The organism is Pseudoalteromonas sp. CO109Y (genome assembly GCF_004208935.1).
In the GTDB taxonomy this organism is placed as follows: domain Bacteria; phylum Pseudomonadota; class Gammaproteobacteria; order Enterobacterales; family Alteromonadaceae; genus Pseudoalteromonas; species Pseudoalteromonas shioyasakiensis.
The window spans coordinates 173,015-230,685 of sequence record NZ_SGPD01000027.1 but is presented as its reverse complement, the minus strand read 5'-3'; the positions used below and the strand labels follow the sequence as shown (position 1 = coordinate 230,685).

Below are 57,671 nucleotides of genomic sequence, written 5' to 3'. Positions count from 1 at the left end.
AACTTAATGAAAAAGGCCATTTCAGGCCTTTTTTATTGCCTGACAAATACTTAAATTTACCTTTAAATACATATAGATAGCCACAAAATAGAATAGTAGGCATTAGTCAACCTAGTGGCTTACTCATTGCCTTTGAAACTGCAATTGCTGAAATTAAAATCATTGTCCCATTTAATTTACAAAAGGGGCTTTGGCTAAATAGTGCGGGGATCTTCCCCTTATTGAGATTCTGGTTAATCATCCGCTCATTACAGAACAATAATTCTTTTTTAGCGCAGTGCTTATAATTGCGGGAGTAATGACAATGAGCGAAGTAAATAATCCGTTAGGCCTAGTGGGCATTGAATTCACTGAATACGCAACACCAGATGCAGATTACATGGACAAAGTGTTTACTGATTTTGGCTTTTCAAAGCTAAAAAAATTCAAAGGTAAAGACATTGTTTATTATAACCAGCATGACATTCATTTCTTACTAAACAATGAGCGTGATGGTTTCTCTGCTGAATTCGCTAAAAGCCACGGTCCAGCGATCTGTTCTATGGGTTGGCGTGTAGAGAATGCACAAAAAGCATTCGAAGTTGCTGTTGAGCGCGGTGCAAAACCTGCCACAGATTCAACACACAAAGATTTACCTTACCCAGCTATCTACGGTATCGGCGACAGCTTAATCTATTTCATTGAGCAATTTGGCGACAAAGGTTCTATCTATGAGTCAGATTTTGAAGATTTAAACGAGCAAAACATTGTTGAAGACAAAGGCTTCATCCGTATCGACCATTTAACCAATAACGTTTATAAAGGCACGATGGAAACATGGGCTAACTTCTATAAAGACGTATTTGGTTTTACTGAAGTTCGTTACTTCGACATTAAAGGTCAAAAAACAGCGTTATTATCTTACGCACTTAAATCTCCGTGCGGTACTTTCTCGATTCCAATCAACGAAGGGAAAGATAACAACAATAACCAAATCGATGAGTACTTAAATGAGTACAATGGTCCGGGTGTACAGCACTTAGCATTCCTAACGAATGACCTAGTAAGCTCACTTGATAAGCTTGACCAATCAACGATTGCGACGCTTGATATCATCCCTGAGTACTACGACACTATTTTTGACCGTGTGCCTTGGGTTAAAGAAGATAAAGAGAAGATCCGTAAGCATCAGATCCTAGTAGATAGCCAAAGCGAAAATTGTTACCTACTACAAATCTTCTCGAAGAACCTATTCGGCCCTATCTTTATCGAAATGATCCAACGTGTAGATGACGGCGGTTTCGGTGAAGGTAACTTCCAAGCGCTTTTCGAATCAATCGAACGTGATCAAGAGCGTCGTGGTGTAATCTAAATCATCATAATGAATAAAAAGCAGCGTTATTCACACGCTGCTTTTTGTCGTTTTAAATTCTGTTTTAAACTAACTGTTTAAATTGCGTTGATTGCCTCCATATAGATAACTAATAAATCAGCGCGAACAAATAAGGAAAGAGTATGAGCCTAATTAACGAAACCCACGATATTAATCTAAAAAGCTGGGTTGCATCTGCTAACGAAGCGAACTGTGACTTCCCAATTCAAAACCTTCCTTTTGCAGAAGTACGTCGTAAAAATTCAGACGAAGCGTTCCGTGGCGCTGTCGCAATTGGTGACCAAGTTATCGATTTAGCGAAAGTAAACGAACTTGGTTTATTCTCTGGTGATGCACAGGTTGCAGTTAAAGCAGCAAGCCAAGCTACATTAAATGAATTTATGGGTCTTGGTCAGCAGTATTGGTCTGCACTTCGTCTTGCCCTATCAAAAGCACTTCGTGAAGGTGCGAGTGAGCAAGCACAATTAAGCGAAGCGCTTATCGCTCAAGCAGACATCGAATTTGCGCTACCGTGCCGTATTGGTGATTACACTGACTTTTATACTTCTATTTACCACGCAACAGCGGTAGGTAGTCTATTCCGCCCTGATAACCCACTTCTACCTAACTACAAATGGGTACCAATTGGTTATCACGGCCGTTCTTCGTCAATTGATGTTTCAGGTCAAACGTTCCACCGCCCTAACGGTCAAACTAAAGCACCAGATGCAGAAGTACCATCATTCGGCCCTTGTAAACGTCTAGACTACGAACTTGAGTTAGGTATCTACCTTGGTAAAGGTAATGAATTAGGCGATGCGATTGCCATTGAAAATGCTGAAAACCACGTATTTGGTTTCTGTGTATTTAATGACTGGTCTGCGCGTGATTTACAAGCATGGGAATACCAGCCTCTTGGTCCATTCCTTGCGAAGAACTTCGCTTCGACTGTATCTCCTTGGATTGTTACCACAGAAGCACTGGCACCATTTAGAACAAGCTGGACACGTGACGAAAACGATCCTCAACCAATGGACTATTTAGAGTCAGCTCATAACCGTGAGTTTGGTGCATTCGATATCAAAATGGATGTACAAATCGAAACTGAAAAGATGCGTGCAGCTGGCGAAGCACCAACACAAGTATCTAAATCAAGCTTCAAGCACTCTTACTGGACCGTTGCGCAAATGGTGACTCACCACACAGTAAATGGCTGTAACTTTCAACCAGGCGACATGTTAGGTTCAGGTACGCAATCAGGTCCTGAGCACGAAGAAGCTGGTTCATTATTAGAACTATCACGCGGTGGTAAAGAAAAGATCACCCTAGCTAATGGCGAACAACGTGCTTTCTTAGAAGATGGCGACAACGTAATCATGCGTGGTTGGTGTGAAAAAGACGGTTTTGCACGTATTGGTTTTGGTTCAGTCGAAGGTACAGTACTACCTGCAAAATAAAAATAACTAGCTATTTTTATTTCCAGAACAACGATTAAGGGCATTTTTTGCCCTTTTTTTTGCATTTTTTTCAGTTGAGTTACAATTTTTTGCTGGCTTTTTTAAATCAGATTGCTATCTTAGCTCGGTTATTAGTCAAATTTTGTACGCCATGTTAGTTAAACTTAAGTCTTTTTATCGCACGTTTTTTCCAGCTCGTCAGCTGTTGATCCGTCAAAATGGCGAGGTAAAACACTTAGTATTAGCCCCTTGGGTGCAATTAACGACTTTACTAGTCATTTTAACTGCTATTGTTTGGTTAAGCATTTCGACACTACAAATCATTTCTCAAGCTGACAAGATCACCAGCATTGAACAAACCCAGCTTACCAAACAGCAAGAATGGCAAAAACAGCATTATCAGCAACAAGCTGTCTATGAAAAACAGCTCGAGCAATTAGCCGTACTTGAACAAAAACAAGCGCTATTGCAAAGCATGATCGAGTCATTACCAGAATCAATGAACAAACCGGCACTGCCAACCGACGCAGAGCCATTGCTTTTACCTGTTCAGGAGCACGCTGAAGAGTTTCACGCACCTTTAGAAGATGAACAGCAACCAAAGCAAGTTAAACGCTTTGAAAGCATTTCTGAGCGCCTAGCTCGCCTTGATGCAGCTTATAACAACAGCTTTGTTGTATTAGATGAGCAAATTAAACTTCGCCACCAAGAAATTGTTGCTATGTTAGAGGGCGCAGGCCTTGATAGTAGCCTTGCCAATGGTTCGGTATTAGAAGGTACAGATACCGCACAGGGTGGTCCATTAGACTTATTCGACGAATCAAAAATCCCTCTTGAGTTTTTAGCAATTGCCGACAAATTGCTTGCATTAAATAACCTCGAAAACTTACTGAGCGAATTACCACAAACACTTCCTGCTGCCGATTACTACATTTCAAGTAGTTATGGTCTACGAAAAGATCCAATGAATGGCCGCCGCGCTTTTCACAAAGGCGTTGATTTAGCAGGTTGGCATAAAACCGAAATTTTTGCTCCCGCTGACGGCACCGTTTTACGTGCTGGTCGTAATGGCGGTTATGGCAACTTTATCGAACTACAACACAAAAATGGCTTCGTTACTCGCTTCGGTCACCTTAATAAAATTAAGGTTAAAAAAGGCCAAACAGTGACTAAAGACGATGTCATCGGCTTAATGGGTAGTACTGGCCGTAGTACCAGCACTCACCTACATTACGAAGTTTTAGTGAATGGCAAACATGTCAACCCGGTTAAAATAACAAAGGCGCTTTCTCGTGTTCGGTAAAAAAAAACAATCAGCAGCTAGCTCGTCTGGCTCATCTTTAAAAAGAACCAACCACACTCCTTCAATTATTTCTGAAGACGTTCGTTTAACTGGCGGCCTCAGCAGCCAAGGTGAAGTTCAGCTTGACGGTCGCATCGAAGGCGATTTACGTGTTAAACATTTAGTAATTGGTCACACTGGCATGATTGAAGGTGTTATTGAAGCTGACAGTGTCATCGTCAAAGGTAAAATTATTGGTTCGCTTATTGCCAATAAAGTGACAATTGAAAGCACTGCAGAAGTTCATGGCGATGTATTTCATGACACCCTGAGCATCGAAGCCGGCGCAATCATTGAAGGCAGCTTAAAACATCGTAATGAAGAAAATAATGTGGCGCCTATTAAGCCTGAAGAACAAAACAGCTCTTCAATACTGGCTGATGATGACAACGACCTGTCGTTTGTAAACAAACAAGCCGCTGATAAGTCTTAACGTTTTTTAGCGGTTACATACATTGTAATATCCGCGGTGAAAACGAGTTCATCGCGGCTATTATAAACCTTCACGGGTACTAGCAAGTCTTGCTTTTCTAACCACTCACTCGGCACTTCTATCTGGGCCACAGCACGCATGTCTGTGTCAATTTTCGCTAAATAATTCACTGTCATGCCTTTTGGGATCCAGCGATGTGTTTTTGCCGGCACAGTTGCATCAACCATCAAGCCAGCGCATAGCTCAGCAACATTACATTGTGCAATTGCATGGATGGTACCAATGTGATTATGGATTGCTCGGCGATTTTTAACAGTTGCGCTGCAATGCCCAGCAGTTAAATTTGTGATCAATGGCTTTATTGAACCAAAGTAAGGAGCTTTAAAGCACACGGCTTTACTAAACAACCAGTTACCCTTTGGCAGTGATTGGCATTTAGTCCAAATTTTTAATAATGATGATTGTGAGCTCACGACGTTTATCCATTATTTTTATGATGTGAGATAAAAAGCTAACACATCAGACCAGATAGCGAAATGGAAAATTTTTGTAAGCAGTTTTGATGATTACACATTTCGCTAAGTGAATGCTTTTCTTTTCCTTTAGAGGCACATAAAATACCGTTTTAAAGGAGAGCGAATGCAGTCACGCCAGCACAAAAACCTCAGCTTACTATTTATTCTTGGCCTTCTGGTTATCTTTAGCCCGTTAGCAATTGATATTTACTTACCCGCATTTCCGACCATTGCAGAACAATTCAGCGCTTCAGAAAAGCAAATTCAGCAAACCGTCGCTATTTTTATGCTTACCGTTGGGCTTGGACAGCTCATTGCAGGGCCATTAGCAGATAAATTTGGTCGTAAGCCTGTGGCAATTAACGGTGTGACAATTTATGGTTTAGCGGCTTTTGGCGCCTATCTGGCACCTGATTTTACAAGCCTGATGATTGCAAGAGCACTGCAAGGTTTGGGGGCCTGTGCCACATTTGTAGTAGCGTTTGCCATTGTAAGAGATAGATTTGGTAGTGAACGTAGCGGCCAAATCATTACTTATCTTAATGGTATCGTCTGCTTTATCCCTGCCCTCGCACCAATTTTAGGCGCTTGGCTCACAGTACAGTTTGGCTGGCGCATGAACTTTTTATTCATGGCTGTATTTGCACTCATTGGTTTATTCATAACCTTGTTAATGTACAAAGAAACCCGTCCTGCAGATAGTGTATATAGTGGTCATATTCTTGACCTGCGCCGTTTTATGCCAATTATCAGCACGCCATTGTTTTTATTTCATAGCTTAATTTGCTTGGTAACTATGTCGGCTATTTTAGTCTTTGTTACCTTAGCACCTGGCTGGCTTATTACTGAATTAGGTGGCAGTGTTACCGACTTTACTTTCTGGTTTACCTGTAATGCGGTCTTGAGCATTGTTGCAAGCTTTATTATGCCACTGTACATCAAACGCCAACCAAAACGCGCGTTAAAAGCAGGACTCTTGTTGCTTGTAATCGCAGGTGCCTTAATGTTGGCCTTTAGCCAACAACGTACTGCGCTTGCGTTGATGTTTCCGATGTTTATTGCTGCGTTTGGTTTTGCACTGACACTTGGCTCATCAGCAGGCCGTGCACTAAGCTTGTTTCCTAAGCAAGCAGGCACAGCATCAGCACTTATTGGCTTAATGCAAATGAGTGGCGCAAGCTTATTAGTGTTTATAACGCAATTGTTAAATTTGACTACACCAGTATTAATTGGCGTGCATTTTTTAATGCTCATCCCTTTCACCTACTTACTGTTCAAACATAAGCACTTGTCATAAAAAAGTTTTATCATACTTTTTGTCATAATGGGTAAATGAGAATCGTTATATTCTATTTACCCGTTTAGACATCCTGTTATTTCCTACCGTTATAAAAAGCATCTTTCTAGAATAATTTGTTCCAGTTTTATGGATTATTTTGCTTGTACCTATAGCACCATTAAACTATTGTTTACTCACGTTAACATTTAGTTAACTCAACAACATGTTTGGGATACGAATTATGAAAAAGAATAAATTAGCATTAGCACTGATCATCAGTGGACTATGTGCAGCAGGAACTGCAAACGCAGCAAATGACCGTTACATCATTCAAGTAGACAACAATAAAAAAGGCGTAGTTAAAGCACTCGCTAAAAAGCTTGGTGGTGATATTAAAGTTGATGGTAATGGCTTTATTGCAGCGCAATTTACAGGTCATGACCTTGCAAGTGTAAAAGGCTTACTAAACAACCCTCACATCAAACTAATTGAAGAAGACCAAAAACGTGTACCAATGGCGCTTTATAACGATGACGCTGGTAATGCAATGCAGCAGCAATTAACGCCTTACGCAGTTTACCAATCACAAGCTGATCAAGTTACCTTCGATGCAAATGCTGGCATGAAAGTATGTGTAATTGACTCAGGTTTAGATGCTACAAACCCTGACTTCATTTGGGGTAACATTACAGGTGATAATGACAGTGGCACAGGCAACTGGTACGACAATGGTGGTCCACATGGTACTCACGTAGCAGGTACTATTGGCGCAGCAGACAACAATGTTGGTGTGGTTGGTATGGCACCCGGTGTGGCAATGCACATCATCAAAGTATTCAACGCTGAAGGCTGGGGTTACTCTTCAGACTTAGCACACGCAGCAGATTTATGTTCTCAAGCAGGTGCAAATATCATCAGCATGAGCCTTGGTGGCGGTGGTTCAAATAGCACCGAGTCTAACGCATTTGCTAATTTCACAAGCGCTGGCGGTTTAGTTGTTGCTGCGGCGGGTAACGATGGTAACAACGTACGTTCATACCCTGCAGGTTATCCATCAGTAATGATGGTTGGTGCAAATGATGCGGACAACCAAATTGCAGATTTCTCGCAGTTCCCTAGCTGTACATCTGGTCGCGGTAAACGCGCTACTACAGATGAAACTATCTGTGTTGAAGTAACAGCAGGTGGTGTTGATACACTTTCTACTTACCCTGCAGGTATGGCAACGTCAGCTAGCTTAGCAGCTGATGGCGCAGGCTTTGCTACTTCATCAATGGAAAACTCAGGTAATGCATCAGGCACGGCGTATTACATGGGTACTGCTGAAAGCGTAGATGCTGGTGCAGCGGGGAAAATTTGTATGATTGACCGCGGTAATATCTCGTTCTATGACAAGGTAAATAACTGCGAGAACTCAGGCGGTATCGGTGCTGTTATCATCAATAACGAAGCAGGCATGTTATACGCTACACTAGGCGAAACTAACGATACAACAATTCCAGCTGTTGGTGCGGCACTTGAAGACCGTTCAGCTCTTCTTTCAAGCACAACTATTGATATCGCAATTGGCACTAGTGATTATGGTTTCATGAGCGGTACATCAATGGCAACACCTGCTGTTTCAGGTATCGCAGCGCTAGTATGGTCAAATCACCCTGAATGTACGGGTACAGAAATCCGTGATGCACTAAAAGCAACGGCAGAAGATCAAGGTGCTTCTGGTCACGATGTTTACTTCGGTCACGGTATTGTGAAAGCAGCTGACGCAGATGCATACCTAACAGCCAATGGCTGTGCAGGTGGTGGCGATAATGGCGGTGGTACAACACCAGGTAGCGATGATATTAGCCTTTCTACTTCAGGTTACAAATCGAAAGGTACAGCGTATGTAGATTTAAGCTGGAGTGGCGCTGCTACAAGCACTGTAGATGTTTACCGTAACGGCAGCAAAGTAGGCTCAGTGGCAAACACTAACAGCTACACTGACACTATCACAACAAAAGGCGGTGGTACTTACACTTACCAAGTATGTGAGGCACAAAGCACAACTGTTTGTTCAAACAATAGCACTGTGACATTCTAATACTTTCCCCAACCCAAATCAGCGGGCATTGATTGCCCGCTTTTTCTTTTTCTAGAAGCTTGTTAAAATCAACTACCTAGCTTTTTATCTTTGTGCCGATGATCAATCCAGAATTTCTACTGTCGTTTTTAGGCGCCAGCTTTTTAATTGCCGTAGCCCCCGGCCCTTCTAATGCATTTTTAATGGCACAAACCTTTGCCAATGGCCGTAAAGCCGGGATGCAAAGTGCCTTTGGTTTTGCCTTAGGTGGTGTGGTGCATACTTTTTTTGCGGTGGTGGGTTTAACAGCAATTTTAAAAGCGTCGACTGTTGCCTATACCACAGTGCAGTATTTAGGTGCGGCGTACCTTTGCTATTTGGGCGTAATGACGCTAAAAGACACCTTTACACAGCCTGAGTCAGAGTGCGAAGAAAAACCCCATGTAAGTACCAGTAAAAAGCAAAATGTGATGTTTCAAGCAATGATGACCGAGGTACTTAATCCAAAAGTCGCTCTATTCTTTATTGCGTTTATTCCGCAGTTCGTCGATCCGAGCTTATCTTCAACGACCTTTCAGCTCGCTTTTTTTGGTTTACTCTACCCGCTTTTTGCTTTTCCTATCGACTGCACGTATATTTATTTCGGCGATAAGATAGCCAGTTATTTTCGTGAGCACCCACAAACCCAAATTTGGATTGATCGGATCACGGGGCTGGTGTTTATTGCACTAGCAATTAACCTATTGATATAAGAGCACTTATGGAACAAAAACAACAAGCCTTACCAGCCAAAAAGAATATTGCCCTCGTAGCCCATGATGGTAAAAAAGCTGCCCTTCAGGCGTGGTGTGAAAAACACCAAGACATTTTAAGTAAGCACACGCTATACGGTACGGGCACAACAGGTCATTTAATTGAGCGTACAACAGGGCTTGAGGTAATTAAGCTGCTAAGTGGCCCTATGGGTGGCGATCAACAACTCGGTGCTAAAATTGCTGAACATGAAGTGCACATGCTGGTGTTTTTCTGGGATCCACTTGCATCGCAGCCACACGACCCTGATGTAAAAGCATTACTGCGTTTAGCTGCGGTTTGGAATATTCCTGTTGCCTGTAATGAAGTCAGTGCCGATATGCTATTAAGCTCACCTATGATGGAAACTGAGCTGTGCCGCACGTTGCCAGATTACGAAAAATACCTTGCAACGCGCCAAGTGACTCTTTAGTTCTATAAGTCGATATATCAAAGTGGGGGCTATTAGCTATAAAGCTTGTGCGCCCACTTAGTTAAACCTGCAGTAACACTACCAAAGTGATCCCCGTTCAGCATAGTAATATCACCCAAATGGGCTTTTAACGCGGCTTTGATCAGTGGTGATTGCGCGCTACCGCCCGTTAAGTAAATTACATCAGGCGTTGTGCCTGCTTCTTGAATCGCTTGTTTAGCTAGGCTCACTATCTGGCTTATCGAATCATCAACGGCTAAAGCTAGATCTTTTAGCGTTAAGCACTGCGTTAAGTCTGAATCTAAAAAGCGCAAATCTGTAGTAAATTCATTGGCTGACGAAAGCGCAATTTTTGCCGCCTCGCCTTGCTGCACTAATTGATGACCTTGCTTATTTTGCTGCAATTGAATTAAGCGTTTAAAAAGCGCAGGCTCTTTAACTTCTCGAAGTTGAGTCAGTAACTCACGATAATGGGCATCGCTATAAAACTGGCTTTGCAGATTTACATCATTGATTTTACAGGCTTGCCAAAACGGTTGATTCGGCAGTGGAAGACCCGATTTAAACTCAGTGCCTAAACCTAGCAATGGCATTAAACCATGAAAGCTCAGCGCAATATCTAAATCATTTCCACCCACACGCTTACCACTGTGAGCTAAAAAGTCATTGTCACGGCATTGCTTATCACGAAAGCTAGGCCCCATTTGTACAAATGAGCAATCGCTAGTACCCCCGCCAATATCGACAACCAACACTTTTTGGTCTTGCTGTAATGAGGTTTCATAATCAATCCCCGCCGCTAATGGCTCATACAAAAAAGACACCTCTTTAAAGCCTGCACGCTTTGCTGCTCGCTCTAATATGCCGAGCGCTTGTTGATTAGACTCTTCACCACCGACTGATTGAAAGTTTACCGGTCGTCCAATTACCGTTTCTGTTAATGTGTCTTGCAATGATTGCTCGGCGCGTTGTTTAATTTTTAAAATCATCGCCGTGGCAATGTCTTCAAAGAAGTTTATTTGCCCTTGCTTTAAGCCCACAGCACCAAAAAATGATTTAGGTGACTTTACAAAGTAACCTTCTTCAGGAAACTGCACATACTCGCTAATTGCTTCGCGACCTATAAATAAGGTCTCATCACCAGCTTGAATATCGAGGTCAGATTTAATACGAGGAATGGTATTTAAAAGTGCTTGTCGCTCAGTTTTAAAGTCGTGCTCAAATGGACTACCCGTAAGGTGTTTTGTCACAAAATCGACAACTAATGCACTGTGATGAGTATAAAGTGTTGATGGTAAATATTGCTTGCCCTGCTCAAGCGGCACTAAAGAGACTTGTTGCTCGTTATCCATTACACCGATTGCACAATTTGAGCTACCGTAATCAAAGCCTGCAAACATTCTAACACCTATACATCAATAAAAAGGCCGCGAAATTTACCATAGTCGCAGCCGTTTTTGAATGACGCTATGGCGTTTCATGTAAAAAGCTTGCAAAACGTGGTAGGCCATTTTTAGTAAAGCCATGATATTTGTAGGTAATAGTACTACCTATCGCTGGGGGCGATGTTCTTTGTTGATCGGTAAACCCCGAGCCAATTTTAAACTCGGTACCATCACTGCTGCGCACCTTGAGTGCACCAAGCATATTTTTGTACTTTCCTTTTCCTGCGATATAACCGATTACAACCGCTTCAGCGTCAAAATAAGGCTTTAACTTTAATAATGCATCACTTCGCCCTGCACTATGCTTTGCAGCTGCTAGATGCAGCATGACGCCCTCAGCTCCTTGTGCGATAAGTTCATCCATAAACAAACTAAGTTGCTTGTTATCATTAAAGTGCATTTGCGCAACGGCTTTAATATGCTCACTTTGCAGCTGGTTTACTAACCTTGTGTAGTTTTCATAGCGTTGACTAAATGGCGTTGTCGCATCCGGCATATCAAATATCATATAGCTGACGGTTTGCCATTCTGACTCTACAGGAGTGACTTTCCGAACGATCCCGCTCACATTGGCAAAATCTTGGTGCTTAGTCCAAAGCTCTCCATCAAGCCATACACCTGGCAGTGGATCTGTGAACCACTTGGGGGCATAAATTGGGTTACCATTTCTGGTTACTAATTGACTCCCTGTCCAAATAGCTCGAACGCCATCATATTTTTCACTAACTAAATAGTCAGATACATTTACCTTTTCGGCTTGATAGACGTTTGCTAAAAGGACTGAAGGGGCTTGTTGCGCTTCGGCTGAAAAGCCTATAAATAAAGTGATTGCGCACAAAAGTGCACGAGTGAATTTAACCATCATTGCTTCCTTGCAAATTTGTGAGTATTAACTGGCTCTGGCTTTGACTACTTAACAAAAGCAGCTTAGCAATAGTCAGCTAATTATAGTTTAGTTTGTAGCCATTTGAAAAATTCGTTCAAATCAGCAAACACACCCGCGGCTTTACTAAAGTCATGCTCTAACGTGAAATGATTCGGCACCGCATACACAGCAACACCGGCATTGCTTGCTGCAGTGACACCGGTAAAGGTATCTTCGACAGCTACAGCCTCATTAGCCTTTATTTCTAGCGTATCTAGAGCTAGTTGATAAGGGTCACCAGCAGGTTTAGGATTATTAACATCATCTTTGGTAACCACACAGTCAAACCAATCGAAAATGCCATAGCCTTTTAAAATAGGATAGGCTTCATCTTTTGCACTACCTGTTACTAATGCCATTTTTAAACCACTGGCTTTGACTTGCTCAAGCACCGCTTTTGCATGTGGCATAAAGGCGGGCAAATTAGTACTAACAAAACGGCCAAATGCAGCGTACTTATCATCCGTTAACTGTTCTGGGCTGATAGTAAGCCCATAATTTGTCACAACCTCTTTAGCGGCTTCAAGTGTTGGTCTTCCTGAGAAGCGCTGACAAAACGTAGCTTCATCATACTGCACGCCAAAAGGAGCTAACAAGTCATTCCAAATATTAAAATGCACACTTTCAGAGTCAACCAAGGTGCCATCCATATCAAACAATACTGCTTTTAAAGTCATCCTCATTCCTTCAAAGTAAAAAGGTGCCATAGGCACCTTTAAATATGATTATTCAGTTAAGCCCGCAGGTGGCTCAGCAAACGCTTCCTCGCCTGTTTCTACATCAACCAGCTCGTAGCCGCGTTGCTTTCTTACCACTTTTAAAATCGGCTTAGAAAACGCTGTTTTTAAACGTTCTGCATCTGCTTCAAGTTCTTCGACTGTATTACCAAATGGTGCTGCACCAGTTTCTGACCAGTTAGTCACTTTACCATTTAAGTTATATTCAACTTCATGAATTTGATATTGTGCCGCTTCATCTTTTGTTGCTTCACAAAATATTACACGGTAGTTCCAAAATCCAGCCATAGTTATTCTCTTTCTCTTCAATTAATCCTGCCACTTTAGCAGTTACTAACGCGATTATAAACGAAAAAACCCGCTATACAGCGGGTTTTAATAGGACTTATTATTTCAGCTTAGAAGAAGCTTACTTTGAACTCAGCACCGATGTAACGCTCTTCGTTCACCATTGCTGTGTTGTTATTGAAGTCGATAGCACCGATTGATTGTTGCTCGTCGAACATGTTACGAACGAATGCTGATACTTCATATTCGTTGTCGCCTTCAGCCCAAGCATAACCTGCACGTAAACCTACTTCAGTTAATGGCTTGCCTTCAAACTCAACTGACTCGTATAAGAAGTAGTTGATTTCGCTGCGGTAAGACACATCAGCGTAAGTGAAGAATTCACCGTCAGCTACTTCGCGGCTATAACGTAATGTAAGGTTAGATATCCACTCAGGTGCGTGCGGTAAGCTGTTACCATCAAGGATAGCTTGACCTGCGCTGTTTAGTGAGTTTGTTACAGTACACTGCGCACATACGTCAACGGCTAAGTCTTTATCGTCAAGCTCAGTGTTGTTGTAGCTTAAGTTAAATGTAGCGTTTAGGTTGTCAGTTAATACCCACTCAGTGTCTAACTCAAAACCGTAACCAGTTGTCTTATCAGCATTAACTAAGCGGTTGAAGTTTGCACCACCACCTACAGCAGTTAATTGTTGGTCATCCATTGTGTAGTAGAACACAGTTGCATTTACACGACCTTGGCCGTCAAGAACATCTGACTTGATACCTGTTTCGAAAGACGTCACAGTTTCAGACTCAGCAACGGTTACTTCGTCACCGAATAAGATACGACCTTGGATACTTGGAGCACGGAAGCTGTTAGCAACACGCGCGTACCAGTTTACGTCATCGTTGATCTTGTAGTTAGCAGATAAATCCCAGCTAACGTGGTCGTCACTTGGATTTTCTGTAAGGTATAACGCACTACCACCAATTGGGCTTAAAGTACGGTCTGCTGAGAATTCTTTTTCGTCATCTGAGTAACGAAGGCCCGCAGTGATTTTTAAGTCGTCAGTGATTGTGTAATCTAATGAACCGAATACCGCCCATGCTTTGGTATCTTGTTGCTGGATAACATAGCCGTTTAACTCACCTGGTGTTGAACCATAAGTGTCGTAGCTGAAGTTTTCGATTGTTAGCGCTTCATCAAAGTAGAATAAACCTACTTGGAAGTTAACGTCACCAGCATAGTTGCTAGATAAACGAAGTTCTTGCGTGTATTGGTCTTGATCTGGAATACCGTCAGCGCTTTCAGAATAGAACGGGATAAAACCTGGGCCCATATCTGGTAAGTAGCTTGCACCGTAACCACCGTCGATGTCAGCGCGAGAATAGATTTCAGCGCTTTCCCATGCAGAGATTGACGTAAGAGTTAAATCATTGATATCCCACTCAAGCTTTAAGCTTGCGCCTTGAGACTCAACTTGCTGTGTCGCACGAGAAGCAGCATCGTGGTAAACCACATCGTGCTCATAGTTATCAGCTAAATCGTTTGTGCCAGCTTTAATAGCGTTACCACGGAATGCGATTGGCGTACCGTCCATATCGCGTACGTGGTAGTTGAAAAGACCTGTGAAATCGTCACCTTCATATAAGAACTGAACACGTGCCGCTTTTTCAGTGTAACCACCTAATACGTCATCTTGTTCAAAACCCGGTGCACGGTTATCGATGTAATCGTCTTTTTCTTGCCAAAGTACAGAAACACGCGTTGATAAACGGTCTGTTAGGCCACCGCCAACAGCACCTTCAAAATCAACTGCGCCACGGCTACCGTAAGATACTGAGCCATAGCCTTCAAATTCTTGTGATGGTTTAACTGTATCAAATTTAACAAGGCCAGCCGGTGTGTTACGACCGAATAAAGTACCTTGTGGGCCACGTAGAACTTCTACACGTGCTACGTCAAATACAGGGAAACCTTTTAAGATTGCATTCTCTTGAACAACTTCGTCTACAACTAACGAAACTGGTTGAGAAGCATTTAGGTCAAAGTCTGTGTTACCTAGACCACGAACATAAAAGCGTGGGAAAGAACGACCAAACGAAGATTCGATTGATAAGCTTGGGATCTTCGCATTCATAAAACGAATATCCATACCAGCTGAGCTGTAAGCGTCTAAGCTGTCACCTTGTAATGCAGATACAGCTACAGGTACTTCCTGAGCGTTTTCTACACGTTTACGAGCGGTGATTTGAATAACTTCTAGTTGGTTGTTTTTTTCTGCTGTCGCTTCGTCGGCAGCAAGAGTTGAAAATGAAGTACCTGCTACGGCAGAGAACAACGTTGCATTGATAAGTGTTGCTAACGTAGATCTTTTCATTGCTTTCATGTCGGGTTTTAACCTTTTTTATGCACTCTTATTCAACGGTGATGATGTTGCGTCAATTCATTTGACGGGCTCGGCCAATTTTTCGCGCCTTGTAATAAGCTGCGCGGACCTCTAGTTCGAGAGTGCAAAACGAAGTAAAGAGGCTGAACGAACGCTGACGATTATAACACTTTATGACACTTTTACTGCATTAAAAATTATAAATATACAATTTTTTTACAACAATTAGCGGCAACATCGCCGCATTTAGAAGATTTTATGCAATTATTTTTCACCAAAGCGGACATATGTCCTGTGCATCTAATTGCAACAATGTGTAGACATTATGTACAAATGAGAGTCGCTTTCATTTACCCCTTTTTTAGCAACTAATCAGTCACACGTGCGAATTCTGGGTTAGCTAATTCACATTCATGCTCATTTAATAAGCCTAAGATTGCTAAGTTTAACTCTTCGATTACTTCCATATAAAAAGCAAAGTCGACGGTCTCTACGTAGCTTAGTACATCCACTTGTAAAGCCCAAGGCGTGAAGCCTTTAAAGCGAACACGGCAAGGCTCAAAGGCAATGTGCTTGTGTTGCTCTAAAAGCTCTCTTAGGGCTTGCATAAACGACATTAGGTTTTGTTGCTTAGTATTGGCACTGAGCATCAATTTAGGTCGATAAGAAATACGCTCCCGTTCCGAGATATTCTCAAGCTGCATATCAACAAACTTTGCATTCGCTACATAGATAACTGAACGATCAAGCGTTCGAATTCGCGTTGCTCTTAGCCCTATTTCTTCTACCGTGCCTAACTGGCTGCCAAACTTACATAAGCTACCTATTTTTACTGGTGCAGAGATATATAAGGTGATTGCTGCAATGATATTCTCAACAGTTTTTTGCGCTGCAAGGGCAATTGCAAGGCCACCAATACCTAAACCTGCCAGTAAGGTAGTGGCATTAAAGCCTAAGTTTTCAAACCACATGAATAGCAACGAAATGACAATCAGGGTTTTAGCTACATTACTTATAGGGCGTAATAAGAAAATCGCTTGTGGTTTATCTTGTCTAATAAAGCGCTGGCTTAATCTGTGTTTGGCAAGATCAACTGCCCGTAGGCAAATCCAGCCCCAAGCGATCAATAACACGGTCGCGCCATGGAATAGCGCCATCACAGCAATAGTTACATTAGATTGGTCGTTCAATGAACGCGCCATAAATACCGCAAGTAACAGGCTAACCGGCCCATTAATAAAACCAATAACATCTTTTTCTACAGGGACTTTTAAGTGTGCGAGAATAAACGTGATTATGCGGGTAATGATAATCGCGACCGCTAAAAACAGTACAAATGTGAAGGCAAAGTAAATCCACTGCCAAAGCATCACACCCAAAAATTCAATGTCTGGTAGGTTATTGTAAAGCCACTCACCAACTCGGTTATAGCCATACTCTTTGGTGAGTAGAGGGATTTGACTTACTGTGGCATTCGATATTTTCCAGATCCGGTTACCTGTTTTATCATCAGGTACACTTTGCAATAAAATTTGCACCTTACCTTGTGAAGTGCTGATTTCTCCAACCAAATCACGATAACTAGGCACGCTTTCTTTTTGTTTTCCTTTAGGCTTATTGCTCAAGTTATCAACATCGACCCATAAGGTACGATCAAGTACCACTGATAGATTTTCAGCAAGCTGAATTTTTCCTAATGCCTCAACTTCTTTGGGTAAGTTACGATAGTCAAGATAATGGCTGGCACGTTCAAAATCTCGGTCCCGGGCCGCTTTTAAGTACCCCTGCATGGAGCTGCGTGGCGTAATTCGGTCAAAAGCATCATAAGGTAAGTCATCTTCAAGAGGCTCCTGCACTTTTTCCGTTGTAGCAGGTGTATTCGTTTCAGGTTCTTGTTTGACCGGTTTTTGTTCGGCTTGCTCTTCCTTGTTGTCTTTATCAATTAAGGATTTAACGGTCACTTCTGGTGTGGTTGTTGCCCATAATGGCGCATTAAACAACAGTAAAAAACACACTAATAACTTACTAAATTGTAATGAAAACTTGGTATTACAACGGCTCACACTCTATTCCTTGTTCGATAAACATTAAATCGCTGAAATAATCAGCTAATTAAATTAGAGCATGGTTTGTGTAACTGTACAAAAAATAATTAAAAATCTTTGCAAGCAAGCACTGAAATGTTAGTTATATAGAGACTTAAGCAAAGGATACTATTATGCAAATCTCAAGTTCACTGATCCCTCATTGGTCATCATTAATGATCCACGGTGCCATTGCCATCGTTTTTGGCTTATGTGGTTGGTTTGCCCCAGAAGCCTCATTAGCGATTCTGATGTTTATTTTCGCCGCTTACTTTTTTGTCGATGGTGCCATTAGAACTTGGTTAGCTATTGCTTCAAAAAATGAAAACCCACTTTGGTGGATGCTATTAGTGGGTGGTTTAATTTCAATTGCTGCTGCACTTGTAACCCTGTTTGCTCCCAACGTAACGGCTATCTTAATGCTGTACTTTATTGCCGCATGGGCCATTGCTATCGGCGTGATTGAAATATTGATTGCCAGTAAACTACGCAAAGAGATCAGTAATGAATGGCTGTTAATTGGTAGCGGTATTATTTCGATTATCTTTGGTGGTTATCTGATATTTAACCCTGGCGCGGGCATAATCACTCTACTTTGGCTAGTTGCAACCTATGCCATCGTATTTGGCATAATGATGGTGTTGCTTGCTATGAAGCTGAAAAAGCTCAATGAACAAGCATAAAAAAAGCGGCTAAGCCGCTTTTTTTATTTTTGGTTATTACGCCTTGTTAAAGCTATCTCACCATCGATATGAATATCGCGCTGCGGGAATGCAATGGTAATGTTGTTTTCAGCAAATACTTTATAAATGCTAAAACGCAGCTCACTGCGCACTTGGCGAAGCGGTGCTTCTGATTCAGCACATACCCAGAAAATAGCGCTAAAAGTTAAAGAGCTATCAGCAAAGTCATCAAATAACACAGATGATGCAGGTGTTTTTAAAATGGCAGGGTGATCATCAAGAATTTGCTTCATCAGCTTCTCTACAAGCACCACGTCTGAACCATAAGCAACGCCAACATTCACAAATGAACGAGCATTACGGTCAATTAAGGTCCAGTTAGTTACCGTGTTTTCTAATAACTGGCTATTTGGTACTAGCATATGCACCCCATCATTACGACGGATACGAGTAGAACGGGTATTAATTGTCTCAACAACCCCTTTAGCTGTGCCCACTTCTAAAAAGTCGCCAATACGAATTGGTCGCTCCCACATTAATATCCAACCACTAATGAAGTTATTGATAATGTTTTGTGCACCAAAACCAACACCAATTGCAATGGCACCAGAAACAAATGCAAACGCCGTTAGAGGAATATTGAGTACCTCTAGCGAGGTAAACACAAGCACAGCAATAGTAACGACAAGGTAAATACGGGTAAATAAGTGAACCGCGTCAGGGCCTAGGTTTTTTGCCAGTAATGCTTTTTTAATTAATCGACCAATCCAGGTAACCACAAACCACATTAAAAACAGCACCAAAGGCACTTGAATTACTTTTAGTACAGTAATTTGCACGTCATTGTAGGTGAACAATACAAACGATAATGCAGATTGCAGATCAGCAAGGGTCATAAATTAACATTCCTAGTAAAAATCAGTTTGGTTCAGTTGTGACTAAGTTTAGCACGGCATAATAGGTGAAAACTTGGTAAATACTAAGTTCTTTATGCGCAATATGCGCTAATTATTAACTATTTTAGACTACAGCTGCTATATACATAGAGAGAGCTTGAGGTTTCACAGGCTTTGAATAGCACGAGGAGAACACAATGTCACAAATGACACTCACACAAAAACTTGCCACTTTACAACCCTTGGTTGATCTAAACTTATTTGAATCAAGTTTAGAGTACCGTAACCGCATCTTAAACTTACTTGCTGAGCAAGAGCACTCACTGAATTTAATTAACAAAGAGTTTGGCAACGCTATGCCAGAAAGCTTTGGCTCAGAGAAAAAGTTTGTGTTGGGTTACAACTAACCTATGGTGATTTATTACCAACAAGATTTAAACTGGCAGCTAGTGCCACTTTTTACTTAAGTGAGCCATTAATACACAATTGATGGCTTTTTACACATTTTTATCCCTCAACAGCTTTATTTGCGTTCAAATTCCCCATTCAGACGACAAACTTGATTGTTTCTAGCCAAAAATTTGATAAGTTAGAAAAGATTTATCCACATTTTTGGAGCTCTCATGCGTAAGACCTTAGTAGCAACTACGATTGCTAGTGTGCTTTTATTATCTGCTTGTAGTTCACAACAAGCCGACACTCAAACTCAAGTTGAAACTGCCGCTGAAACACAAACAGCTAATGTTGAAAACGTTCTTTTCAAGCCAAGCCCTTTACAATACATGGCCCCTGAGTTTGATAAAATTTCAACTAAAGACTACGAGCCAGCCTTTGAAGCAGGAATCGCACAGCAAAAAGCTGAAATTGCAAAGATTGCAAACAACCCAGAACCCGCAACATTTGAAAATACCCTTGTTGCAATGGAGTTCTCTGGTGAGCTATTAGACCGCACATCTGCGGCATTTTTTAACTTATCAGGTTTAATCTCTGACAGTGAGTACCAACGTATCGCCGCGAAAATGGCGCCGATTATGTCAGCTCACACTGATGACATTTACCTAAACAAAGCTTTATTTGCTCGCGTACAAAGCATTTACGACAACAAAGCATCTTTAAATGCAGAAGATCAACGCCTTGTTGATTACTACTACAAAAAGTTCGTTAACGCGGGTGCAAAACTAACTGAAGCTGAAAAAGCAAAAATGCGTGAAATCAACGCAGAGCTTGCCAAGCTTTCAACTGAGTTTTCACAAAATATCTTAAAATCATTTAAAGAAGATGTGATTTTAGTTAAAGATAAAAGCGAGCTAGCTGGTTTATCTGAAGGTGAAATTGCAAGCCTTGCAGCTGCTGCCAAAAAAGCAGGTAAAGAAGGTTACATGATCACATTGGTGAATACGACTCGCCAACCTATCTTACAAAGCCTTGAAAACCGCAAGCTTCGTGAAAAGATTTGGACAACTTCTTCAACGCGTGCACAAGCAACAAACAGCCCTATCATCATCAAAGAAACTAAGCTACGTGCAGAAAAAGCGGCATTACTTGGTTATAAAGACTGGGCTTCGTATGTAATGACTAATCGTATGGCGCAAACAACTGAAAATGTTTACGGCATCCTTGATGACTTAGCACCGAAAGCGGTTGCTAAAGCAGAAGCTGAAGCAGAGCAAATCCAACAAGTAATTAAAAAGTCAGGTGAAACGTTTGCGCTTCAACCTTGGGACTGGGCGTTTTACGCTGAAAAAGTTCGCCAAGAGAAGTACGACTTAGACCCTGCGTTAGTTAAGCCTTACTTTGAAATGCAGTCAGTGATCCACGACGGTCTATTCTTTGCTATGAATAAACTTTACGGCATTACCTTTAAAGAGCGTAAAGACCTACCGGTTTATCACGAAGACGTCATGGTGTTTGAAGTATTTAACGAAGACGGTAGCGCTATAGGTCTATTCTACATGGACCCTTACGCACGTGAAGGTAAACGTGGTGGTGCATGGATGAGTGCTTATGTTAGCCAAAGCGGTCTTAAAGACACTATGCCTGTGATCTACAACGCACAGAACATTCCTAAGCCAGCTGAAGGTCAACCGACTCTTATGACTTTCTCTGAAGTAACAACGATGTTCCATGAGTTTGGTCATGCTGCGCACGGTTTATTCTCTGACGTTAAATACCCAAGCTTAGCGGGTACAGCCACTGCTCGTGACTTTGTTGAGTTCCCTTCGCAAGCACACGAAGACTGGAATATTGAACCAACAGTACTTGCAAACTACGCCAAGCACTACAAAACAGGTGAACCAATTCCAAAAGCGCTTTTAAACAAAGTACTTGAATCACAAAAATTCAACCAAGGCTTTGATACTACTGAGTATTTAGCTGCGGCACTACTTGATATGGAATGGCACTCATTTGGTGTTGATGCTGACATTACAGACGTTCAAAAGTTTGAACATGATGCATTAGACAAGCACGGTATTGCATATTACCCAGTACCACCACGCTATAAGTCTTGCTACTTCAGCCACACCTTTGCCGGTGGTTACTCAGCGGGTTATTACGCTTACCTTTGGACTGAAGTATTCGCAGCAGATGCGTTTGCACACATGACCGAAGAAGGTGGTTTAACACGTGAAAACGGTGATAATTTCCGTAAAGAGATTTTATCTAAAGGTAACAGCCGCGACTTAATGCAAAGCTACATTGAGTTCCGTGGTCAAAAACCAACAACAGACGCACTATTAAAGCGTCGTGGTTTAGTTGAATAATCACTGTTGTTTAGAGTATGAGGGGTAACCCTCATACTTTTTAAGTATTAATTAAATTTTCACCCCGCTTTTACTCCTATCCACCTCAAAGCAATTGTCAGATAACTCGTTTTTGCTAATCTCAAAGAAAAACACGAGTTCATACATGAAAAACGCTTTACTTTTAGGACTTTGCTCAGCTTTAGCTGCATGTTCATCAACCCCAGATGAGCGCGCTGACATCGTGATAGAAAACGCCCAAATTATTGATATGCAAACTGGAGCTATCGCAGCAAAACAATCTCTTGCTATTCGCGATGGAATTATCATCAAGCGTAGCGATAAACCTTTAAGTAGCCACTATCAAAGTTCAACATTGATTGATGCAAAAGGTCAGTATGTCATGCCTGGTCTATGGGATATGCATGTCCATTTTGGCGGTGGTGATGAGCTTATTGAAGAGAATAAACAGCTATTACCATTGTATTTAGCCTACGGCGTAACGACCGTTCGTGATGCTGCGGCTGATTTGAGTGAATCTGTACTTAGCTGGCGAGAACAAGTAAAACAAGGTCAGTTAGTGGGCCCAACTATTTTCACCTCAGGCTCGAAATTAGAAGGTAAAGGGTCTATTTGGCCCGGTGATTTAGAAGTAGAAACGACTGAAGAAATGCATGCTGCAATGGATCTATTAGACAGCATGGACGTTGATTTTATCAAAATTACCGACAGCGCATTGACTCCCGAGCTTTACCTAAAAGCCGTGCATGAGGTTAAAAGGCGTGGTTATCAAATTTCGGGGCATATTCCATTTTCATTGTCTGTGACTGATGTCTCCAAGGCGGGTCTTGATGCGATTGAGCATATGACCTATATGCTTAAAGCTGCGGCTAAAAACGAAGCAGATATTTCTGCAAAGGTTGCTTCAAAAGAGCTGAGTTATCGCACTGCGCTGCCTATTATCACCGCGCAGTTTGATGAACCAACAGCTATTGAGAAGTTTACGGTTCTTGCTAACAACGACACCGCCGTGGTGCCAACCTTGATTGGTGGCAAAATAACGGCTTACATTGATGAAGACAATCATCAAGACGATGCCTATTTAGATTTTTTAGGTAAAGGTTTAAAAGCGACGTATCAATGGCGAGTTGATAGAGCTAACAAAGACACCCCTGCACAAATCAAACAGCGCAAAGAGCGTTTTATTAAAACCGCACAGTTACTCCCTATCGCCCAACAAGCAGGTGTGAGCATTATTGCAGGCACAGATGCTGGCTTTTTAAATTCGTATATTTATCCGGGGCTTTCTTTGCACCAAGAACTGAGTATTTTTACTGAATATGGCCTAACACCACTGCAAACGCTGCAAGCCGCAACACTTGCGGGGCCTAAATTTTTAAATAAACAACAGCAATACGGTGCACTAAGTGAAGGTAAAGTAGCCGATCTCATTTTGCTTTCAGAAAACCCGCTTATTGATATTCGTAATACACAAACACTAAAGGGTGTTGTCTCGCACAGCACGTTTTACGATAGCAACGCACTCGAGCGATTAAAGCAACAAGCAAAAGCCTTTGTTGCCAGTCAACCCTAACCCCCCCATTGCCCATGACCGCGTATTATCCGTCATGGGCAATTTTAATTTTCAGCCATCTCATATACACTGCCCTTTTTTGCACATAACTCGAATAACATGACCTACTTATTTGCTGTAACCCTGCTTTGGGCCTTTTCGTTTAGTCTTATTGGTGTCTATTTAGCAGGCCAAGTGGATGCATGGTTTAGTGTGTTAATGCGCATTGGCTTGGCAACTTGCGTGTTTTTGCCCTTTTTACACTGGCGTAAAACCCCTAAAGCCTTAGCACTAAAGCTCATGGCAATAGGCGCAGTACAACTTGGTGTGATGTACAGCTTCTATTACCATTCGTTTTTGTACCTTAGCGTGCCCGAGGTACTGCTATTCACGGTAATGACGCCACTTTACATCACTTTGTTAAACGATTTGCTTGAAAAGCGTTTTAATGCCAAGTTTTTATTCGCCGCTATGCTAGCTATTTTAGGCGCCGTTGCTATTCGCTATGAAGGCGTCGATGAAAACTATCTCATTGGTATGTTAATGGTGCAGGCTGCTAATATTTGCTTTGCCACTGGGCAAGTAACTTACAAACGTTTAATGCAAGATGAGCAACTCCCCCACTCTCGGGTGTTTGCTTGGTTCTTTATTGGTGCTTTAATTGTCGCTCTGATTTGTTACGGTTTATTTGGTGATACCAGTAAGCTGCCCACCACTACTACACAGTGGGGCGTGTTAATTTACTTAGGCACGATTGCTTCAGGGCTTGGTTATTTCGCTTGGAATAAAGGCGCGACTATTGTCAATGTAGGTGCCTTGGCTGTCATGAATAACCTCCTGATCCCAGCAGGGATCATCGTTAATATTGTAATATGGAATCGTGATGCCGATATCATCAAGCTTGCCATCGGCGCAGCGATTATCTTATTAGCACTTATTATAAATCAGAAACTTAATAAAACTGCCACGGAGTCATGATAGGCTAAACTCTATTCGATTAGAGGGATGCTGTTATGCGCGCACTGATTTTATGTTGTTTAGTTTTCATTATTCAAGGCTGTAAGAATCTGCCAGTCGATCAGGCAGTGCAAGTGGGTGCTAGGCCTTACTATTTAATCGACAATATGCCTGATGGGCCTTTAAAGCAGCAACTTGCGGCATGTGGTAATGGCCCTTTCTATAAAACTGATTTTGTAATTGGTCATCGCGGTGCCCCCATGCAGTTTCCTGAGCACAGCAAAGAGTCATATTTAGCCGCTGCAAGAATGGGCGCTGGCGTACTTGAATGTGACGTCGCCTTTACTAAAGACAAACAACTCGTGTGTCGTCATTCACAGTGTGATTTACACACCACTACCAACATTTTAGCGATTCCTGAGCTCGCAGCAAAATGCAGCCAACCTTTTACCCCGGCCAAAGAGGGCCAACCAGCTCAGGCTAAATGCTGCACCAGCGATATCACCCAGGCTGAGTTTTTAACCTTAAAGGCTAAAATGGATGGCGCCAACCCATACGCCAAAACCGTCGCAGAATATATGCAAGGAACACCAAGCTGGCGCACTGATTTATACGCAAACAGTGGCACTATTATGACCCACCAGCAAAGCATTGAGTTATTCAAATCACTAGGTGTAAAAATGACACCCGAGCTAAAAAGCCCACAAGTTAGCATGCCATTTAACGGTTTTAGCCAGCAAGATTATGCGCAAAAAATGCTTGATGAGTATCGGGATTTAGGTGTGAATAGCCAAGATGTTTATCCGCAATCATTTAATCTTGAAGATGTGAAGTATTGGCTAAACAATCACCCTGAATTTGCAAGCAACAGTATTTATCTTGATGGCCGAGATGAGCAAGCAGACTTTGATGCTATGGATGAAACAACTTGGCAGCCATCAATGCAGGCTCTATATAACGATGGAGTACGCATTATCGCACCGCCAATGTGGATGCTTTTAAGCCTTGATGAGTCAGGTAAAATCGTGCCATCGCTTTATGCTATTAAAGCTAAACAAGCAGGGCTGAACATCATTACTTGGAGTTTAGAGCGCTCTGGTCCATTAAATAATGGCGGTGGTTATTATTACCAGTCGATTGCCAGTGTAATTAAACAAGATGGGCAAATGATGAAAGTGGTAGACGTCCTTGCTAAGCAAGTGGGTGTGATGGCTATTTTCTCTGACTGGCCTGCTACTCTTACCTATTACGCAAGCTGTATGCAGTATCCTGCCTCAGAGAGTTAACTGAGCATCAATAAATTTCAAGGGCTTTGACTCGTCCAAAAGGTGGGGCTGAGGTATTATTAGCTAAACCGTTTTTTACAAGGATAAACATGATTATTCAGCACCAGAGCCACGACATATCGACCAACACAGGTGTAATGCGCACCAGTATTTATCGCCCTTTAGAAGAAGGTAAATACCCGTGTATTATTTTCTATTCTGAAATTTTCCAAGAAACAGCACCAATTGCACGCTCTGCGGCAATACTTGCTGGTCATGGTTTTGTCGTGTTAGTGCCAGAAGTTTTTCATGAGTTAAATCCTATTGGGACAGTACTTGCCTATGATGATGCTGGTAAAGACAAAGGCAATGCCGACAAATGGGCAAAACCGCTTGAGAGCCATGACTCAGACACTGACGCCTTAATTGCATTTGCACGTCAGCAAGATTACTGCACAGGAAATGTAGGTGCGATGGGCGTATGTATTGGTGGTCACCTTGCATACCGTGCTGCATTAAACCCAAGTATCAAAGCCGCTTTTTGTTTATACGCGACAGATATACACAGTGATACTTTACCAGCACAAGCAGGTAATAACTCATTTGAGCGCATGGCAGATATTAAAGGTGAGATCCACTTTGTTTGGGGTAAACAAGACCCACATGTACCAAAAGAAGGCCGCCTTAAAATTTACCAACAAGCGGTGGCAACAGGCATTAATTACCAGTGGCAAGAAGTGAACGCCCAACATGCGTTTATGCGCGACGAAGGCGACCGATACGACCCTGTCCTTGCCATCAGCATGTACCAACAAGCCGTTGCTTTATTTAATCGCACGCTTGTTTAAATCGTCATAGTGGCTACTTGATTAGTAAAATAATCCTTCAAGTAATCAAGTAAAACCCGCAGTTTTTTGCTTCCCGCCGCCCCTGGCGGGAATACACCATAAAGTTCAATATCGGCAGTTTTGTAATCATCTAAGATTGTGCGTAACAATCCCGCTTTGATCCTTGGCAATGCATCATAAACTGGGATTTTCGCTAAACCATGCCCAGCTTCAACAAAGGCAGTTCGCGCAGCGGCATTATTGGTACTTATGCCACCACTAACTGCCACCTCAAAGCGGCGTTTATCTTTTTCGAGCGTAACAACAGCACTACTTGGTTGATACACCACCCATGTATGCTCTGCTAAATCAGCAATGCTTTTTGGTATAGGGTATTTTGTAAAGTAATCGACTGAACCACATAAGCAGGTAGCCATACTTGCAAGTTTAGTGGCTTGTAAGTTTGAGCTTTCAAGGGCCACGCCTCTAATCGCTAAGTCGTAGCCTTCTTTGATGATATCAACCACATCATCACTAAGCTGTAAATCGATATCAATTTTCGGATACAAACGCTTAAACTGAGCAAGTGCCGGCACCACAAGTTGCAAGCCTACATTCACCGGACAACTCAATTTAATAACCCCAACCGGTTCAATCTTTAAGTTCTCAAGGTGTAAGTTAGCAGCCTCAGCGTGCTCAGTGATAGCCTGACAACGTTCGTAATAAGCCATACCTGCTTCGGTGAGGGTCATGGTACGCGTTGAGCGGTTAAGTAACGTAAGCTTTAATTGCTGTTCTAATTTCTTTAAGTGGTAACTGACAACGGCCCTTGATAAACCAAGTTGTTGAGCCGCTTTAGTTAAGCTGCCTTGCTGCACAATGTGGGCAAACACCACCATGCTTTTTAATTGCTCAAACGATACTTTCATACAAACTCCTAATCTAACCTGAACAATTGTATCAATTATTAAACCAATGAAGTCAAATTTATCTGCGTTGTTTAACTAGATTTTCACCCCTATAGTGTTATTAACGATGTTTAATACACAAAAAGGGATTCACTATGTCAGCTAAGAAAATTTTAATGGTACTCACTTCACATGATGAACTTGGCGATACCGGCCATAAAACGGGCTTTTGGGTCGAAGAATTTGCGGCGCCCTACTACGCATTTATTGATGCCGGTGCAGAGGTAACTTTAGCCTCTGTTAAAGGTGGCCAACCTCCGGTTGATCCAAACAGTGCAGCTCCTGATGCAGCCACCGATGCCACAAAACGCTTTGAGCAAGACAGTGCGGCAAAAACTTTAATGGCTAATACTAAACCTCTGGCTGAAGTTAAAGCCGATGATTTTGATGCGGTATTTTACCCTGGTGGCCATGGTCCGTTATGGGACTTAGTTGATAACCAAGATTCAATTAGCTTGATAGAGCAATTTCTTAACTCAGAGAAACCAGTGGGTGCAGTATGTCACGCCAGTGCCGTATTACTGAATGCGAAAAGTGCCGCTGGTAAATCTGTGGTATTTGATAAAAAAGTAACCGGCTTTAGTAACTCAGAAGAGGATGCCGTACAACTTACCAATGTTGTGCCATTACTTGTTGAAGATGAGCTAATCAAACAAGGTGGTCAGTATCAAAAAACCGATGATTGGGGCGAGCTTGCGATTGAAGATGGCCTACTAATCACAGGGCAAAACCCTGCAAGTTCTGAACTTGCTGCGAAAAAACTATTAACCAAATTAGGTTAAACTAGCTCAACATGACCTAGACCTTTAGTAAACACCTTGCATATCAAGGTGTTTACCTTCACTTTTAATAAGTTATACTCATTCGGTCACATTGATTTAAGAGCTTCTCATCATGACTGAAAAAAAAGCTGTCAAAATTCCTCCTATAAGTAGTAAGCGATTCGCAATTTTAGGCATTATGCTGATGTGCTTGGTACTGCAAATAATTAATACCCTACCCGGCATAAACTTAAACGGTTTAGGTATTTTGCCAAGGCAAATGTCTGGTTTATCAGGGGTGTTTTTTGCGCCATTTTTACATGGTGGCTGGGCACACCTTTTTAGTAACCTAGTGCCATTTGCTATTCTCGGCTGGCTAGTTTGCCAATTTAGCGTAAAACGCTTTTGGCTGGTGTTTGCAGGCACTGCGCTCATTGGTGGATTACTAGTATGGCTATTTGGCCGCAGCAATATTCATGTAGGGCTCAGTGGTGTTATCTACGGTTTATGGGGCTATTTAATTAGCTACGGCATTATGCACCGCTCATTCAAAGCCATTTTAATCAGTATTGCGGTTGTTGTGTTATACAGCGGCCTGATTTGGGGTGTCTTCCCGCAGCGCATTCATATTTCATTCGAAAGCCATTTATTCGGCGCAATTAGCGGCGCACTAATCGGCTATATTATGGCAAAGCGTGATAAGCAAAAGAGCCCTAAGCTTTAAACTGACAACTGAAAGCTGAAAGCTGAAAGCTATTAGCTTCTAGTCTCTTAATTTCATTGTCACCATCACAACGCCATGGTCGGTACTTTGATCATCATAGGCAAACTGGGGGTTGATCAAGTGCTGATCATAGGTGTGATAATCAACCACCTCAAAAAAGCTACCCTGAAACCCGGCATCAAACTCACGGGATAACAAAATATAATCAAATACTGAGCTACTACTACCAAAATAGTGGGTGGCTTCTCTGTCGTTCTCGGTGACAACATGGCGCTGATAGAGTTGCCAACTATCTTGTAGTTTGAACTCTGAACGAGATGGGCTATTTTGCCTATGACCGCTAAAACGAAGGTGGTCAGCGATTAAATGGTTAAGCACACCATCGTGTAACTCATTATTAAAGTCCCCCATCACAATCACAGGGTTATTGGTGTGTGCTCTGCGCTTAATGATTTCAACGAGTAACAGCGCTGCTTCACTGCCACGCTGCATGCTTGATGCCCAGCGCCCAAGGGCTTGTGATTTTAATTGCATTACTAAGTTTTGCTGTTCGCTGTGGCTTTCATCATCTTGGTGATGGAGCATGCTGCGCTTAGATTTAAAGTGCACTACATAGCAATCGACGTGTCCTAAGTGAGGTACTTCAAGTGTCGCGCGAATAATACTGCGGCTAAAGTTAAAATTATCGCTCAAGCCCATCGCTAAAATATCATCTTGCTCTGCCTCAACCTGACTGACAGCTACAATTTTATAGCGTGAGGCAATGGCCACAACCGGATCGCGATAAATAAAGTCATCAATCACCGTTGGCTCATCAACGACTGCAAAATAAGGGTAACCCTCTGCGTTAACTTGTTGTTTTAGTTCATTGATACTGAACACTTCTTGAAAGCCAATAATATCTGGCTGCTGATTTTTAAGGTAATCGGCCAACCAGCGCTGCTTTTTGGCCCACTGCTCAGCGCTATAAATGCGCTGAAAATCATAAAATGCGTCAGGTGGCGCTAAATAATTATATAAATTAAACGTTGCTACCTTTAATTGACTGTTTTTTATCACTTAACTCCTTATTCGTGTAACCACTCAGTGGCAATGATCGGATCTTCAAAGTATTTCACTTCGCCACTGATAAACCAGTTACCCACTTTGCTTGCCACTTGTTGCCAGTTTTTGTTACCAAGCACAGCTATACGGCAAAACTCTTTGTTATGTTTAAGGCCTAACTTAAAATCATCCCACGCCGCTTGTAACTCCCAGCCTTCTAACTCAGTAATATCAACATAGGCTCTTATTTTTGCACTCGGAACTGCTGCTACAGCATTATCTATAAGAGGAGTGAGAGTTTTATAATCCTCGTGGGTAAGCTTTCCGACTACTTTAATTGTGAGATAAAAAGTCGTGCCAGTTCGCTCAAGGCCAATGGCTAAACCATGCTTTTTCATGACATCCTCCTGGTTATTCATAATTAATAACTGTACTTCCCTTGCTCTATCTGATCAACTAGGATGGTAATCTCGTAATGACATTCATTAAAGCACAATTTAGGAGTTTCAATGAGTAATACCGACAGTTATACGCCACCTAAAGTGTGGCAATGGGATGCAGAAAACGGTGGTGAATGGGCGAAGACGAATCGTCCGGTCTCAGGTGCAACCCACGAGCAAGACTTGCCCGTTGGTAAACATGACCTACAACTCTACTCGCTTGCGACACCAAACGGCCAAAAAGTGACTATCATGCTCGAAGAGCTATTAGAGCTTGGTATTGATGAAGCTGACTACGATGCATTTTTAATTAAAATTGGCGATGGTGACCAGTTCTCTTCAGGGTTTGTAAGTGTTAACCCTAATTCAAAAATCCCAGCCTTAATGGATCACAGTACAACGCCCGTTACTCGCGTGTTTGAGTCAGGTGCAATTTTACAATACCTGGCAGAAAAGTTTGATGCGCTGATCCCAAGCGATCACGCTAGTAAAACAGAATGTCGAAATTGGCTATTTTGGCAAATGGGCTCTGCCCCATACTTAGGTGGAGGCTTCGGTCATTTTTATAGTTATGCCCCTTTCAAGATGCAGTACCCAATTGATCGCTTCACTATGGAAGTAAAACGCCAGTTAGACGTATTAAACCGTCATTTAAGCGACCATGACTACATGGCTGGTAGCGAATATTCAATTGCCGATATCGCTATTTGGCCTTGGTATGGCAGCTTGGTACTTGGCAATTTATACGATGCGGCAGAGTTTTTAGATGTTGAGTCATATAGCCATGTGATGCGCTGGGCAAAACAAATTGAGCGCCGCCCTGCAGTGCAAAGAGGTCGCAGAGTAAACAAAACATGGGGTGATGAAGCTGAGCAGTTAGCAGAGCGCCACTCTAAGGAAGATTTTTAAGGGCTTAAATGCCCTTTTTCATAAAAATAAAAAGTATGCAAAAGCTCAGTAAAGAAGATATCTACCAACGCCTCAGTAACACCGAGGATGCCCGTGCCTGCAAAGCAATTGATGAAGCTGCTTGTAAAGTAGTGCCCGGCAATTTTCTTACCTTATTAGTAAGCCAACTATTTAGTAAGTTTGCAGATGCCCTGTTAAACCCTAAAGTGACCCTGCCTTGGCTTTTACAAAGCATTAATGTACCAAGTAGTTTTATTGCTTGGCTTGTGCCTATTCGTGAGTCAGGCTCAATGTTGCCACAACTGGCCATCGCAAGTGCTATTCGTAGGCTGCCTGTCAGAAAGTGGGTATGGGTGATTGGCGCCATAGTGCAAGCTTTATGTATTGTAGGCATGCTTATTTGTGCTTTAACACTTCAAGGTGCAACGGCAGGTTTTGCTATCATCGCTATTTTGATTATCTTTAGCCTTGCTCGTGGCTTTAATTCCATTGCTGCAAAAGATGTATTAGGCAAGGTCATACCTAAACAACAACGAGGCAGCATTAGCGGTCTTGCTGCGAGTTTTGCAGGATTTGCAACGCTCACATTTGGTCTTGGTTTATGGTATCTACAAAGCCTTGGCTATGAAAATGGGGTGTATGTTGCTTTAATGCTGGCCGCTTTAATGTGGCTGTTTGCAGCGCTCAGTTATAGCCGCATTCAAGAATACAAGGGCGCAACCGAGGGCGCTGAAAACGGCTTTTTGCATGCTTTATCAAAATTAAAACTGCTTTACCAAGATAAACAATTTGCTCACTTTATTATCACTCGTGCGTTGTTGCTATGTTCTGCTTTGAGCGCCCCGTTTTATATCGTTCTTGCTAGTGAACAGGCTTTCGACTTTTCACTACTTGCTACGTTTATGGCGCTTTCTGGGCTTGCCAGCTTAGTCTCTGCGCCTATCTGGGGTCGACTAAGTGACTTATCGAGCCGCAAGGTATTAGTGTTTGCTGCAATGCTCGTCACCCTCAACGGTTTCGCCGTTTATTTAGTTGCTTATCTGAGCCCACAAACGCTCAATGAGTTTTGGCTATTACCGCTCTGTTATTTTTTACTCACCGTAGCTCATCAAGGGGTTCGCCTTGGTCGTAAAACCTACCTTGTTGATATGGCTGAAGGAAACAAGCGCACTGACTATGTCTCTGTTAGTAATACGGTGATCGGAGTTATATTATTACTGCTAGGTAGCGTCGGCTTACTAAATACCTACTTAACGACTGCTGAGTTAATTTTTTTCTACAGTATCTTAGGCTTACTTGGTGCAATTAGTGCGTGGTTTTTACCCGATGCCTAGACCCTACAGTAAAAAAAGCGCATAATCGCGCTGATTTTATTTCCAAAAAGGACTTACTATGAAAAAGGCAGCTCTTGCACTTCTTACGCTACTTACACTTTCTGCTTGTAGCACCAGTGTGCCTATTCGTAACTTTGACGCAAACCCTGTACCGCAAATGGCGTCTGGCCAACATGACCTTGAAAGTATCAAAACCAATATTTTAAAAGCATGTATGAAACTAGGCTGGACGTGTCGTTCAAATGCCGAAGGCCAAATCTTAGGTAAACTTGATATTCGTAAACACCAATTACGCGTTGATATTACGTTTAACGAGCAAGAATATTCTATTGATTACAAAGATTCGATAAACCTTGATTACAATGGCAAAAAAATCCACCGCCAATATATCAATTGGGTTACCAACTTAATGCGCAATATTGATGCTGAATTAGCTTATAAATAAAATTGACGCAGAATCAGGTATTAAAAAAGGCGACCTAGGTCGCCTTTTTCTTTGCTAATTCTAGTTTTTCAAGTTCTTATCGAAAAACTCTAAAAACGCTTTCAACGTTTTAATTCTATACGGCTGGTGCGATAAGTAATGATCGCCATCTTCGAGCTCAATGTAAGTAACATCTTTGCCTTCGTCTTTAAGTTCATCATCCATTTCACGACTATGATAAACAGGCACTACATTATCATCAGAGCCATGAACCAATAGCACCGGACGATTAATTTGCTTTGCAAAATTAACAGGCGACACTTTTTCTAGTTTATCGCCATCAGTTCCAAATTGCTTACGCACAATTTCTTTATTAGTGAAATAACGCGCTTTACTAACAATACGCTCAAGATCAGTAACGCCAGCAAAGCTTGCTGCACATTTGAATGTTTCTGGGTGTTTAACCACTGCCATTAATGCGGCATAACCACCATAACTTGCCCCGCCAATACAAATTTTATCTTTATTAGCGATACCTTCTTCAACAAGCCAATTCGCCGCATCTTGCAAATCATCTTGCATTTCTTTACCAAAACCTTGAACTGCAGCCATCTCAAATTCATGGCCATAGCCACTTGAACCACGAAAGTTTGGTTGCAGTACTGCATAACCATTATAAGCAAGTAACGCAGTCCAATAGTCAAAACCAGCGTAATCACGAGCCATTGGCCCGCCATGCGGGAACACAATAGTTGGTAACTTATCACCTTCTTTGTAACCCACAGGTAGAGTTAAATACCCTTCAATAGTTAACCCATCACGGGCTTTATAACTAATTTTCTTTTTACCGCTGTAAACAGTTTCATCAACATCTGGAAATGCCGAGGCAAATGCAGTTAATTCGTTAGAATCCCGGTCACCCAACATATAGGTACCAGGGATTTGCTCACCTGAAACGTAAACCACATATTGACGCTGTTCTTTACTGGTATCAATAATATCAATATCAAACTTATCTGCCGGCAATACAGCGCGTAAGCCATTATAAAGGTTGTTTAAATCTTCATCCCAGTAACGGATCCCCTCATCTAATTGAGAGTGCGTAAACCCTGCTACTTCACCTGTAAGAGATGAATAGAATATATGACCGTCGAAGTCATAGTTATCATCGCTGAACACTAACTCTTTTTTCATGGTCGTTAGGTCCATTTTATAAAGCGCATCATAGCCATCTTTAAGAGCTTTGAAGTAAAGAATATTAGGGTCTTTATCGAAGCCCAAAACAGTCACTACATCAGGGCTAAATGCTTTATATTTGAATAACGTTTTACGGTTATCTCGATCTTCGTCATAAAGAATATATTCAAATTCGTCTTCATCCATTTTTAGGGCAATACGCACATTACCTTGGCGGTCTGCTGTCCAATCAATCACTTTACTACGTGAGCGCTGAATTTTTTTCTTACGAAGTGTACTTAAATCAAGTTCATACACGCCAGGGGCATTGGCAACATCAAAATCACCTTGAACTAAAATTTTATCTTTTTTATCGGGTAAAAAGCTGATTACCTGATCACCAAATTGCGGTTGGCGTTCATCACGATTAAAGTTAGGCTTTATAGCCAGTTTCGCCTTGCCATCACCACCAATTTTATATGCATATAAACGGGTAGAGGTATATTTAGGGCCGCCAAATTGGCGTTGAATATAGCGGGCACCTAAAAGTAGTACCTCATCATTTGCCCATTCATACCAATCGAAGAAAATAGTATGATTATCTGAACGAATAATAGAATCAGCTTCTTTAGTTTTACGGTTATAAACCATTAAAACCAGCTCTCCATTTACATTTCGAATAAACGATAAATTTTTACCATTTGGCGAAAATTTTACTTGGCTAAAAGCGCGTAAAGAGGCGAATGATTCTACAGGGAGTTGTGTGTTTTCAGCAGCACGAGGCATTAAGCTCAGCACTGCAAAAAGAGTAAGCAGTAAGTACTTCATAATAAAGTCCATTTCTTTTTTATTGTCGCGGCAATAGTAACATTAAATTACAAAAAAAGACTAATTCAAAAAAATTAGACACCTCTTCCATTCGATTAAAACGAACGTAACGCTCGATTAATAGCATTATTAATTTAATTTTTGCTAATTATAATAGCTGCACAACTTCAGTTTTCTTAGGTGACATGATGAAAAAAGTACTTGTGTTAAATTCATCTTTAAATGGTGAACAAGGTAATTCAACCAAGCTTAGCCAACTATTTGTTGAGCAGCTTGCTAACAACCAACAAATTTCAGTAACAACTCGCGATTTAAGCGACAATGCGATTGCTCACTTAACGCAGACAGAAATGGCTGCTTGGATGACTGATGCAAACGAACGTAGCGATGAGCAAAAGCTACTTGCTGCAATTTCTGACGATTTAATTGCTGAACTTAACGATAACGAACTGATTGTTATTGGTATGCCAATGTATAACTTTAGTATTCCATCAACATTCAAAGCTTGGATTGATCGTATTGCTCGTGCTGGTATTACATTTAAATACACAGAGCAAGGCGCTGTAGGTTTAATTAAAGACAAAAAAGTAGTGGTACTTGCTGCGCGTGGTGGTGTATATCAAGGCACAGAGATGGATACACAAACTAAATACTTAAAAGATGTACTTGGTTTTGTGGGTATGACTGATGTTAACTTTATTTACGCTGAAGGCCTTGCAATGCCAGGTGCAGAGCAAAGCTTAGAAGCAGCACAGAACGAAATAAAGGCTTTCGCCGCGTCACTTTAATATGTGATTAATAAAGCTAGATATAAAAAAGCGGTCATCATGACCGCTTTGTGATTTACGCTGTGACCGATAACAGCGAATCACCTTCAGATAAACCAAACTTTTCTTGCACAGAGGCTAGAATCGCTTCTTTATCTTCTTCTCCCAGCTGATCAGAATATTGCGCTAACAGCTCATCTAAATAACTGACAACTTCTTCGCTATCAACCTGCTCAAGTGAATTACCACTTGGCGGCGGTGGTGGCGGACCAGGTGGACGCTCACCTTCAGGACGACCTAATTCACCGACTTCAGCGGCATCAAAGCCAGCTTCAGCCATAATTGCTTCCATTTCTTGACCCGGTTGAATACCCGCATCCATAAATGTTTGCATAATAGATTGTGCATCTTCTGCAGTTAAGTTTTCAGGATCAAACTGAGCTAAGGTTTCATTCATTAACTCTGTTTGCTCACTGGTCAACGGCTCTGCTTGGGGTCGTTGCATGGGCTGAAAATTCGCACCCGATGAAACACTGTTGATCATCGTTGATTTTCCTTACGTTTTGGTGGTTTATGGTTGTTGAACTCGTCTTCAGTTACTTCACCATTTTGATCAGCATCCATGTCATTAAAAATGGTTTGCAGCATATCTTCTGGCATAGGCTGTTCACTAAACTCAGTAAAATCAATCGCCCCATTGCCATCTATATCAATCGATGCAAAGTCAGGTCGCTGGGGTGGACCGCCTTGATGGTCGCGAGCAAAGCAAGCGGGCGCTGTGGCTAACAACGAAATAGCTAAAACAGAAAGTGCAGATAATTGCTTCATAGCGAACCTCTTATGTCATTCAATTGACCGTAAGCATAATCTGAATACCATCCAAAAGTGTGTGGGCAATATGCTACAAATGTGGAAACTTTGTGGATTGCTTTAGTAATTAATCTAAGTTGTGACTTGCTACGTATAAGCACCAAAGCAATTTTCAACTCCACGTTTATGGCAGGCTCAAAAAAACAAAAAGTAAATCTTGTTTGGTTTAAACGTGACCTAAGACTATCTGATCATCAGCCACTTGCCAGTGCAATTGCATCAGAGCTGCCTTGCTTACTTATTTACAACTTTGAGCCCCTATTACTCGAAGACCCCCATTACAGCTTTAGGCACTGGCGTTTTGTTGCTCAGTCACTTAAAGACATCAACCAACAGCTCGAAAAATATAACGCTGAAATCGCCATTTATAATCAAGAAATGATTACCTTGTTAGAAACCCTTAGTGAAAATTTTGATATCGCAGGGGTTTATAGTCATGAAGAAATAGGCCTTTACAATAGCTTTGAGCGAGATAATCAGGTCAAACGCTGGCTAAACAGCAAAGTAATTCCATGGCACGAAACGCCACTTGGAGGTGTAAAACGAGCACGACCTAAACAATTTGATTGGCAAACACATTGGCATGGCGTGATGAACCAACGTCTTGTAACGCCAAATTGGCAAGCATTTAATGCAGTTCTGCCTAATAATTACCAAGCAGCAACCTGTGCTGATGATTTTCTAAAGCACGACCCGCAGTTTCAATATGGTGGCCCTCATGCAGCCAGAGCTTGCCTACAGAGCTTTGTAGAAGAACGTGCAAAGAACTACCAAAGTGGCATCTCGAGCCCTTCCAAAAGTAGAGATTCATGCTCTAGGCTTTCGCCTTACTTAGCCTTTGGCAACTTGAGCCTCAGACAAGTTTATCAAACTCTAAAATACTATTTAGCAAAGCAGCCTTTAAGTTGGCGTCGCTCATTATATGCTTTCGAGTCAAGGCTTCACTGGCATTGCCATTTTATGCAAAAATTCGAAACTCAATGCAGCATGGAGTTTGCACCGCAAAATGCGGGCTACAAGCACTACCCTTATCGTGATGATGAACATGTTGCTGAGCACCTAAAGCGCTTTGAGCAAGGTCAAACAGGCATTCCAATTATTGATGCGTGCATGCGCTGCCTAGCAGCAACGGGTTACATTAATTTTCGAATGCGCGCTATGTTAGTCAGCTTTATGACTCATCATATGAACATTCATTGGCAATCCGTCAGCTTTATTTTATCGCGTTATTTTTTAGATTTTGAGCCTGGTATTCACTACCCACAAATCCAAATGCAAGCATCTGTCACAGGAACCAACACGATTCGTTTGTATAACCCAATAAAGCAATCTGAAGACAAAGACCCAGATGGCATATTTATTAAAACATGGTGCCCTGAGCTTAAAAACTTACCCATAGAAGATCTCCACCAGCCATGGCAACAGCCGCCAATGGAGGCCTTATTTAATAACTTTAAACTCGGCGAAGACTACCCTGAGCCTATGGTAGATATTGAACATGCAGCCAAACAAGCACGTGAGCGATTATGGTCATTTCGAGAACGTGATGATGTAAAGCGTGGCACAAAAGCCGTACTGAATAAGCATGTGATAAGCCTTAAAAGACAACGACATGGCTCATAAAAAGCTTAATTTACCCAGCAAAACCTGCCCCGTTTGCGACAGGCCATTTATGTGGCGTAAGAAGTGGCAACGTGACTGGGAGCATGTAAAGTACTGCTCAGAACGTTGCAAGCGTGAAGCAAAAAGAAATATTGGCGTTTAAGTTGCACTTATATCGTTAACTCATAGTTTTCGGCACAAAACCCTGAAAGCCTTTCACGGTTGTCGAAAAAATTTACAAAGGAGATGACGATGACGATTAAAAAATCTGCACATACGAGTTGGTCTGGTGATATTAAATCTGGCAAAGGCTATATTTCTAGTCAAAGTGGCGCGCTTGAGAAACAGCCATTTGGCTTTAACACTCGCTTTGAAGATAAGCCAGGTACTAACCCTGAAGAGCTGGTTGCAGCGGCACACAGTAGCTGTTTTAGCATGGCACTATCGCTTGCACTAACTGAAGCAGGCTTTGTCGCTGACGACATAACCACCAAAGCAACAGTGAGCCTTGATGAAGTTGATGAGGGCTTCGAAGTGAGCCACATTGCACTTGATGTTAGTGCAAAGATAAAAGAAATTTCGAGCGAAAAGTTTGAGCAACTTTGTGAGCAAACCAAGCAGGGCTGCCCTATTTCTAAACTGATGAATGCCGAAATATCACTCACCACAACGCTTAACTAATCTCTGTAGGCCAAGCACTGCTTGGCCTTTTCACAAACTAACAGACCCACAACACTTTATTACAATGTAAGTAGCTGCTTGTTGTATTATCTTTATGAAATAAAACCAAATACAACAAGGATATGTATGTTTAAACAACTAGCCCCTATTGCTCTGGCAATACTTGCTTATTCAAACAGCTCTATCGCAACAGAACAACAGGTGAGTAAACAATGGTTCAATAGTATCGACTATACGCACATAGAGAATCACAGATATAGTTTTAATGCTTACCAATTAGTGAGTCATTACTACTTTGAGGAGCAACAGAGCTCTGGGGTACTTGATGATTATGGCTACCTAGATACAGATTCAAACATTCGAGTGAATTACTTTAATAGCGATTACACTGATTATCTTGGCTTGTTTGGTGAAGGATTTTATAAAAACTGGTTTGTTACAGGTGAAATTTACGATGTTGATTATGCTGATGACTATACCTTAGGAATAGGCTATTTATTTGCCGATGCCTTAAAAGTCTCTGTAAATAGGGATGTACGTGAATATGGTGATGATTATTTCCGCTTAAAAGCGCAGTATAACCTCCAAATAAACGATAAGGATTACCTTGGTTTTAGCGCAGAAACAGATGATGAACTCGACGTTTGGAATATCTCTGCCAGATACTTTAATCATTTAAGCGGCAGCCATTACATTACCGTCGATGTTGGCCACCAAGACAGCCTTTATGATTCAGCAAGCAGTGCCATGATCAGCTACTACTTCGGCGATCACTATGCCATAGGCGCAGGTTTGGATGATTCTGAACTCGTTTTACAAGGCAAGTACTTTATTAATGATAAATACTATTTAACCGCGAATTACACTGAAAGCGGCTCTGCTGAACTTTATAACCTTAAGTTTGTTGCCCAGTTTTAAACTGATATGAGCCAACAGCTTTAAACAAAAACGCCACTATAAAGTGGCGTTTTCAGTTTATAGAATTACATATTACCTAGTTTCATCATCATTGCAGTGTACATTTTTAAGTTCAGTGCTAACTGCTCTTCAGTAATAAACTCATGCTCTGAGTGACCTGTGTACTTTTTACCTGGCATTGATGGACCAAATGACACCGCATTATCAAATAACTTAGCATTTGTGCCACCACCAATTGACACAAAGCCCGCGTCTTTATCGCCGGTAAAGTGCTTAAAGATATCGAGTAATGCTTCTGCATGAGGCGCACCATCTAACAGCATTGGCGTACCAATTACCACTTTAGTGTCTTTTAAGGTGACATTATTAGTGGTTTGCCAAGCGCTAAGCGCTTCATTAATTTGCTGCTTAAGCACAGCTTCTTGTTTACCTACCGGACGACGCATATTAATCGACAGTTTAATGTCGTTACCGTCGCGGCTTAATAAGGTTGGCGAAACCGTCATCGGGCCCATAAAGTCATGCTTGTAACCAATTTCACCGAATTGCGCGCCGTATAAATCAAGACCAATTAGCTGATTGATAAACTCAATTGCTTGACCATCGCTATTGTTCTCAAGATCAATACCTTTAAAGATTTCTGCAAGGTGCGCAATAGCATTTTCACCCGCTTCTGGCTCAGATGAATGCGCTGAAATCCCCTTCACTTGGACTAACAAGCCATTGTCTTGCTCTGTCATCGCCACTTTGACGTTTTTAAGCTTAGCGACATTATCGTGCAATTTAGCCACAGTTGCCGCATCAGCGTTATGTACTAACACGCTGGCATCTTCAGGGATTTGGCTAACAAAGGCACCGCCTTTTAAGTCACTAACATATAAGCCTGTTTGTGCAGAGGTCGCTGAGAAAGTCGGGGCAATTAAGCTCCAGCCTTTTTCTGCAACAACCACAGGGTATGAAGCATCAATAGTGACAGCGTATTTTGGTTGCTGATAGGTTTTCATGAACTCTTCGAGTGGTGCCCAGTCAGACTCTTCTGCAAGGTAAACCATTAATTCAATACGGTTATTTAATGTAATACCCTTGTCTTTAATCGCCTTCATCGCATGCAGTGCAGTCGCAATTGCACCTTTATCATCTTCTGTACCACGTGCAATTAGCTTTCCTGGCTCAGAGGTTTTATCCATTTCAAATGGACTTTGCTGCCATTTACTGGCGTCTGCTGGTTGCACATCACCATGGGTTACTATGGTTACTTTGTCAGCTTGGTTACCCATGCCAATTAACACTGTGTAGCCTAAATCTTGATAATCAAAACCAAACTGCGCCGCTTTCATTTTTAAGAACGACTTAAAGCCAATGAAATCTGGATTATCTGGAGTCGCTAGACCTTCTTTATTTACCGTTGGGTACGAAACTAAATTCTCTAAGGTATGAATTTGCGCTTGTTGATATTGCTCTACCGCGTAGTTAGCCAGCTTTTCACTTTGCTCAGACACAGCAGCCTGACTAGAGAAAGCACTTAATAAAAATGCAGCAAGTAATGAATGTTTCAAGATAAGCTCCAGAGTTTAAGAAGGTTTTTAGAAAGTCGCCTTGATTGTAACGCTTATAACGCCGACATAACATCTCTAATTCAAGCAAAATAGATCGCTTAAAAATACCAACAAGGTACAATAGCCACTCACCCTATTAATTCGTTTGTTAGACTCATGAACCGCAGAAAAAAGATCTTCACTAAACTTAAGCAAAAAGATAAGCGCGCCAATGCAAAATTGCATAAAAGCAATAAACCGGCCTACATCTCAAAGGCAGAACGCGAAAAGTTAGCACAGCAAGAAGCTGAGCAGGAAAGTTAAAATACCTAGCGGTCAGGTTGTAGGCGCGATTTTACATCGCGCAATATAAAAAGATAACGCGCGAAATAAATTTCACGCCTACATCAAAAAACGTGGGAGCGGCTTTAGCCGTGAATAAAATAAAGCTGTTCGGCGTTAAAACGCCTCCTACACCGTAGGCGTCAAGCTTGCTTGGCGCGTCTCAAACGCCACCACAAAACAAACACCCTCGCGCGAAATAAATTTCACGCCTACAGCACCTCAATTCACATTTGTATCGGATACGTGATCTGACTCGCTAACTTTACTCTCGTAGCTAGATACTCTGGTTTTCAAACTGAAAGCTGAAGGCTCGTCATTTTCTTTTCTTTGTGCAATCTGGTTTCGCGCGTAGAAATTTCACGCCTAGCAACTCAACTGTTTTCACACTCATTCACAAATTGTGCTTCACATAGTTCCGATTTTTAAGTATTTTAAAATTAATAAAATAACAACAATAAGATACAAGGGAATGAGACGTTTATTGCTGCTTAGCTGTGCGCTTTTGTTAAGTGCATGCTCATCTAAAGTTACAAACATAAAAGAAGACCGAGACACACTATCTAAAGCCGATGAAGGCTACCTACTGATTGGCATTGAAACTAACCGTAGTTTAAAAGCCATTTATATTGATGGCCCAAAGTCGCTTGTTCTTACGGCTAAGGACATTCGAAGTGGTAGCAATTATATTTTAGCGAATCTACCACTGGGTGATTACACCATCACACGCTTAAACTTAAATCGATATTCCTATCTTGAATTTGATAACGATGAAGAAAGTTGGCAATTCACCCTTTCTGCTAAAAAAATCAACTATGTAGGTCATTTAGATATTTCCACGATAGGTTTTTGGTATACCCGCTCTCACATTGTTTTAGAAAACAGAAGCTCTGAAGCACTGCAATACATGGAACAAAACTTCCCAACGATTTTGTCTGGTCGCTCGCTAAATTATGGCGGCCCAGGGGAGGACTCATTCTTTGATTATTTGGAACAAACATTTTCGCAGCAGGAAGCAAAATAATGAAAAAGCTACTTATCTTATTATTTTTTATCTTTCCCTTGCATGCTGAAATATTATCGAGTGAAGACTTAATGTATTCGCCCGATCAAAGCCAAGTTAAAGTATCGCCCAGTGGCCGTTGGATCAGCTTTTTAGAAGCGCAAGAAGACAAAACCAAAACCCTCAATATCATCGATATGGATTCGATGAAAATGTACTATATCGTCAAACTCGACGAGGATAATGATTTTTACAATTATCAATGGTTAACAGACGATGATATTTTTATCAGTGTAAAAAGTCGCGATAGTGACGATTTTGAAGTCGTCGTGAATGTTATTGAAGGCGAAAAAAAACCAAAAATTGAACAGCATAGAGTTAAAGCAAAAGGCTACATCGTAGATAGGTTACTCAGTGATCCTGAACATATCTTATTTGCTAAACCTGATAAGAAAAACACACTGCTTTATCAAGTGCCCTTAACAGCTTTATACAGTAATGATTACAGCTCTTATACTCCTATAGAAAAAGGTTTAAAAGGTGCCTATAGCTATTTCTTTGACGAGCACAAACAGCAGCTTTTTACTGCAAAATTTGATGAAGATGAAAAGAGTTTACAGTTCTTCTATAAGGTTATTGGCAATAAAAAGTGGATCCCGATTTTTACTCTCACTGACGCAGATTATCAGTTTTTACCAGTTGGATTTACAGACCAAGATCACCTTGCCGTCATTACCAACAAAAATACCGATAAGAGCCAGGTGAGCCTTTTTAATATTAACACGCAAGAAATCACCGACACACTTTATCAACATCCAAAATATGACATTCAGTCCGCTGAGCTTGATGATAATGGCAAACTTATTGCTGCCTCGTATATCAAGCATGGTAAATATACTACCGATTATTTTATTGACGCCTATGAGCAATTGCATAGCAAAGTTGCGGAAGCTTTAGGAGACGAACAGTTTTTTTGGGTTGATAGCTCTATCGATGGTAAGACACAAATTTTATTCAGTCACTCAGCCACCGTACCTGGCAAATACTATTTATACCAATCAGAAACAAATCACATGGAGTTACTGTTTTCTGTAGCCAAAAATAAAGACGCAACGTACGCTAAAACAACGTTTTTTAACTTTAAAGCCTACGATGGAACTAACCTAGAAGGTTACTTAACCAAACCTATTAACAACGATAAGCAGGTATTATTAGTGATGCCACATGGTGGCCCAATAGGTATTCGTGAAAGTGATGAGTTTAGCCCTGAGGTGCAATACCTTGCCTCTCGAGGCTTTACTATTTTACGTGTTAATTTCAGAGGCTCAGCAGGGTTTGGTAAAGAATTTTTAGAAAGCGGTGTTGGTCAATTTGGTAACCTTATCGAACAAGACATTTCTGCCGCAGTGGCAGAAATTCTTTCACAATATAGCTTTAAACATACCTGCTCTATTGGCGCAAGCTATGGTGGTTATTCTGCGGTGATGCTGGCAATTAAACACCCTGATATTTACGAATGCGTGATTGCAAGTTTTGGTATTTATGACTTACCTCTACTGTATAACGCAAGTAATATCGCTTTAACTAGAGATTATCAAGAGCTTATTGAGCGTACTGTTGGTGAATATAACCAAGATTTAAAAGATATTTCCCCCGTCTATCAGGCTACATCTTTAAAAGCCCCTGTTCTTATTATTGCTGGCAAACAAGATGAAATATCGGGCTTTGAGCAAAGTAATCGCTTTTACTATGTTTTAAAGCGTTTAGGTCATGATGTTGAAAAAGCGTTTTTCGAACGCTCTGGGCATGGTCATCAGATTTGGTATTACGATCAAGTAGAAGCAGCTTTAGCTAACGACTTTCTTGAAAGAAAACTTAATCTAAACAGTACATTGACTAATTATACTGAATCAGAAAAGAAAGCGGTTCAACGTGATGCCATATTGTTAGCAGATACTTTTGACAGTAAAACTATAGAAACTGATCGTAAAAAAGAAAGCTTTGACTACTACCAATTAGCTGCCAACTTAGATCATGACCGAGCAATGTTTAATGTCGGTAGTTATTATCATCGTGGTGATAATAGACCAATCGATATCAAAGAAGCTATTGAGTATTACTCTCGAGCGGCAGAATTAGGCTATGAGCAAGCGCTGGAGCGTTTAGGCTATATATACTCTGTGAGTAAGCTAGTTAAACCGGATTATCATAAAGCAAAAGAGTTCTTTCAAACAGCCTTTGATAAAGAACATAGTGTTGATAATGCATTTAACTTAGCCTCTATCTATTGTATCGCTGATAATGAAATCAGAGATGTAGATAAGTGTTTATCTATGCTTAATAGCTATGCAAATAAAGTTGATCATGAATCTCGTCAACATGTTCGAGAACAAATATCAATCATTATGCAAGAAGGAAACTACTCCGAGAATGAGCTAAAAGGTCTTCACAGTGTCTTAGCTAAGCTTTATGGCTTGAATTACCCGAATGCTATTTTGGAGTTAGAACGCAAAGGATTATTTAAACTAGTACTTTCCGATAAGTTTAACGGTGAACCTGAAATAGAACAGCTATCAAAGCAATTAGATTTCATCTATAAACTCGATGATGAACAACGCTTTGGCATAGAGTTTTACATGAATCGTGATGGCCTCGATACTCGTAGAGATCGACTTGTTGTGTTTACCAAATGGCACTTCACTCCTGACGATAAAGCGCTCAATGATTTTGTTTACTATCAGACTCTGTGGGGCGACCCAATTACCGAATGGTCTACCTACCGCACTTTAGATGAAACATCGACGCCAGGTACGTGGACATTAAATGTGATGGGCGCAAACCAACAGTTGCTCTATCAAAACACCTTTAAAGTGACAGCTATCAACTAAACTCAAAATGCGCAATTTCAATCAGGTAACGACTTAGGGGCCATGGCAAACTGGCCCCACTTCTGAAAAGCATTAACGAGTAACCATGAAAACGAAGCAACAACAACGCATTGAGCTGGTCTGTGACTACATTAGCCAGCATCTTGATGAACCTTTATCACTGGAGACACTCAGTGAGGTGGCATGTTGTTCGAAATATCATTTTCATCGTTTATTTGTCGCTGGAGTTGGCCTAAGCGTTACCAAATATGCACAGCTTGCGCGCTTAAAGCGTGCCTCATTTCGACTTGCATTTGAACATCAACTTAAAATTATTGATGTTGCATTAGAAGCACAATTTGATAGCCCAGAAGCATTTAGCCGTGCTTTTAAGCGCACCTTTACGCAGTCGCCAAGCGAATTCAGAAGCAAACCAAACTGGCCTAATTGGCACACACAGTTTGAATTTTCATTACCTGACAAAAAGGTTTCCCCTATGAATGTAAACATTGTTGATTTTAAAGCACAGCCGGTGGCTTTATTAACCCACCATGGCGCTGCTAATACCCTGATGAATACCGCTGCACAATTTATTGAGTGGCGCAAAGAATCAGGCTTTTCACCTGTTAAAACCAGTAACACGTATGGGATCCCGTATAGCGATCCGGCCACCACTGAAGACGATGCGTTTCGTTTTGACTTCGCAGGCAGTATCACCTCACCGATTACTGAAAACCCGCAAGGTGTGCGAAATGGTGAAATTCCAGCAGGACGCTGCGCCGTTGTTCGTCATAATGGCTCTCATGACACCATTAGCGATACAGTTTACTACTTATACCGTGAATGGCTGGTGCAAAGCGGCGAAGAAGTCCGAGACTTCCCTTGCTTCTTTCATTACCTCAACCTCATCCATGAAGTTGATGAATGTGACCTGCAAACGGATATATATTTGCCGATAAAATGATTGCGAGATGCGAGATGCGAGATGCGAGATGCGAGATGCGAGATGCGAGATATTGTAGGCGCGATTTTATATCGCGCAATATAAAAAGATAACGCGCGAAATAAATTTCACGCCTACATCAAAAAACGTGGGAGCGGCTTTAGCCGTGAATAAAATAAAGCACCCTCGCGCGAAATAAATTTCACGCCTACGACAGCTTATTTCACATTTGTATCAAGCACGTGACCTGACTCGCTAACTTTACTCTCGTAACTAGAAACTCTGATTTTTAATCTGAAAGCTGACGGCTGATAGCTGACAGCTCTCTTTCCCCTAGCAACTCGCTAACTTTACTCTAGCAACTCCCTTCTCTAAAACCTATAACTCACACTGGCATTATACGAGCGGCCCTGCCCTGCAAGTTGTTCAAAACCATTGCTCATATCTTGCTTGTAATTAGCAATACTTACACCGCCAAGCGGCTGTTGGTAATATTCATCAAGTAAGTTGGTAATTGCTAACTTAAAGGTTAAATTTTGCCACGTTTTCTGACTTGAGATAGCCAATAGCTGATAGCTGTCGGTTTGGTTTTCTAAACGGCGCTCATCAACATGGGTTTTACTATCAACCCATTGCCAGCTCAGTGCGTTTTGCCAGCCTTTGTATTCGTGCTCTAGGCTCAGCTCAGTGTGCAGTGGCATAATTTGATATAAGTCTTCATTGCTATCATCACGCTCGCCATGAGTACTGGTTAGTGAGCCTTTTAACTGCCACTTTCCTGCTTGCTTTGTGTTGTAAAGCTCTACCAAGCCCGCCAGTTTTGCACCGTAAAGTGTCGCATCTAGGTTCGTAAAAGTAAGAATATTACGCTTGGTATGCGCCATGTCGGTGCGATTAAAGCTCTTAGTCACTTCAGCATCAATATAATCATTTACTTGCGTGTACCAAACATTTGCCGTTACTTGCCAGCTATCGTCTTTGGCAAGTTTGGTGTAGCTAGAACTCAATGTGTGGGCTGTTTCGGCTTCTAAATCTGGGTTACCAATGTAACCATTACCATCGCCAAACCAACCAATCATAGTGGTTGCCATCGTACCTACACCCCAGCTATAACGCTCATATAAATTAGGTGCACGGTTTTTACGAGCTAAACCAAATTGCAGCTCATCGTTGTTCGATAATTGATAACGAGCAAGTAAGCTGATATCAACTAAAGTGTCGTCACGTTTACGGTCTAATTGGTTAAATTCCATCGCAGCTTGGGCGTCGGTTTTTGACATGTCCATCATTGAACCCATATTAGCCATACCGCTCATACCACCTTCGTTATAAGCCTGCACTTCGCCAGTATCTGTGGTGACTTGCTCAACACGAACACCTGCCGACACCCACCATGCTTGGTTTACTTGGTTTTGGTACTCAGCAAATGCCGCAAGGCGGTCACGTTTGCCATCGTTAATGTTTACGTACTCATTTGGGCCCATCATCATTGACCCTGCAACCGCTGGCCACCAGTCATCAATTCGATAACCGTAATATTCTTGCCCTAGCATTAATGATGACTGTTTTGATAAATCAGTGCGCCAATGAACTTGATAACTGTAATCTTGTGCATCGGTATTCATTGGCATCATGCCGGTTTTCTCATTACTGAAAAAACCCATTTCGTGTTTTACATCGTGCGCATTCACTTGCACCTGCAAATCACCATTTTCAAGCTCACGTTGGTACTGAGCAACGAAACCATAACTGGTGTTATCGGTCATATCCATGTATTGATTTGCAAAGCCTTGGTAAGGAATCTTTTGATGCGTCAGCTTAACTACAAGCTGTTGTTTCTCATCACGAATAGCGCCCGTTAAGGCATGATTTTGCACTCGATATAAAGTATCAAGTACACGCTCACCATGCCCATCATCATAGCTGTTCGCATCTTCAAAGTTGCCTTGGTAAGACAAGCTAAACTGTTTGCTCGCAAGGCTGGCACCTAGCGCGTATGCTTGGCTATCGTTAACGCTCTTGTACTGGGCGGTAACATAGCCTGCGCGCCAGTTCACTGAGTCTGTATCACTAAATTCAGGGGCAATCGTATTTACCCTAATAACACCAGCAATATTATCACCGCCACTGCTTACCGGTGATACACCAGCAACGACACTGTAAGAGGCAATTTGGTTTGCCGACACATAAGAGAGTGGCGGGTTCATTTGGTTAGCACACGCTGCTGTAACATCAGCACCATCGACTAAAACTTTAACTCTATCGCCCATCATGCCGTTCATCACCGGCAAGTTAGACCCCCCTCCAGCCGCAGAAAAATCAACACCTAAATCTTTCAGTAACGCGTCTGCAGAGCCAACTAATTGATGGTTATTTTGGGCATGACCTTGTACTTCTATCACTTCAATAGAATCATCAGCAAAGGCCGAAATACTTAATACACAGCTAAGTGCTGCAGCGATTTTAGAAAATAAAAAACCAGGGCGAGAAAATTGCGTGTTCATAACTCTTTTAAAATCAAAGCAAATAATTAATGACGCTGATTATAAAACTCATTAATTAGTCTGAACACGTGACATATTGTCGCACCCTGTCACAGGTAAACAACTTAGCGCAGCACCACTAATGGAATACGGCTATCTTCAAGCATTTTTAAGGTCGTGCTACCTAAAAAGAATTGCCGCCATTTAGAGTGACCAAATGCGCCCATCACCATTAAGTCAACGGCGTGGTCACTTTTATATCGCCACAGCGCTTGGTAAACATCGCCATCGAGCATGCGCGCTCTCACATTAAAGCCGTTTTCAGCCAGCCTTGCTGAGGCAGTATCAAGTTTGTCTTGGCAGTGACCGTCTTGTTTATCAATCATCACCAAGTGGCAATCTAAGCCGGATAAAATACCGCCCTTGATAATTTGTGTAATCGCTTTGTCGGTACTTTCGCTGCCATCATAAGCCAGCATAAAGTTTGTGGGCTCATGAAATTGCGGCGGCACAATCGCAACCGGGGTATGCACCTGACGGATCAGCGTTTCAATATGTGAGCCCAGTACTTTAAAATCATCATAATGGCCTTTACCAGAGCGGCCTATAATCATCACGCGGGCATTGTCTTCATGTTCAAGTAAGGCATCAACAAGACTCATTGAAAGCTGCTGTTGCTCAATCTCGGTTAGGCCTGCATGCTCGGCTTTTTTCATTGCTTCATCTAGCAATAATTGACCATGCTGCGACGCTACTTTGTTGCGTTCTTGTTCAAGTCTTGCCAATTGCTCTAACAATGAGGTTTGCGAACCTAAGCCAATAATTGCGGTTAAATCATCACTGCCCTGTGGCAAAGGTGGCTCTAATGCATGCAGAAAATTAATTGGATGGCTGGAGCGCTTAGAAATCCAAATAGCCGCTTCTGTCACCGCATCGGTCATGCATGAACCGTCGATACAAGCAAATATCTTTTTCATTACACTCTCCTTTAAACCAATTTAATTCACCAAGTATAGTTGGCTTTTTCTCTGTATTTATTTTGAACAGCAAAGACTTAAGAAGTTCAGGTTATTTTCTTATAGCAAACAAATATAGAACGTTCCAAAAAGTACTGTATCAACCCCATTAATTTGTATTACAATAGCGCTGGGCACACACCTCTACTCCAGAACAAAGTATTTGTTACTGGCATTTTCAATTATCAAAAATCTATTTTGTTTTTAAATTTATTTTAAAGGAATTGCATGACTAACGTAGCCAACTCCCAAGGCAACGCAAGCACGTTTACCATTCTGATAGTATTGGCTTTAGGCACATTCATTTTGGGCCTATCAGAATTTTCTATGATGCCAATGTTGCCCCTGATCAGCGAAACATTTTCGTCTACGCCAGCGCAAAGTGGTTATGCCATCAGTGCTTACGCGATTGGCGTAGTTGTCGGTGCCCCACTATTTATGATCACAACCGCCAACATGCGTAAGCGAAATGCACTGTTGATGTTTGTCAGTATGATGTTTTTATTCAATGGTTTAAGTGCTTTTGCAAACTCGCTTGAACAACTTATTTTATTTCGATTTTTAAGTGGTTTACCACACGGTGCCTACTTCGCCGCTGCTATTTTATTGGCAGCCGATATCGCCCCTTCCGATAAACGCGCAAGCTTTATGTCAAAAGTATTTATGGGTTTAACCATTGCTACTATCGTTGGTGTGCCCATGGTCACCTTAGTGGGGCAAAACTTTAGTTGGCGCTATTGTTTAGCTGGCACCGCAGTGCTTGCTCTTGTTGCCTTAGTGCTAATTGTAAAATACGTACCAAACGTTAAGAACTCATCACCCACTTCAATTCTCGATGAGTTAAGTGTATTAAAGAACAAGCTAGTATGGACTATTTTAGGCATCATTATTATTGGTTTTGGCGGCGTATTTTGTGTTTACACTTACATTGCCGACACTATTTTAATTGTGACTCATACGCCCGCTTACACTATATCAATCGCTATGATCATGTTTGGTATTGGCTGCACCTTAGGCAACTATGTGTTAGGAAAGGCAGCCGACCATTCACCACTAAAAACCACAGGCGCAGCGCTAATTGGTGCTGTAGTATTTGCAGCCAGTTATGTCAGTGCCAGCCACAATATTTGGCTGTTATACGCGGTGATTTTCTTTATTGGTTTTAGTGTTGGTTTGGGTACTGTTATTCAATCACTATTAATGGATGTATCACCACAAGGCCATGCCATGATAGGTGCACTCGTACAATGCGCATTTAATACAGCCAATGCCATTGGCCCTTGGCTTGGTGGTATGGCCATTGCCCAAGGTGCATTGCCCAGTCAAACGGGTTATGTCTCGGCAGCCCTCTTTTTAGGCGGCTTTATGATGTGGTCATTAAGCGCAATACAAATGAAAAAATTACGCGTTGAAAGTTAACCAGTTAGTCAAATTTGTAGCCGCGATTCCATATCGCGTAGAAGGAGTGGCGTTTAACCAAGAATGGCTTACCATTCGGCGTTAAAACGCCTCCTTCAACTTGCTGCTCTCTTTTTATTGATCCCGAAATATCTCTTCGATTCTTACGTTAAATACACTTTATAAAAACGCGTATACATTCGATATGTTGATTTTTTTGTTTCAAAAAGGGCAACGCACTTGCTGTTAATCTCATAATATTGTATTAATCAAAGAATTCCGTAATCTAATATAAGATCGGTCCAATCGGACTGCGTTTCTAACAATAACAATGAAGATAACACTATGAATACGGCACTGTTTTTCGTTGGCGAATGGCAAGTTACCCCGGCTACCAACTCAATCCGACGCGGTGAACAAACAAAGCATCTTGAACCAAAGGCGATGGATGTATTACTGCTGCTATGCGAAAAACAAGGTGAGCTACTAACAAGCGAAGAAATTATCAGCCATTGCTGGCCAAATGTAGCGCTGGGTGACAATCCCCTGCATAAAGTGATCACCCAATTACGTAAAGCCTTTGACGATAAAGCAAGCGATCCGCATTACATCGAAACCATTCGTAAACGTGGTTATCGAGTTATTGCCGAAATCAACTTTCCACTCAACGAAGAGCAAAAAGCCAGCCAAACCAGTTGGCAAGGTGATTCGCCCTTTGTTGGCTTAAGTGCATTTGCACCAGAGCAAGCCGATGTATTTTTTGGTCGTAACAAACAAATTGCCACTTTGCTACAGCGGGTATCGGCTCAAATAGAATTTGGTCGCGCATTTTGCTTAATTTTGGGAGCCAGTGGTTCAGGTAAATCGTCGTTAGTTAACGCAGGTGTATTGCCCGCTTTAATGTCGAGTAATGGCTACGATGGTATTAGAGTACACAGTTACTGCCAACTCGACTTTGCCGATGTCAGCAAAGAGCGCTTACTGCTTGATTTAGCCTCAACCTTGCTCGATTTAGAAATAAACGACGCACCTGTACTTAGCGATATAAGTGCCGATGCGTTGGCTGAATTGTTATTAAAAGACCCAGAACAGGTTATTTCCCGCTGTAAAGCAGCACTTGCAGCGCTAAATAAAGAGCGCACTACGCCCTATTTATTTTTATTTATCGACAGGCTCGAAGTGCTATTGTCATCGCCGCTATTTAGCGATGACGAGCGCAACCAGCTTTTAGCTCTTATTGAGCGCTTAGCAACAAGTGGCTGCATGATCATTTTTAGTGCCTGTCGGAATGACTTTTACCCGCAAGTAGTGAGTCAACCAAGTTTAATGGCAGGTAAAGCCAATGGCGCACACTTTGATTTATTAGCGCCAACTCGCTCTGAGCTTAAGCAAATGATCCGTTTGCCAGCACTTGCAGCAGGCTTAAGTTGGCAACATCACCCAGAGCACCACACACCGCTTGATGAACAACTTTGTAACGATACTGCCAATAACCCAGATGCATTGCCAATGCTGCAATACACCTTGCAGCAACTTTACTTGCAGCGCAGCCCAGACAACGAATTATTGTTTTCTGAATACCAAGCCCTAGGCACCATCGAAGGAGCCATCGGCCAAAAAGCCGAACAGGTATTTTGCCAATTACCCAAAGACCAACAAACTGAACTTGCCGCAGTACTTTCTAAACTGATCACCTTAAACCCAGATGGCGAAACACTCACCAGCCGCGCTGCGCGTTGGAGCGAATTAACCTGCCCTGCTGCAACCAAGCTTGTTCAGGCTATGGTCGATAGCCGCTTGTTTGTGTCGCACCTTAAAAATGAGCAAGCCTGCTTTAGCCTTGCCCACGAAGCCCTGCTACGCCATTGGCAACGCGCCATAGATTGGGTGCAAGAACACCAACAAAGTTTAGCAATTCAAAGTCGTGTGCAACTAGCCACCGAGCGCTGGCTACTTGAACATAAACACAGCGACTTTTTACTAGCGCAAGGCAAACCGCTGCAAGAAGCACAAAGCCTAGTTAAAAACCCTATGTTTAGCTTATCGAGCGACGAACAAGCGTTAATTAAAGCTTCTAACAATAAAGCCAAACGTAAAAAACGCATGTTACAAATAACGGCTGCAACACTTGTGTGCTTAACCTTTATTGCTACATTTATGAGCGTGCGCAGCTATCACGCCGAACAAATAGCAACACAAAAACGCCAAGAAGCTGAAAGTTTATTGGGCTTTATGGTTGGTGAATTTGCCGACAAACTCAGAAGCGTAAGGCGTATGGATTTACTTGATGGTATTAGCAACAAAGCCCTTGAATACTTCGCAAATCAAAAAGTTGACTCTTCATTTTGGAGCTTCCTAAGAAGTGAACAAACATTCAAACAAGAATTCCAATATATACAAACCTTAATGGCAATGGGAGAAGTTGCATATTATAGAGGTAGACTTGACGAAGCCGAAAAGGCATTCGAAAGTGCTAATAATTTACTTAATCCTCTTGTCACAGAATATAGTTCTAGGATGGAAGTATTAAAAACAAAAGGAGCAAATTCTTTTTGGTTAGGGCAAATAGCCTATGATCAGCAGAATTATAAAGTAGCTAGGCCATTCTTTGAAGAATATAAAGTGACTAGCGGAAAAATGTATAAAATTAACCCCAAATCCAAAGACGCTATTACAGAGATGTCAGATTCTAGTAGCACTCTTGGCGCCCTATACTTGAAACTTCAAGAGTATAAAAGAGCTAAAAATGCTTTTCAAGAATCAATTAAGTTTATTGATTTAGGACTCTCCGAGCAGCCCCAAAATGAATATTTATTGATGACTAAAGCAGAGACAGGTACTTGGATTGCTAATGTCGAAGACCATTTAGGATTTCCTGATAGAGCGATCACTAAACACCTCGAAGCCCAGTCACAATATAAAGAACTTTTAAAAAGCAACAAAAATGACCGTATCCAAGAATATTTAGCTCATTCTTACTCCCTAATCGCCTTTATATATGAGGGAGAGGGCAACTACAAAAAGGCATATTCAAATATAAAAATTGCAACTTCAATATTACAAGCCGTTTCCAATAGAGATAAAGATAATAAAGAGTGGGAAAAACAACTTCAACTATATAAAGCTTTCATGATCCCACTAAGCTTTAAAATAGGGCATACAGTGTCAAACGATGACCTGCTGTCAATTGAAAAATACAACTTCAAGATCAGCATTGACAAAGTAATATCAACCAATCACCTCATTGATTATTATCAAACGATTGGAGATTGGGGTAAAAGTGATGAGTTAATTAAAACGAATATTAATATTATAAGTTCAACTAAAGAATTAGATGAATACAACAATGCTATTTTTTTGAGTAAATTTCACTTCCTTTACGCAAAACAACTTTCAAATAAACACCTTGCTACTGAAGCTAATGAACAATGTAGAAAATCATTAGAACTAGTAAAGCCTTTATTAGAGAAAAGCAATAAAACATCATTTAAAAAGCAATACTCAAAATCATCAGAGTGTTTAGTTAAATCCATTTAAAAAGGAAAATTAATGTCTAATTATAAAGTATCACCTCAAATCGATGTTGTAGTTATCGCAACTTTTAATCAAGAAACAGAAAGCTACACGTTTTCCTACTATGATGACAATGGAAATCAAACTGATGGAAATGTAACTGTCACTGTTCAGAACACATTGGTCAACTACAAACTAACAGATAAAAATGAAGAGTTAATTTTTAACGATCCAGAACTATCACCACTTAATGCTCTTGGAGAAGAAATCATTGATGGAAACCTGGATGATATAACAGTTAGTATTTCAAACGATAAGAAGACTGTTACAGTTATCGACGCAGATCTAACAAATGAACAAATTGCAGTTCACCTTGTTGTTTCAAGTGAAAAAGGACAATTCGTTAGTAGTGATCCTAGGATTACAAATAAAGGTGAAAACTAAAAAACATACAAAAGGCTCCACCAAGGAGCCTTTTTCAGTTTAAAAACAATAACTTAAAACCAGAAGATTACCAGAAGGTTAATTTGCACTTTTTTAAGTAACTTTATAGACACCAAAATCGTTTGCATCGGCAAAAAGGAAACGAACGTGTCTACTAACAACAAAAATGAACAACCAAGCACTGCTAAATCAGAAGCTAAAAACGCACTTGCGCAGTCTATCAATTCAGAGCAACTTGCACTAATTGCCCAAATGTTTCAGAACATTCCTGAAGGGGTGTTTATCATTAATGGTCAAGGCACGTTTGAATTTGCAAACCCGATGGCGGCACAACTTTTAGGTGACAACCAAGAAGCCTTAATCGGTCAAAACCTGTTACATTACCTACACGACACCGACCGTGATAAATACATGTATACCCTACTCAGTTGGTTAGATCATAAAGACTCGCCGATAAGCCTTGGTCCAAACGAAGTTAAAATAAACCGCGCCGATAGTAAAACCCTTGAAGCGGATTTATGTATTTCAAGCTTGCCAAAAAACATTGCCGTTGCAGATAATTTATTTATTTGTGTATTACATGATTTATCATCGCACAAAGAGCAATATAATCGCTTAGTTAAACAGGCCACCACTGACCATTTAACCGGCCTTGCAAATAGATTAACCCTTGAGGAATCATTAAAAGAGCATTGGCAAGAAAGCGTGCAAACCAACCAAGCTATTAGCACTATATTAATCGACATTGATTATTTTAAATTATTTAATGACCGATTTGGTCATGTTAAAGGCGATAAGTGCTTACAAAAGGTAGCGAGTATAATTTCAGAATCACTCCCCTCTCATGACTGTTTGGCAGCCCGTTATGGTGGTGAAGAATTTGCGGTTATATTACCAAGGTGTCAAAAAGATACGGCAGCAGTTATTGCAAAACATATTCAAATAAAAATAAACAATATGTCATTTACTGAAATTGGCCTACCGAGTGATTTTAGAATAAGTGTAAGCCAAGGAATTGCTTGCGAGTTTAATAATCAATACCGTACTTCTGAGGCACTAATTTGTGCTGCAGATACTGCTTTATACCGAGCAAAAACAGAGGGCAGAAATAAAATAAGCATAAGCGCATAAAAGGTTATTTTAGTGTAGAACTATGAGCTAAATAGCTTGTTTAGATAATCATATAGTATACTTTTATGTTATTTGTTTGTTCCTTTTTTATTGATAAACTGCAACGTGAAATCAACGTCACAAGGGATCCAACAATGACACTTTTTAAAAAAGTACCTTTGCAACTCGCTATTGCAAGTACGCTAGCTACATCAGTGACTGCAATCGCTGCTGAGCAAACAACAGAAAACACTGCTCAAGATGTTGAAGTTATTTCTGTAACAGGTACTCGCCGAAGCCTTCGTAGTATTTCTGAAAGTACTGTACCTGTCGATTTATTAACAAGTCGCGATCTAACAAGCACTGGTCAACTTGATATGAGCCAAGTACTTGCCTCTCAGTTACCTAGCTTTAACTACCCTAGTGCCACCATTGCTGATGGAACTGACCATGCAAAACCGGCTGTTTTACGTGGCCTTGCTCCTGACCACACATTAGTACTTATCAATGGTAAACGCCGCCATGCGGGTGCACTATTAAATTTAAACGGTACGGTAGGCCGTGGTTCAACAGCTGTTGATTTAAATAATATTCCTACTTCAGCAATTAAACGCGTAGAAGTACTTCGTGATGGTGCTGCTGCTCAATACGGCTCTGACGCGATTGCTGGTGTGATCAATATTGTATTAAAAGACGCCGATGAAGGCGGCAGCGTGAGCTTCACATATGGTGAATACGATACACAAATGGCAGGGTCTCCTCAGCTACTAAACACCACAACTGATAGCGAAGGCAACTTAAGCTTTGAAACTGGCAGCGACCGTGAAGTAAACGACGGTATTACGCGTACAGCAAGTGCTAATGCTGGCTTTGCACTAGGCGATAATGGCTTTATTAACGTGTCGATAGAGTCACGTAATAACGAGCCAACAAATCGCTCTGGCTTTGATGCACGTGAGCAATATAGCCGTGATGAGAATGGCGATTTAGATTCGCGTGAATTTGACTTTGACCGCTATAACCACCGATTTGGTAAAGCCGATATCGAAGACTTCGCACTTTTTTATAATCTAGGTTATGAGTTTGATAACTCGTTATCGCTTTACTCATTTGC

At 41.4% G+C, this 57,671-nt stretch carries 51 protein-coding genes (1 of these 51 cut by a window edge); 34 read left to right on the top strand and 17 right to left on the bottom strand.

Translation table 11 applies throughout. The annotated features are described in order from the left end of the window. Positions 1 to 304: 304 nt before the first annotated feature. The 4 genes from hppD (at position 305) to EXT43_RS10925 (ending at position 4,583) form a co-directional block, all read left to right on the top strand. A complete protein-coding gene (hppD, locus tag EXT43_RS10940; protein WP_130166975.1) occupies positions 305 to 1,351 on the top strand; it encodes a 4-hydroxyphenylpyruvate dioxygenase in 1,047 nt (348 codons plus the stop codon). Positions 1,352 to 1,494: 143 nt separating this feature from the next. Further along, positions 1,495 to 2,808, top strand: a complete 1,314-nt coding sequence (gene fahA / locus EXT43_RS10935; protein WP_062564258.1) for a fumarylacetoacetase — start codon at positions 1,495 to 1,497, stop codon at positions 2,806 to 2,808. 151 nt (positions 2,809 to 2,959) lie between these two features. Beyond that, on the top strand, positions 2,960 to 4,111 hold the full coding sequence (locus EXT43_RS10930) for a M23 family metallopeptidase (RefSeq protein ID WP_130166974.1): 1,152 nt from the start codon (positions 2,960 to 2,962) through the stop codon (positions 4,109 to 4,111). Then, complete coding sequence (locus tag EXT43_RS10925; protein ID WP_130166973.1) at positions 4,101 to 4,583, top strand: polymer-forming cytoskeletal protein; 483 nt, start codon at positions 4,101 to 4,103, stop codon at positions 4,581 to 4,583. The genes EXT43_RS10930 and EXT43_RS10925 overlap by 11 nt, the downstream gene beginning before the upstream one ends. Here EXT43_RS10925 and EXT43_RS10920 read toward each other — a convergent pair. Beyond that, entirely contained in the window at positions 4,580 to 5,056 is a 477-nt protein-coding gene (locus tag EXT43_RS10920; RefSeq protein ID WP_130166972.1) for a hotdog fold domain-containing protein, read from the bottom strand. The two genes, EXT43_RS10925 and EXT43_RS10920, sit on opposite strands and share 4 nt — an antisense overlap. A 166-nt stretch (positions 5,057 to 5,222) precedes the next feature. Here EXT43_RS10920 and EXT43_RS10915 point away from each other — a divergent pair, with 166 nt between their 5' ends. From EXT43_RS10915 to EXT43_RS10900, 4 genes are all read left to right on the top strand, one after another. Beyond that, positions 5,223 to 6,395 (top strand): multidrug effflux MFS transporter, encoded by a 1,173-nt coding sequence (locus EXT43_RS10915; RefSeq protein ID WP_062564256.1) that lies wholly within the window; start codon positions 5,223 to 5,225, stop codon positions 6,393 to 6,395. A 223-nt stretch (positions 6,396 to 6,618) separates the two neighbouring features. Further along, positions 6,619 to 8,460, top strand: coding sequence for a S8 family serine peptidase (locus tag EXT43_RS10910; protein ID WP_130166971.1), 1,842 nt, complete (start codon positions 6,619 to 6,621; stop codon positions 8,458 to 8,460). A 98-nt stretch (positions 8,461 to 8,558) separates the two neighbouring features. Beyond that, positions 8,559 to 9,191, top strand: coding sequence for a LysE family translocator (locus tag EXT43_RS10905; protein ID WP_054561948.1), 633 nt, complete (start codon positions 8,559 to 8,561; stop codon positions 9,189 to 9,191). An 8-nt stretch (positions 9,192 to 9,199) separates the two neighbouring features. Further along, complete coding sequence (locus EXT43_RS10900) at positions 9,200 to 9,664, top strand: methylglyoxal synthase (protein ID WP_054551787.1); 465 nt, start codon at positions 9,200 to 9,202, stop codon at positions 9,662 to 9,664. 32 nt (positions 9,665 to 9,696) lie between these two features. Here the strand turns inward: EXT43_RS10900 and yegD are convergent, their stop codons facing one another. The 6 genes from yegD to EXT43_RS10870 all read right to left on the bottom strand — a co-directional run bounded on the left by yegD (position 9,697) and on the right by EXT43_RS10870 (position 17,494). After that, positions 9,697 to 11,064 (bottom strand): molecular chaperone, encoded by a 1,368-nt coding sequence (yegD, locus tag EXT43_RS10895; protein ID WP_130166970.1) that lies wholly within the window; start codon positions 11,062 to 11,064, stop codon positions 9,697 to 9,699. Positions 11,065 to 11,131: 67 nt separating this feature from the next. Beyond that, entirely contained in the window at positions 11,132 to 11,971 is an 840-nt protein-coding gene (locus EXT43_RS10890; RefSeq protein WP_130167039.1) for a DNA ligase, read from the bottom strand. Between the two features lie 83 nt (positions 11,972 to 12,054). After that, a complete protein-coding gene (locus tag EXT43_RS10885; RefSeq protein ID WP_130166969.1) occupies positions 12,055 to 12,711 on the bottom strand; it encodes an HAD family phosphatase in 657 nt (218 codons plus the stop codon). 48 nt (positions 12,712 to 12,759) lie between these two features. After that, entirely contained in the window at positions 12,760 to 13,059 is a 300-nt protein-coding gene (locus tag EXT43_RS10880) for a hypothetical protein (RefSeq protein WP_119853425.1), read from the bottom strand. Positions 13,060 to 13,169: 110 nt separating this feature from the next. Next, positions 13,170 to 15,431: a TonB-dependent receptor gene (locus tag EXT43_RS10875; RefSeq protein ID WP_130166968.1), complete on the bottom strand. Its 2,262-nt coding sequence runs from the start codon at positions 15,429 to 15,431 to the stop codon at positions 13,170 to 13,172. Positions 15,432 to 15,799: 368 nt separating this feature from the next. Continuing rightward, the gene (locus EXT43_RS10870) at positions 15,800 to 17,494 is read right to left on the bottom strand and encodes a mechanosensitive ion channel domain-containing protein (protein WP_240701491.1); all 1,695 of its coding nucleotides are present in this window, start codon (positions 17,492 to 17,494) and stop codon (positions 15,800 to 15,802) included. A 155-nt stretch (positions 17,495 to 17,649) separates the two neighbouring features. Between EXT43_RS10870 and EXT43_RS10865 the strand changes: the two genes are divergently transcribed. After that, positions 17,650 to 18,198 (top strand): DUF308 domain-containing protein, encoded by a 549-nt coding sequence (locus EXT43_RS10865; protein WP_062564249.1) that lies wholly within the window; start codon positions 17,650 to 17,652, stop codon positions 18,196 to 18,198. A gap of 23 nt (positions 18,199 to 18,221) precedes the next feature. Here the strand turns inward: EXT43_RS10865 and EXT43_RS10860 are convergent, their stop codons facing one another. Continuing rightward, positions 18,222 to 19,094: a mechanosensitive ion channel domain-containing protein gene (locus tag EXT43_RS10860; protein WP_058585510.1), complete on the bottom strand. Its 873-nt coding sequence runs from the start codon at positions 19,092 to 19,094 to the stop codon at positions 18,222 to 18,224. A 197-nt stretch (positions 19,095 to 19,291) separates the two neighbouring features. Here EXT43_RS10860 and EXT43_RS10855 point away from each other — a divergent pair, with 197 nt between their 5' ends. From EXT43_RS10855 to EXT43_RS10830, 6 genes are all read left to right on the top strand, one after another. After that, on the top strand, positions 19,292 to 19,501 hold the full coding sequence (locus tag EXT43_RS10855) for a hypothetical protein (protein WP_054561957.1): 210 nt from the start codon (positions 19,292 to 19,294) through the stop codon (positions 19,499 to 19,501). A gap of 216 nt (positions 19,502 to 19,717) precedes the next feature. Next, positions 19,718 to 21,856: a M3 family metallopeptidase gene (locus tag EXT43_RS10850; RefSeq protein WP_130166967.1), complete on the top strand. Its 2,139-nt coding sequence runs from the start codon at positions 19,718 to 19,720 to the stop codon at positions 21,854 to 21,856. Positions 21,857 to 22,001: 145 nt separating this feature from the next. Further along, positions 22,002 to 23,429 carry an amidohydrolase family protein gene (locus tag EXT43_RS10845; protein ID WP_130166966.1) on the top strand — a complete coding sequence of 476 codons (1,428 nt, stop codon included), beginning with the start codon at positions 22,002 to 22,004 and terminating at the stop codon, positions 23,427 to 23,429. Between the two features lie 99 nt (positions 23,430 to 23,528). Next, a complete protein-coding gene (locus tag EXT43_RS10840) occupies positions 23,529 to 24,386 on the top strand; it encodes a carboxylate/amino acid/amine transporter (protein WP_054561959.1) in 858 nt (285 codons plus the stop codon). Between the two features lie 35 nt (positions 24,387 to 24,421). Continuing rightward, on the top strand, positions 24,422 to 25,651 hold the full coding sequence (locus EXT43_RS10835; RefSeq protein WP_130166965.1) for a glycerophosphodiester phosphodiesterase family protein: 1,230 nt from the start codon (positions 24,422 to 24,424) through the stop codon (positions 25,649 to 25,651). Between the two features lie 89 nt (positions 25,652 to 25,740). Then, positions 25,741 to 26,478 carry a dienelactone hydrolase family protein gene (locus EXT43_RS10830; RefSeq protein ID WP_062565096.1) on the top strand — a complete coding sequence of 246 codons (738 nt, stop codon included), beginning with the start codon at positions 25,741 to 25,743 and terminating at the stop codon, positions 26,476 to 26,478. Here the strand turns inward: EXT43_RS10830 and EXT43_RS10825 are convergent. Next, positions 26,475 to 27,386: a LysR family transcriptional regulator gene (locus EXT43_RS10825; RefSeq protein ID WP_130166964.1), complete on the bottom strand. Its 912-nt coding sequence runs from the start codon at positions 27,384 to 27,386 to the stop codon at positions 26,475 to 26,477. The genes EXT43_RS10830 and EXT43_RS10825 overlap by 4 nt on opposite strands. Positions 27,387 to 27,520: 134 nt before the next feature. Between EXT43_RS10825 and EXT43_RS10820 the strand changes: the two genes are divergently transcribed. Together EXT43_RS10820 and EXT43_RS10815 are read left to right on the top strand one after the other, a co-directional pair. Continuing rightward, positions 27,521 to 28,207: a type 1 glutamine amidotransferase domain-containing protein gene (locus EXT43_RS10820; RefSeq protein WP_105174669.1), complete on the top strand. Its 687-nt coding sequence runs from the start codon at positions 27,521 to 27,523 to the stop codon at positions 28,205 to 28,207. Positions 28,208 to 28,319: 112 nt separating this feature from the next. Continuing rightward, on the top strand, positions 28,320 to 28,910 hold the full coding sequence (locus tag EXT43_RS10815; protein WP_105181122.1) for a rhomboid family intramembrane serine protease: 591 nt from the start codon (positions 28,320 to 28,322) through the stop codon (positions 28,908 to 28,910). Between the two features lie 39 nt (positions 28,911 to 28,949). Here EXT43_RS10815 and EXT43_RS10810 read toward each other — a convergent pair whose 3' ends face one another. Then, positions 28,950 to 29,969 (bottom strand): endonuclease/exonuclease/phosphatase family protein, encoded by a 1,020-nt coding sequence (locus tag EXT43_RS10810; RefSeq protein ID WP_130166963.1) that lies wholly within the window; start codon positions 29,967 to 29,969, stop codon positions 28,950 to 28,952. 8 nt (positions 29,970 to 29,977) lie between these two features. Beyond that, a complete protein-coding gene (locus EXT43_RS10805; protein ID WP_058585519.1) occupies positions 29,978 to 30,352 on the bottom strand; it encodes an STAS/SEC14 domain-containing protein in 375 nt (124 codons plus the stop codon). 111 nt (positions 30,353 to 30,463) lie between these two features. Between EXT43_RS10805 and yghU the strand changes: the two genes are divergently transcribed. Genes yghU through EXT43_RS10790 form a run of 3 tightly spaced genes read left to right on the top strand, consistent with a single transcriptional unit; the run spans position 30,464 to position 33,082 of the window. Then, positions 30,464 to 31,303, top strand: a complete 840-nt coding sequence (gene yghU / locus EXT43_RS10800; RefSeq protein ID WP_063529842.1) for a glutathione-dependent disulfide-bond oxidoreductase — start codon at positions 30,464 to 30,466, stop codon at positions 31,301 to 31,303. Positions 31,304 to 31,338: 35 nt separating this feature from the next. Beyond that, on the top strand, positions 31,339 to 32,637 hold the full coding sequence (locus EXT43_RS10795; protein ID WP_055021473.1) for an MFS transporter: 1,299 nt from the start codon (positions 31,339 to 31,341) through the stop codon (positions 32,635 to 32,637). A gap of 58 nt (positions 32,638 to 32,695) precedes the next feature. Then, entirely contained in the window at positions 32,696 to 33,082 is a 387-nt protein-coding gene (locus tag EXT43_RS10790; protein WP_054561969.1) for a hypothetical protein, read from the top strand. A 60-nt stretch (positions 33,083 to 33,142) separates the two neighbouring features. Here EXT43_RS10790 and EXT43_RS10785 read toward each other — a convergent pair whose 3' ends face one another. Then, positions 33,143 to 35,065, bottom strand: a complete 1,923-nt coding sequence (locus tag EXT43_RS10785) for a S9 family peptidase (protein ID WP_054561970.1) — start codon at positions 35,063 to 35,065, stop codon at positions 33,143 to 33,145. A gap of 188 nt (positions 35,066 to 35,253) precedes the next feature. Between EXT43_RS10785 and EXT43_RS10780 the strand changes: the two genes are divergently transcribed. After that, on the top strand, positions 35,254 to 35,853 hold the full coding sequence (locus tag EXT43_RS10780; RefSeq protein WP_130166962.1) for an NAD(P)H-dependent oxidoreductase: 600 nt from the start codon (positions 35,254 to 35,256) through the stop codon (positions 35,851 to 35,853). A gap of 55 nt (positions 35,854 to 35,908) precedes the next feature. On the opposite strand, the gene EXT43_RS10775 is transcribed toward EXT43_RS10780, so the two are convergent. Both EXT43_RS10775 and EXT43_RS10770 read right to left on the bottom strand, forming a co-directional pair. Further along, on the bottom strand, positions 35,909 to 36,376 hold the full coding sequence (locus tag EXT43_RS10775) for a hypothetical protein (protein WP_054561972.1): 468 nt from the start codon (positions 36,374 to 36,376) through the stop codon (positions 35,909 to 35,911). Further along, complete coding sequence (locus EXT43_RS10770; RefSeq protein ID WP_055021451.1) at positions 36,373 to 36,660, bottom strand: EF-hand domain-containing protein; 288 nt, start codon at positions 36,658 to 36,660, stop codon at positions 36,373 to 36,375. Before EXT43_RS10770 ends, EXT43_RS10775 begins: the two co-directional genes overlap by 4 nt. A gap of 168 nt (positions 36,661 to 36,828) precedes the next feature. Between EXT43_RS10770 and EXT43_RS10765 the strand changes: the two genes are divergently transcribed. The 4 genes from EXT43_RS10765 to EXT43_RS10750 all read left to right on the top strand — a co-directional run bounded on the left by EXT43_RS10765 (position 36,829) and on the right by EXT43_RS10750 (position 39,903). Continuing rightward, entirely contained in the window at positions 36,829 to 38,325 is a 1,497-nt protein-coding gene (locus EXT43_RS10765; RefSeq protein ID WP_130166961.1) for a deoxyribodipyrimidine photo-lyase, read from the top strand. After that, positions 38,315 to 38,467: a DUF2256 domain-containing protein gene (locus EXT43_RS10760; RefSeq protein ID WP_082401584.1), complete on the top strand. Its 153-nt coding sequence runs from the start codon at positions 38,315 to 38,317 to the stop codon at positions 38,465 to 38,467. The genes EXT43_RS10765 and EXT43_RS10760 overlap by 11 nt, the downstream gene beginning before the upstream one ends. A gap of 89 nt (positions 38,468 to 38,556) precedes the next feature. Further along, a complete protein-coding gene (locus tag EXT43_RS10755; RefSeq protein ID WP_055021449.1) occupies positions 38,557 to 38,985 on the top strand; it encodes an OsmC family protein in 429 nt (142 codons plus the stop codon). A 126-nt stretch (positions 38,986 to 39,111) separates the two neighbouring features. After that, positions 39,112 to 39,903 (top strand): putative porin, encoded by a 792-nt coding sequence (locus EXT43_RS10750; RefSeq protein ID WP_130166960.1) that lies wholly within the window; start codon positions 39,112 to 39,114, stop codon positions 39,901 to 39,903. 65 nt (positions 39,904 to 39,968) lie between these two features. Here the strand turns inward: EXT43_RS10750 and EXT43_RS10745 are convergent, their stop codons facing one another. Then, a complete protein-coding gene (locus EXT43_RS10745) occupies positions 39,969 to 41,459 on the bottom strand; it encodes a dipeptidase (protein ID WP_130166959.1) in 1,491 nt (496 codons plus the stop codon). Between the two features lie 156 nt (positions 41,460 to 41,615). Between EXT43_RS10745 and EXT43_RS10740 the strand changes: the two genes are divergently transcribed. The 4 genes from EXT43_RS10740 to EXT43_RS10725 all read left to right on the top strand — a co-directional run bounded on the left by EXT43_RS10740 (position 41,616) and on the right by EXT43_RS10725 (position 46,614). Continuing rightward, a complete protein-coding gene (locus EXT43_RS10740) occupies positions 41,616 to 41,762 on the top strand; it encodes a DUF2986 domain-containing protein (RefSeq protein ID WP_064971746.1) in 147 nt (48 codons plus the stop codon). 490 nt (positions 41,763 to 42,252) lie between these two features. After that, the gene (locus EXT43_RS10735) at positions 42,253 to 42,804 is read left to right on the top strand and encodes a hypothetical protein (RefSeq protein ID WP_130166958.1); all 552 of its coding nucleotides are present in this window, start codon (positions 42,253 to 42,255) and stop codon (positions 42,802 to 42,804) included. Further along, complete coding sequence (locus EXT43_RS10730) at positions 42,804 to 45,671, top strand: prolyl oligopeptidase family serine peptidase (RefSeq protein ID WP_130166957.1); 2,868 nt, start codon at positions 42,804 to 42,806, stop codon at positions 45,669 to 45,671. Before EXT43_RS10735 ends, EXT43_RS10730 begins: the two co-directional genes overlap by 1 nt. A gap of 85 nt (positions 45,672 to 45,756) precedes the next feature. Then, a complete protein-coding gene (locus EXT43_RS10725) occupies positions 45,757 to 46,614 on the top strand; it encodes an AraC family transcriptional regulator (protein ID WP_130166956.1) in 858 nt (285 codons plus the stop codon). A 350-nt stretch (positions 46,615 to 46,964) separates the two neighbouring features. Here the strand turns inward: EXT43_RS10725 and EXT43_RS10720 are convergent, their stop codons facing one another. After that, positions 46,965 to 49,097 carry a TonB-dependent receptor gene (locus tag EXT43_RS10720; RefSeq protein WP_130166955.1) on the bottom strand — a complete coding sequence of 711 codons (2,133 nt, stop codon included), beginning with the start codon at positions 49,095 to 49,097 and terminating at the stop codon, positions 46,965 to 46,967. 104 nt (positions 49,098 to 49,201) lie between these two features. Then, positions 49,202 to 50,053 (bottom strand): universal stress protein, encoded by an 852-nt coding sequence (locus EXT43_RS10715; RefSeq protein WP_130166954.1) that lies wholly within the window; start codon positions 50,051 to 50,053, stop codon positions 49,202 to 49,204. A gap of 267 nt (positions 50,054 to 50,320) precedes the next feature. Here EXT43_RS10715 and EXT43_RS10710 point away from each other — a divergent pair, with 267 nt between their 5' ends. From EXT43_RS10710 to EXT43_RS10690, 5 genes are all read left to right on the top strand, one after another. Continuing rightward, positions 50,321 to 51,511 (top strand): MFS transporter, encoded by a 1,191-nt coding sequence (locus tag EXT43_RS10710; protein WP_130166953.1) that lies wholly within the window; start codon positions 50,321 to 50,323, stop codon positions 51,509 to 51,511. A gap of 324 nt (positions 51,512 to 51,835) precedes the next feature. After that, a complete protein-coding gene (locus EXT43_RS10705; protein ID WP_130166952.1) occupies positions 51,836 to 55,027 on the top strand; it encodes a winged helix-turn-helix domain-containing protein in 3,192 nt (1,063 codons plus the stop codon). A 12-nt stretch (positions 55,028 to 55,039) separates the two neighbouring features. After that, positions 55,040 to 55,447, top strand: coding sequence for a DP-EP family protein (locus EXT43_RS10700; protein ID WP_130166951.1), 408 nt, complete (start codon positions 55,040 to 55,042; stop codon positions 55,445 to 55,447). 147 nt (positions 55,448 to 55,594) lie between these two features. Then, positions 55,595 to 56,578: a diguanylate cyclase gene (locus tag EXT43_RS10695; protein ID WP_130166950.1), complete on the top strand. Its 984-nt coding sequence runs from the start codon at positions 55,595 to 55,597 to the stop codon at positions 56,576 to 56,578. A gap of 134 nt (positions 56,579 to 56,712) precedes the next feature. Further along, positions 56,713 to 57,671, top strand: the 5' portion of a protein-coding gene (locus EXT43_RS10690; RefSeq protein WP_130166949.1) for a TonB-dependent receptor. 1,561 nt of this gene lie beyond the right edge of the window; 959 of the gene's 2,520 nt are visible here — the first part of the coding sequence; its start codon is at positions 56,713 to 56,715; the stop codon falls past the right edge of the window.

Excerpts from the sequence above, each read along its gene's own strand:
- fahA (WP_062564258.1), top strand. The coding sequence starts at position 1,495 with ATGAGCCTAATTAACGAAACCCACGATATTAATCTAAAAAGCTGGGTT.
- EXT43_RS10850 (WP_130166967.1), top strand. The coding sequence starts at position 19,718 with ATGCGTAAGACCTTAGTAGCAACTACGATTGCTAGTGTGCTTTTATTA.
- EXT43_RS10765 (WP_130166961.1), top strand. The coding sequence starts at position 36,829 with ATGGCAGGCTCAAAAAAACAAAAAGTAAATCTTGTTTGGTTTAAACGT.
- EXT43_RS10860 (WP_058585510.1), bottom strand. The coding sequence starts at position 19,094 with ATGACCCTTGCTGATCTGCAATCTGCATTATCGTTTGTATTGTTCACC.
- EXT43_RS10755 (WP_055021449.1), top strand. The coding sequence starts at position 38,557 with ATGACGATTAAAAAATCTGCACATACGAGTTGGTCTGGTGATATTAAA.
- EXT43_RS10700 (WP_130166951.1), top strand. The coding sequence starts at position 55,040 with ATGTCTAATTATAAAGTATCACCTCAAATCGATGTTGTAGTTATCGCA.
- EXT43_RS10890 (WP_130167039.1), bottom strand. The coding sequence starts at position 11,971 with ATGGTTAAATTCACTCGTGCACTTTTGTGCGCAATCACTTTATTTATA.
- EXT43_RS10790 (WP_054561969.1), top strand. The coding sequence starts at position 32,696 with ATGAAAAAGGCAGCTCTTGCACTTCTTACGCTACTTACACTTTCTGCT.
- EXT43_RS10720 (WP_130166955.1), bottom strand. The coding sequence starts at position 49,097 with ATGAACACGCAATTTTCTCGCCCTGGTTTTTTATTTTCTAAAATCGCT.
- EXT43_RS10820 (WP_105174669.1), top strand. The coding sequence starts at position 27,521 with ATGTCAGCTAAGAAAATTTTAATGGTACTCACTTCACATGATGAACTT.
- EXT43_RS10855 (WP_054561957.1), top strand. The coding sequence starts at position 19,292 with ATGTCACAAATGACACTCACACAAAAACTTGCCACTTTACAACCCTTG.
- EXT43_RS10805 (WP_058585519.1), bottom strand. The coding sequence starts at position 30,352 with ATGAAAAAGCATGGTTTAGCCATTGGCCTTGAGCGAACTGGCACGACT.
- EXT43_RS10880 (WP_119853425.1), bottom strand. The coding sequence starts at position 13,059 with ATGGCTGGATTTTGGAACTACCGTGTAATATTTTGTGAAGCAACAAAA.
- EXT43_RS10915 (WP_062564256.1), top strand. The coding sequence starts at position 5,223 with ATGCAGTCACGCCAGCACAAAAACCTCAGCTTACTATTTATTCTTGGC.
- EXT43_RS10775 (WP_054561972.1), bottom strand. The coding sequence starts at position 36,376 with ATGATCAACAGTGTTTCATCGGGTGCGAATTTTCAGCCCATGCAACGA.
- yegD (WP_130166970.1), bottom strand. The coding sequence starts at position 11,064 with ATGTTTGCAGGCTTTGATTACGGTAGCTCAAATTGTGCAATCGGTGTA.
- EXT43_RS10740 (WP_064971746.1), top strand. The coding sequence starts at position 41,616 with ATGAACCGCAGAAAAAAGATCTTCACTAAACTTAAGCAAAAAGATAAG.
- EXT43_RS10715 (WP_130166954.1), bottom strand. The coding sequence starts at position 50,053 with ATGAAAAAGATATTTGCTTGTATCGACGGTTCATGCATGACCGATGCG.
- EXT43_RS10840 (WP_054561959.1), top strand. The coding sequence starts at position 23,529 with ATGACCTACTTATTTGCTGTAACCCTGCTTTGGGCCTTTTCGTTTAGT.
- EXT43_RS10795 (WP_055021473.1), top strand. The coding sequence starts at position 31,339 with ATGCAAAAGCTCAGTAAAGAAGATATCTACCAACGCCTCAGTAACACC.
- EXT43_RS10815 (WP_105181122.1), top strand. The coding sequence starts at position 28,320 with ATGACTGAAAAAAAAGCTGTCAAAATTCCTCCTATAAGTAGTAAGCGA.
- yghU (WP_063529842.1), top strand. The coding sequence starts at position 30,464 with ATGAGTAATACCGACAGTTATACGCCACCTAAAGTGTGGCAATGGGAT.
- EXT43_RS10705 (WP_130166952.1), top strand. The coding sequence starts at position 51,836 with ATGAATACGGCACTGTTTTTCGTTGGCGAATGGCAAGTTACCCCGGCT.
- EXT43_RS10770 (WP_055021451.1), bottom strand. The coding sequence starts at position 36,660 with ATGAAGCAATTATCTGCACTTTCTGTTTTAGCTATTTCGTTGTTAGCC.
- EXT43_RS10735 (WP_130166958.1), top strand. The coding sequence starts at position 42,253 with ATGAGACGTTTATTGCTGCTTAGCTGTGCGCTTTTGTTAAGTGCATGC.
- EXT43_RS10905 (WP_054561948.1), top strand. The coding sequence starts at position 8,559 with ATGATCAATCCAGAATTTCTACTGTCGTTTTTAGGCGCCAGCTTTTTA.
- EXT43_RS10835 (WP_130166965.1), top strand. The coding sequence starts at position 24,422 with ATGCGCGCACTGATTTTATGTTGTTTAGTTTTCATTATTCAAGGCTGT.
- EXT43_RS10875 (WP_130166968.1), bottom strand. The coding sequence starts at position 15,431 with ATGAAAGCAATGAAAAGATCTACGTTAGCAACACTTATCAATGCAACG.
- EXT43_RS10785 (WP_054561970.1), bottom strand. The coding sequence starts at position 35,065 with ATGAAGTACTTACTGCTTACTCTTTTTGCAGTGCTGAGCTTAATGCCT.
- EXT43_RS10930 (WP_130166974.1), top strand. The coding sequence starts at position 2,960 with ATGTTAGTTAAACTTAAGTCTTTTTATCGCACGTTTTTTCCAGCTCGT.
- EXT43_RS10750 (WP_130166960.1), top strand. The coding sequence starts at position 39,112 with ATGTTTAAACAACTAGCCCCTATTGCTCTGGCAATACTTGCTTATTCA.
- EXT43_RS10910 (WP_130166971.1), top strand. The coding sequence starts at position 6,619 with ATGAAAAAGAATAAATTAGCATTAGCACTGATCATCAGTGGACTATGT.
- EXT43_RS10780 (WP_130166962.1), top strand. The coding sequence starts at position 35,254 with ATGAAAAAAGTACTTGTGTTAAATTCATCTTTAAATGGTGAACAAGGT.
- EXT43_RS10710 (WP_130166953.1), top strand. The coding sequence starts at position 50,321 with ATGACTAACGTAGCCAACTCCCAAGGCAACGCAAGCACGTTTACCATT.
- EXT43_RS10830 (WP_062565096.1), top strand. The coding sequence starts at position 25,741 with ATGATTATTCAGCACCAGAGCCACGACATATCGACCAACACAGGTGTA.
- EXT43_RS10885 (WP_130166969.1), bottom strand. The coding sequence starts at position 12,711 with ATGACTTTAAAAGCAGTATTGTTTGATATGGATGGCACCTTGGTTGAC.
- hppD (WP_130166975.1), top strand. The coding sequence starts at position 305 with ATGAGCGAAGTAAATAATCCGTTAGGCCTAGTGGGCATTGAATTCACT.
- EXT43_RS10900 (WP_054551787.1), top strand. The coding sequence starts at position 9,200 with ATGGAACAAAAACAACAAGCCTTACCAGCCAAAAAGAATATTGCCCTC.
- EXT43_RS10865 (WP_062564249.1), top strand. The coding sequence starts at position 17,650 with ATGCAAATCTCAAGTTCACTGATCCCTCATTGGTCATCATTAATGATC.
- EXT43_RS10845 (WP_130166966.1), top strand. The coding sequence starts at position 22,002 with ATGAAAAACGCTTTACTTTTAGGACTTTGCTCAGCTTTAGCTGCATGT.
- EXT43_RS10760 (WP_082401584.1), top strand. The coding sequence starts at position 38,315 with ATGGCTCATAAAAAGCTTAATTTACCCAGCAAAACCTGCCCCGTTTGC.
- EXT43_RS10825 (WP_130166964.1), bottom strand. The coding sequence starts at position 27,386 with ATGAAAGTATCGTTTGAGCAATTAAAAAGCATGGTGGTGTTTGCCCAC.
- EXT43_RS10725 (WP_130166956.1), top strand. The coding sequence starts at position 45,757 with ATGAAAACGAAGCAACAACAACGCATTGAGCTGGTCTGTGACTACATT.
- EXT43_RS10730 (WP_130166957.1), top strand. The coding sequence starts at position 42,804 with ATGAAAAAGCTACTTATCTTATTATTTTTTATCTTTCCCTTGCATGCT.